Raw genomic sequence first — 47,235 nt, forward strand, 5'->3', positions numbered from 1 at the left:
CCCGGCCGCCGCGGGCACCCCCGGGGCGGCCGGGCTGTGCAGGCACGGTAGGGCGTCGCAGGCGAGGGGGTTGAGCGCGGTGTCGGATCCGGCGGCGTAGAGGGCGCTGGCCAGGGCGCGGTCGACTCCGGGGCCGGCCAGCATCTGGAGGTAGGTGCGCCGGTGCAGGTCGGCGTCGGTGTCGATGTCGGAGGACTCCAGCCGCAGCCGGCCGGGCGCCGCGGCCAGGCGGTCCGCGAGCTCGGCCGCGGCCGCCGGGGGTGTCGGGGCGCCCGGCACGGCGCAGGGTCTCACGCGCCCACTGGCGCCGGCTCAGGGGCAGCGCGCGTGTCCCGCGCCAGTCGAAGACCACCGCCGCGGTGTGCCATGCCGGCCTGCTTCCTGTGTCGCCGGGTGTCGCCGCGGTGCCTGGATCCTGTGCGGGGGCCGGGCGCGGAAGAGAGTCCGGGCGGGGGCGTTTGATGCGGGAGCAAACCGGATGGAGCCGGCGGCCGGGCGGGCGTAGGATCGGCCGGCCGCCTCCGCCCGGTGCCTCGGTGCGGGGCCGGGGTGTGAGAACGGGGGTGCCGATGCTGGTCGATCCGCATGTGGCCGCGGCGTTCTGCCTGGCTGCGCTGTTGATGTCGCTTGCGCCGGGGCCCGACATGGTGTTCATCACCGCCACCGGGCTGTCGTCGGGTCCGCGCGCGGGGCTGCTGGCGGCGGTGGGGGTCTCGGCCGGGCTGGCGGTGCATACCACCGCCGCCGCGCTGGGGCTGGGCGCGGTGTTGGAGGCCTTCCCCGCCGCGTTCACCGCGGTGCGGATCGCGGGCGCCTGCTACCTGGTCGTGCTGGCGGTGCTGGCGTTTCGCGACGCCGCGCGGGCCAGGGCGGCCGAGGCCGCCCCGGCCCGCGCGGCGGTCGGGGCCGGGCAGGTGCGGGTGTTCGTGCGGGCGATGCTGACCAACCTCGCCAACCCCAAGGTGGTCGTGTTCTTTCTGGCGTTCTTCCCGCAGTTCATCGACCCCTCCCGCGGGCACGTGGCCGCCCAGTTCTTCCTTCTGGGAACGCTGTTCATCATGGTGGGACTGTGCGTGGACGCCTCCGCGGGGCTGCTCTCGGGCCGGCTGGGCGACGCGCTGCGCCGCCGTCCCCTCGTCCAGCGGGTGCTGCACGCGTTCTCGGGCACCGTCTTCGCGGGTTTGGCGCTGCGGTTGGCCGCCGATACCCGCTGAGCACGCCCGGCCCCCGGTCCGGCCCGGCGCAGCCTTCTCGGGTTAGCGGGGGAACAGCTCGAAGGACACGGCCGGGCGGCCACCGAAGCGTTCGGCGGTCGCGCCGGTGGCCCACGCCATGAAGTCGCGGACGTAGGTTTCGGGGTCGGCGTCGGTCAGCGCCTCGATGTAGGCGCGGTGTTCCAGCAGCGAGTGCACGGCGCGCTCCATGCCGGGCTCGGCCTCCGCAGCGTGGGTGGGCTGGGGCGAGGCGGCCACCGCGACCCAGCGCACGCCCTCCCACGGTTGCAGGCCCTGTTCGGCCAGGTCGGGGAAGATCCACCGGTTGCCCGCGTCGGCGGCGGCGTCCAGCACGGCCCGGCCCACCGACCGGTGGTCGGGGGTGTTCCAGTAGGTGCCGCCGAAGGTGTCGCGGTGGTTGAGGGTGACGACCAGTTCGGGGCGGTGCCGGCGGATCGCGGCGGCGATGTCGCGGCGCAGCGCGGGGCCGTACTCGACGACGCCGTCGCGGTGGTCGAGGAACTCCACCGTGGACACGCCCACGACGGCGGCGCTGGCCCGCTGCTCGCGCTCGCGCACCTCGGCGGCGCGGGCGGGTTCCATGGTGGCGATGCCGGCTTCGCCGCGGGTGGCCAGCAGGTAGGCGACCTCCCGTCCGCTGTCGACCCAGGAGGCGATGGCCGCGGCCGCACCGTACTCCAGGTCGTCGGGGTGGGCGACGACGGCCAGGGCGCGCCGCCAGTCGGCGGGCATGGGGTGGAGTTGGTCGGTCACTGCGGTTCCTTTCGTTCGCGGGGTCGGGGGCTATGGGCCGCGCTCGGTGGAGGGCCGGCGCCAGCCTATGCCCGCCCCGGCCGCCGCCGATCGCGCTTGCGCGCCGTGTCCTCCACCGGGGCCAGGAGGCGGGGTCGGTGGTCGGCCACCGCGGCGCTACGGCCGTGTGCTCGCGCGTGCGCGAGGCGCGCCGCCGGGGGCGGTCGGCCCTGGTCGGCCCGCGGCGGCGGTCACTCCCCCTCGGGGGCGCGCGGGTCGATGAGGCCGGCGCGGCGCAGGTCGCTCCACAGCGCCTCGGGGACCGGCGCCTCGAAGGCGGCGGTGTCGGCGTGCACCTCCTCGGCCGTGCGCATGCCCACCACCACGGCGGCCACCGCCGGGTGGCGCAGCGGGAAGGCCAGCGCGGCCTGCGGGAGGGTCACGCCGTGGCCGGCGCAGACCTCGGCGAGGGCGCGGGCGCGCTCGCGCACCGCCGCGCCGGCGGGCGCGTAGTCGTAGTAGGCGTCCTCGTCCGGTTCCGCGCGGGCGAGCAGTCCGGAGTTGAACACCGAGGCCGCCAGCACCGAGACGCCGCGCTGGGTGCAGGCGGGCATGAGGTCGTCCAGTGCGCTGTGGTCGAGGAGGGTGAAGCGGCCCGAGACCATGACGACGTCGACGTCGCAGGTGCGCACCAGCCGCGTCAGCAGCGCGCTGTCGTGCATGCCCGCACCGATGGCGCCCACCAGTCCCTGTTCGCGCAGTTCGGCCAGGGCGGGATAGCCCTGGTTGAAGGCGGCCTCGGCGTGGTTCTCGGCGTCGTGCAGGTAGGCGGCGTCGACCCGCTCGACGCCCAGGCGCTCCTGGGAGTCGGCCAGGCTGGTGCGGACGCCGTTGCGGGAGAAGTCCCACACGCGGCGGTGGGTGGCGGGGACGTGGAAGTGGGGGTCGGTGGCGCCGTCGGCCTGCTGGGGCACCAGCAGGCGGCCGACCTTGGTGGAGACGGTGTAGGAGCCGGCGGGGTGGCGGGCGAGCAGGGCGCCGGTGCGGCGCTCGGAGTGGCCGATGCCGTAGTGGGGTGCGGTGTCGAAATAGCGGACGCCCGCCTGCCAGGCGGCCTGCAGCGCGTCGGCGGCGGTGGCGTCGTCCAGCGGGGCGTACAGCCCGCCCAGCGGTCCGCCGCCGAAGCCCAGTTCGGTGACCTCGACGCCGCTGCGGCCGAGCCGGTTGGTGCGCATCGCCTGCTCCCCTTTCGCGCCGCCGGGTGCGGCTTGGCGACCATCTTGGCGCGTCGGGGCGTGCGGAGCCAGCCGAATTACCGTGTCGGCGGGTCCGTGGAGCGGGCTCCGCCGGCGGGGTTCTCCCGTCGCGGAGCCCGCGGTCAGGCGGCGAGAGCCGCTGCTGTGCAGGCCAGTGCTGCGACCGACAGTGCCGCCCGCAGCACGTTCCAGCGCACCCAGGCGGTTTCGAAGGCGCGGCGGGCCCGGGCGGCCTGGTCGGGGCCGCTGGGGTGCCCGGCGCGCTCCAGCGCGTTGTTGAGCGGCACGTTGAGCGCCATCGTCACCGCGATCACCGCAGCCACCAGCGCCAGTGCCGCGCCCAGCCACGCCGCGGCGGAGCCGTCCTCGCCCAGGTGCGCCGCCGCGGCTGCGGCGAGCAGGACCGGGGTGCCCGCGAAGACCGCGGCGAAGACCGGGTTGAGGATGGCGGCGTTGATGGCCTGCATGGCCTCGACGAACGCGGTGTCGCCGGCGCGCGCCAGCCCGGGCATGACCGCGTAGGCGAAGGCGGTGAACAGGCCCGCGAACAGTCCGGTGTCCGCGGCGGCCGCCACCAGCGCCGCCTGCCGCACGATCTCAGGCACCGGTCGCCTCCGCGGGGGCGGTGCGCCAGGCGCCGGCCGCGGCGGCGGCGCGGGCGAAGTCGGCGAAGTCGCAGGGCTCGCGCCCCAGCGCCTGGCGGACGCCGCCGGAGGGGCGGGTGTTGCGCCCGTCGAGCACCTCGCCCAGCAGGGCGGACAGGGAGGCGGCGAAGGCGGGGTCGGCCCCGTCGGCGACCAGGCCGGCGGCGAACTCCCGGGTGGTGAGGGGCCGGTAGGCGGGGGTGAGGCCGGCGGCGGCGCCGATCTCGGCGAGCGCCTGGGCGAAGGTCAGCGGGCGGGGGCCGGTGACCTCGTAGACGCGGCCGCTGTGGCCGGGCTCCAGCAGGGCGGCGGCGGCGACCGCCGCGACGTCCTCGGCGTCGACGAACGGCTCCCCCGTCTGCCCGGCCGGGAAGGCGACCTCGCCGTCGGCGACCCCGGCAGCCAGGAAGTCCTCGGTGAAGTTCTGCATGAAGAAGCTGGAGCGCACGACGGTCCAGTCGGCTCCGGCGGCGCGCAGCGCCTGCTCGCTGCGCAGGGCGCCGGGCTCGCCGCGGCCGCTGAGCAGCACCAGGCGGGTGACGCCGGCCGCCGCGGCGGCCCGGGCGAACCGGCCGACGACCGCGTCGGCGCCGGGCAGGCCCACGTCGGGGGCATAGGCGATGTAGGCGCTGTCGGCCCCGGCCAGGACCGGCTCCCATGTGGCCTCGTCCTGCCAGTCGAAGCGGGGCCGGCCCGACCGCGAGCCGATGCGGACCGCTCGGCCGGATTCGGACAGCCGCCGCGCGACGCGGCGGCCGGTCTTGCCGGTGCCGCCCAGCACCAGCGTGGTGGAGGGGGGCGTGTGCGTGTTGGTCGTCATGGGTCCCAGTCAACGCCGCCGGGCGGGGCAGGGCCATGGCCGACATGCTCGGCGGCATACGTGCGCGTCTCAGCGGGGGGTTGGCGCGGCGGCCGCCGAGTGGGATGCTGCGCGGATGCGGCGCAGCTATGTGGTGACCGGGGCCGGGCGGGGCATCGGGCGCGCCGTCGCCGAGCGCCTGGTGGAGGATGGCGGGGCCGTGGTGGCGGTCGACGCCGATGAGCGGGCGCTGCAGTGGGCGGCGGATCGGCCCCGGTTCCTGGCGGCGGTGTCGGGGGACGCGGCCGAGGAGGCGGTGGCCGAGGCCGCAGCCGACGCCGCCGAGCGGTTCGGCGCCTTGGGCGGCTGGGTCAACAACGCGGCGGTGTTCCGCGACGCCGACCTGCACGCCACGGCGCCGGCGCGGATGACGGAGCTGATCACCGCCAACCTCGCGCCTGTGGTGACCGGGTGCGCGGTGGCGGTGCGGCGGTTCCTGGGGGCCGGTGCCGGCGGCGCGATCGTCAACGTCTCCTCTCACCAGGCCCAGCGCCCCGTGCCCGGCGCTATGGCCTACGCGAGCGCCAAGGCGGCCGTGGAGGGCCTGACACGGGCGGTGGCCGTGGACTACGGGCCGCACGGGGTGCGCGCCAACGCGTTGGCGCTGGGGTCGGTGGCCACGGAGCGCTACGCGTTGCTTCTGGCGGGGCGGGAGCCCGGGGAGGCGCTGGACATCCGGGAGCAGCTGGCGCGGCTGCACCCGCTGGGCCGGGTGGGCGAGCCGGAGGAGGTCGCCGACGCGGTGGCCTACCTGCTCGGCGACGGGGCCCGGTTCCTCACCGGGGCCGTGGTGCCCCTGGACGGCGGCCGCTCGGTGCGCGGCCACGACCCCGAGGAGGCCTGAGCCCGGGCGGGTGCGGGGTATCGCGGACGGGCCCTGTCCGGGTGTGCTCCTAGCATCGCGGCCATGGATACCGACACCGTGTCCGCACCCGTTTTCCGGTATGCGGCCATTACCTTCGACTGCCCGGACCCGGCCGCTTTGGCCCGCTTCTACGGCGACCTCCTCGATCTTCCCGTGGCCTTCTCCAGCGATCACTTCGTGTTCCTCGGGCGCGAGGGCGAGGCGGGGCTGGGGTTCAGCCTTCTTGCCGACTACCGGCCTCCGAGCTGGCCCGATCCCGCCCGGGAGAAGCGGGCGCACATCGAGCTGGGGGTGGACGACCTGGAGGCCGCGCAGGCCCACGTGCTGGACCGGGGCGCGTCCGCGCCCGCGACCCAACCGGATCCCGGCCGCTGGCGGGTGCTGCTGGACCCCGCCGGCCACCCCTTCTGCATCTCGACCCTGGTCTGACCGCGCAGCCGGCGGACGCCGACCGGGCCCGGGGCGGGTCGGGGCGGGTCCGCGGGGCGGCCGTCCTCCCGCGCGCGGCCGGTGCGGGAGGGCGGCGGGCTTTGCACTCCCGCGGCCTGCTGCCCCCGCTGCGGAGGGCCCCTCCGGTCACGCCTCGGAAGAAGCAGGCGGTTCCGGAGGGCTCGCCGACGGGGGCGGGGCGGCTTACAATTGCGGCCATGGCTGACCGTGACCCGCGTGAGGAACTGCGCGAGCGGCTCGACTCCGGCGAGCTGTCGCCGACTGAAGCCGACCGGGCGCTGGCCGCGCTGGACCGCGAAGGCGACCGCGCGGCGCTGCGCGCGGCGGAGCGGCCCGGCACCATGTCGGCCGAGGAATCGGCGCGCGTGGTCGACGCCTGGGGCATCGACGAGGCCATCGACGACATGATGCGGCGCCTGGGCGTGGAATCGGCCTCCCGGTGATCGGCGGACGCGTCCTGGACACCACGGCGCTGACCGACTACGCCACCGGCCGGATCTATGCCCGCGCCCTCGTAGGAGCGGCCCAGCGCTCGGGAGCGCTGGTGCTGGCCGTGCCCGCCGCGGCGCTGCTGGCGGCCCGCGCCCAGTTGTCGGAACCGGCACGCGCCGTGCTGCGCGAGCTGGTCGCGCTGGCGCCCGCGGTGGTCGACGAGCTCACCGCGGAGACGGCGGGGCGCTGCGGAGACCTTTCCGCGCGCGCCCGCGCCCGTCCGCCGGGCGAGACCGTCGACGCCGCGCATGTGGCGTTCTCGGCGCGCACCCGCGGCTGGCCGGTGGTCACCGCCGCCCCCGAGCGGCTGCTGGCCCTGGACGCGGCCCTGCAGATCGAGCGCCTGCCCTGAGACGCGCCGCGCCGCCGAGCGTGCGGCGCGTCCGGCGGAGGCCACCGGGGTCCTTGAGGAGCGGAGCCGGTCCGCGGCGCCGGGCGGTACGGCGGGGCGGTGTCAGCGGCGGCGCAGTCTGACGACGCTGTCGGTGTCGTGGCCGCCGGGGCCGGCATGGGCGCGCTTGCGCTCCTCGGCGACCAGGACCTCCCACTCCGCCTCGGGCAGTTCCAGCGACGTCAGGACCTCGGCGGCGGTGGGCTGCTCGACGTAGGAGCCGACCTCCTCCACCCACATGGGCTCGCCGACGTGGCCGACGATCAGCAGCGTCCCGCCGGAGGCGATGCGCGAGGCGGCGGTGCGCAGCACGGGTTCGCGGGGCAGGTCCTGCCAGGAGTGCAGGAAGCACGCCGAGACCAGGTCGAAGCGCCCCTCGGGGAACGAGGCGCCCAGGTTGTGGCGCTGGAACTCGGTGCGCTCACCCACGCCGGCCTCGTCGGCGTGGGCGCGGGCGCGCTCCAGGGCGACCCCGGAGACGTCGGCGCCGACTACGCGCCACCCGCGCCGTGCCAGCCACACCGCGTCGGCCCCCTCGCCGCAGCCCAAGTCCAGTGCGGTGCCGGGCTCCAGGCCGGCGGTCTCGGCGACGAGGGCGGCGTTGGGCTCACCGCTCCACACGCGCCGGCTCTCGCTGTAGCGGGCGTCCCAGAACCGCTGCCCCGCGGTGGCGGCGTCGTCGTTCATCGGTGGTCTCCCTTGCCCTCGTGTCCTGTGGTCCCGGCGGCCCGGCGGGGGCTCCGGCGCGGGCCGCGCCGGGGCGCCTCTCTGGGGAATCCTGCGGCCACCACCGCGCAGGGAGCAAGCGGTGTTGCGGTTCTGGCAAAGACCGTCGCCGCACTCCCGCTCCGCACAGCACCGCCGATCTTGTAGCTATCGTCACTGGAAACCGTTTTCCTTCACGATGGCTACAAGATCAACGGGGTTGGGCCGCTGTGGGCGAGTCGAGCCCCCCATCGGCGTCAGCGCGCCAGCAGAGCACGCAGCGCCCCGACGACCTCGGCCGGGGCCTCCTCGGCCATGAAGTGGCCGCAGGAGACGGTGGCGTGGTCCAGGTCGGGGGCCCAGGGCCGCCACATCGCCGCGGCGTCGTAGCCCAGCACCGCACCCCAGTCCTGCTGCAGCACCGACACCGGCATCGCCAGCTGCCGGCCGGCCCGCTGGTCGGCCTCGTCGAGGTCGGCGTCGACACCGGCCGAAGCGCGGTAGTCGGCGACGATGGAGTCCACCGCCGCGGCGGACTTGGCCACATAGACCGCGCGCAGCCGCGGGGGGATCGCGCCGGGATCCTGGGACCAGAGGTCCAGGAAGTGGCCGAAGAAGGCCTCGGGCGCACCGGAGATGAGCTTCTCGGGCAGGTCGGCGGGCTGGGCCATCAGGTACAGGTGGAAGCCCACCGCCCCGGCGCGCCCGTGCAGCGCCTCCCACATCTGCGGTACCGGCAGAACATCCAGCGCGGCCACGTGCGTGACGGTGCCGGGGTGGTCCAGCCCGGCGCGCAGCGCCACCAGGGCCCCGCGGTCGTGGCCGGCCACCGCGAACCGGTCGTGGCCCAGCGCCGCGGCCACCGCGACGATGTCGGCGGCCATGGTGCGCTTGGCATAGGCCGCGCCGCCGCCGGGGTCGGCGGGCTTGTCGCTGTCACCGTAGCCGCGCAGGTCGGGGCAGATCACGGTGTGGTCGGCGGCCAGGTCGGCGGCGACGTGGCGCCACATCAGGTGGGTCTGGGGGAAGCCGTGCAGCAGCACGACCGGGCTTCCGGAGCCGCTGACGGCGACGTTGAGTTCCACCCCGTCGGCGCCGGGCAGACGCCGGTAGTCGAATCCTTCGATGGTCGGTTCCGGTTGCACCGCGGACTCCTTCTCCAATGGCTCGTTTCGGTTCCCCCGCAGCCTGCCGGGCGGCGATGAGCAGCCGATGAGCAGCGGCCAAGCGTCGGCGCCCCGGACGCCGCACCGGGTGCGCCCGGCTAGATTCGATGCCATGACCGGCGATACCGACGACGCGGCCGCGGTGCGCTTCGCCGTGCTGGGGCCGCTGGAGGCCGCCGGCCCGAGCGGGGCGGTGGCGCTGAAGGGGCCGCGGCAGCGGGCGCTGCTCGCGCGGCTTCTGGTGGCCGGCGGGCGGGTCGTGCCGGTGCAGCGGCTGGTGGAGGATCTGTGGCCCGCGCAGGCACCGGACGGCGCGGTCGCGGCGATCCGCACGTTCGTGGCCGACCTGCGCCGCGCGCTGGAACCCGGTCGGCCGCCGCGCAGCCCGGCGCGCCTGCTGGCCACCGCCGCCCCCGGCTACGTGCTGCGGGCCGCGCCGGGTGCGGTCGACGCCGGCCGGTTCGAGGCGGGGGTGGCGCGCGGGCGGGCCCTGCTGGTCGACGCGCGGCCGGGCCCGGCCCTGGAGGAGCTGGAGCGGTCCCTGCAGCTGTGGCGCGGTCCCGCCTACGCCGAGTTCGCCGAGCACCCGTGGGCGCGCGGCGCCGCCGAGCGGCTGGAGGAGGTGCGCCTGGCGGCCGCGGAGCACCGCGCCGAGGCGCTGATCGGGTCGGGTCGGGCGGCCGAAGCCGCCGCCGACCTGCGGGCCCACGTCGGCGCCCACCCGCTGCGCGAGGACGCCTGGCACCACCTGGCGCTGGCGCTGTACCGCTCGGGCCGCCAGGGCGACGCGCTGGCGGCGCTGCGGCGGGCCCGCCGCACGCTGGCCGAGGAGCTGGGCGTGGATCCGGGCGAGCGGCTGCGCACGCTGGAGGCCGACATCCTCGCCCAGGCGCCGCGGCTGAGCCCTCGCCCTCGGGAGCAGGCGCCGCCCCCGTCCGCGCTCCCCCCGCCGACGGCCGCGCCGGCGCACCCGCTGCTGGGCCGTGCCGGCGAGACCGGTGAGTTGGAGCGGGCCGCCGATCGCGCCGAGCGGGGCGGCACCGTCGCGGCGCTGGTCGCCGGCGGCGCCGGGGCCGGCAAGACCGCGCTGGCCCGCGACCTGGCGGCACGCCTGTCCGGGCGGGGGTGGATCACCGCGTGGGGCGAGTGCCCGGAGCACGAGGGGGCCCCGCCGGCCTGGACCTGGGAGCGCATCGCCGCGGCGCTGGAGGAGGCCGCCCCCGCCCCCGCGGCCCCGGCCGAGCCCGCGGGCGAGGACACTCCCCGCGACCCGGCCGCGGCCCGCTTCCAGGCGCTGGGCCGCGCCGCCGCGCTGGTGGAGGCCGCCGCCCGCCGCGCCCCGGTCCTGCTGGTCGCCGACGACCTGCACCGCGCCGACGAGGAGACGCTGGAGCTGCTGGCCGGGCTGGCCGCCCATCCGGGAACCCGTCCGGTGCTGGTGGTGGGCACCTACCGCAGCGACGCGATCACCCCGGCGCTGACCCGCGCGCTGGCGCGCCTGGCCCGGCGCGAACCCCTGCGGCTGTACCTGGACGGGCTCTCCCTGCGCGACACCGGCCGGGTCGTGGCCGGAGTCGCCGGCCGCGCCGCCGACGAGGCCACCGCGGCCGCGATCCACCGCCGCAGCGGCGGCAACCCCTTCTACGTGCGCGAGCTCGCCCGCCTCTACGCCGACCAGGGCGCCCGCGCGCTCGACGACATCCCGCCCGGGGTGGGCGACCTGATCCGCCACCGCCTGGCCGGCCTCGACCCGGCCGCGCGGCGGCTCGTGGGCCGGGCCTCGGTGATCGGCCGCGACGTCGATTGCGACGTGCTGGCCGCGGTGGCCGAGGACGGCGCCGACGGCGGTGGCATGCTCGACGCCCTCGACTCCGCGCTCCAGGCCGGATTCCTCACCGAACCCGGGCCGCGCCGGCTGCGCTTCTCCCACGTCCTGGTACGCGACGCCGTCTACACCGGGCTGTCGGGGCCGCGCCGCGCCCGCTGGCACGGTGCCGCCGCTCGCGCCCTGGAGCGGCTGCGCCCGGGCGAGGCCGCCTCGCTGGCCCACCACTTCGCCCGCGCCGACATCCCCGGCGCCGACGAGCGCGCCGCCGCCTATGCGCGCGAGGCCGCCCGCCGGGCCGAGGCCCGCTTCGCCCCGCACGAGTCCGCGCGCCTGTGGCGCGCGGCCGCCGCGGCCTGCGAGCGCAGCGGTGCCCCCGTGCGGACGCGGTTGGAGGCGGTCATGGGCATGGTGCGGGGGCTGGCGGTGACCGGGCGGCTGGAGGAGGCACGCGCCCACCGGGGCCGCGCCGTGGAGGCGGCCGCCGGGCTGGAGGACCCCGAACTGCTGGGGCGGGTGGTCACCGCCTTCGACGTGCCGGCGCTGTGGCCGCGCAACGACGACGAGGACCTCTCCGCCCGCGTCGCCGGCGCCGCCCAGCAGGCGCTGTCGGCGCTGGAGGCGCGCACTCCGGACGGCGGCGAGGAGCTGCGCTGCCGCCTGCTGGTCGCGCTCGCGCTGGAGCTGCGGGGCGACGCGGGCCGGCGCGGTCCCGCCGCCGCGCGCCGGGCCGAGGCCCTTGCGCGCCGCCGCGGCGGCGCCGCGCTGCTGTGCGCGGCCCTCAACGCCCGATTCATGCAGTCCTTCCACACCGCCGGAGGGGCGCGGCTGCGCGCCGGAATCGGCGCCGAGCTGATCGAGGTCGCCTCCGGCGCGGGCCTGGTCGCCTACGAGGTGCTGGGCCGGCTCGTGCAGATGCAGGCGCACGGCGCATGTGCCGACTTCTGCGCCGCCGACGCCCACGCCGCCGCGGTGGGCGAGCTGGGCGACCGCTACGAGATCGGCCATGTGGCCGTGTTCACCGGCTTGTATGCGGCCGTGCGCGCGGCCGCGGCGGGCCGTTTCGCCGATGCCGAGTCGGCCTACCGCGCCGCGGCCGCTCCCCTGGCCGGCTCCGGCATGCCCGGATTGGCGCAGGGCGCCGTGCCGCTGGCGCGGCTGTGCCTGCGCCTGCAGCCGGGCGGGCCGGCCCACGGGCCCGGCGGGCACGCGGACCTGACGGGGTCGGACTGGGGTCCCTACGCCCCGTGGGCTCTGCCGCTGCTCGGCACGGGCGAGGCGGCCTCTGCGGCACCGCCGCCCGCACCGGCGGGGCTACTCAACGAGGCGTTGACCTGCTTGGACGCCCGCTCCGCGCGCGCATGCGGCGATCAGGACCGGATGCGGCGCGCCTACGAGCGGTTGCTGCCGGCCGCCGACGAGCTGGCCGGGGCCGGCAGCGGCCTCGTCGTGCTGGGGCCCGTCGCCCACCACCTGGGCGGGCTGGCCCGCGATCTGGGCCGGGAGTCGGAGGCCGTCGGCCACTACCGCCGGGCCCGCGCCGTCGCCGACCAGGCGGGTGCACCCCACTGGCGCGGCGCAGCCGAGCGGGAGCTGTACGCGCGGGGCTGACGCGGTCGCGGCCGCGTGCGGCCCGCGGTCGATCCGACCGCTCCGCCGACCTGCGCTTGGCCTGCTGCCGAAGCGTTCTTGCGCTGCCGGTGCCGGCGGCCCGCGGCAGGGCCCCGACTCGATCAGGGCTCAGTCGAGGACCGCGGTCGCTTCGACCTCGACCAGGTGCTCGGGCACGTCCAGCGCGGCCACGCCCACCAGCGAGGCGGGCGGGGCGGGGGCGGTGCCCAGCGCCGCCGCCGCCCGGGAGAGGCCGTCCATGAGCTGCGGCATCCGGTCGGGGGTCCAGCCGGCGACGTAGACGGTCAGCTTCGCCACGTCGCCGAAGGTGCCGCCGACCCCGGCCAGAGCGGTGGCGACGTTGAGGTAGCACTGCTCGACCTGCGCGGCGAGGTCGCCCTCGCCGACCGTCGTCCCCTCGGCGTTCCAGGCCACCTGTCCGGCGACGAAGACCAGCTTCGAGCCCGAGGCCACCGACACGTGCCGGTAGGCGCCGATCTCCGGCAGTCCGACGGGGTTGACCAGAGTGATCGCCATCGTGGGCGCCCTTCCCTTCGTGGTGGGAGAGCGGGGCGAGCGCGCGAGGCCGCCGCCACCGTGCTCTCTTGCGGTTACTCGGAAACCATAGGAGAGTGTGCTCTGACATGGAAGAACGCACTTTTCAGTGACAGGGGAACCCTATGGTGACCACGCAGTACACGGGCCCGCCGGAGGACGCGGACCTGGCGCGCGCGGACTCGCTGGCGCGGGAGATCTTCTCCGACGTCGCCAACAAGTGGGCGTTTCTGATCGTCGAGTTCCTCGGCGGCGGCACCCTGCGCTTCCACGAGCTGCGCGACAGGGTCGAGGGGATCAGCCACAAGATGCTCACTCAGAACCTGCGCATGCTGGAGCGCAACGGCCTGGTCGAGCGCACCGTGCACCCGACCGTGCCGCCGCGGGTGGAGTACACCCTCACCGAGGCCGGCCGGGGCCTGCGCGCGACGGTCGAGTCGATGTGTGGCTGGACCCGCCACTACATCGGACACATCGAAGCCTCCCGCCGCCGCTTCGACGCCTGAGCAGGCCGGCCGGCAATCCGCGGAGCAGGCGCTGGGCGGTCGCGGGCGCCGCTCAGCGGCCGCCCCCGCCTCCGGCGATGCGGACGCGGCGGCTCTGGCCCTGCGACAGCAGCGACGCCAGCGCCCGCCCCTGCTCGGCCACGGCCCCGCGCTCGGCGCGGGAGAATCCGCGCAGCGGGCTCACCGCCACCGTGCCCTCCTCGGCGCTCCAGGTCGCAGCGACCCGGCCGTCGACCAGGACGAAGCGCGCGCCCGTCACGGACAGGCCGCGGTGGGTGTCGTCGATGATGCGGGTGCGGTCGCAATAGCCCAGGACCGCGTTGTCGAACGCGGGCAGGAACCGCACCGGAGCGGGGGTGCGGCCGTCGGGGCGCGGCGCGTCGGGCAGGTCCAGCAGCCGCCGGCCGCGCTCGTCGCGGAAGACGGCCAGCTCCTCGCGCATCGCCGAGACCGCGGCGGGGAGTCCGGCCAGGCCGCACCAGGCGCGCAGGTCGGCCGATGCGGCGGGGCCGAACGCCGCCAGGTAGCGCCGCACCAGGGCCCGGCCCGCGGGGTCGCAGCCGTCGGGACCGGGACCGCAGGGGGCGGGCGGGTCGGCCTCGCGCCCCAGCCACGACGCCAGCGGCACGGTGCGCACGCCGCCCTTCGTTCGCCACAGCCCGCGCGGCGGCACCTGCACCATCGGGACCAGGGCGCCGACCATCTCCCCCAGCGCCCGCGGCCCCGGCTCGGGCCGGTACTCGGCGAGTTCGCGCGCGAGCTCGGCCGTGGTCCGGGCTTCGCCGTCGGCCGTCACCTTGCGGGCGGCCGCCGCGAGCGCGTCGAGGTCGACTCCGTCGAACTCGCGGCGGTAGACGCCCAGGACCCGCTGGCGCAGCATGGCCTCGTGGCGCGACCGCCAGGCCAGGACGTCCTCGGCGGCGAGGAGGTGGACGGTGCGGCGCATGAGGTGGGTGCGGACCACGCGCCGCTCGGTGAGCAGGTCCGAGAGCGCCGACGGGTCGAAGGCGCGCAGCCGCGACCAGAGTCCGACGAAGGGTTCCTGCGGCTCCTGCGCCTGCATGCCGCACAGGTGCGCGACGGCGTCGAGCACCGGCATGCCGGAGGGCTCCAGCAGTAGCTGGCGGGCGAGCGTCGCGCGGTTGAGCGCACGGGTGTCGAGTACATCCATCGGGTCGGGTCCTCCGTGCGTTCGCCGGCCGGCGGCGGCAGGCGCGGTCGTGCCCGGCCCGCCGTGTAGCGGGCGGCTCCGGTCAGGTCGACGTCTGGCCGTCGATCGTCTCGCGCAGGATGTCGGCGTGCCCGGCGTGCTGGGCGGTCTCGGCGATGACGTGCATCAGCACCCGGCGCACGCTGTGCGCCGCCCCCGGCTCGCTCCAGGGCGCCTCCGGCAGCGGATGCGTCGCCGAGAGGTCCTCCACGGAGGCGACGACCTCCCGGGTTCGGACGGCGACCCGCTCGTAGCGCTCCAGAATCCCGGCCAGCGTCTCGCCGGGCTGCACCGCGAACTCGTTCTCGCGGTCGATGGCCCACTGCGGCATCTCCCGCGCGGTTCCGGCCATGAGATCGTCCCAGGTGACGCCGTCGGGAAGGGCGAAGCTCATCGCCGAGGCGCCCTCGACCGCGAAGCGCAGCCACGACTCCTCGACGGAGGCGACGTGCTTGACCAGCCCGCCCAGGCACAGCGCGCTGGCCGTGGGGCGCTGTCCGATCTGCTCGTCGCCGAGTCCGCGCACCGTGTTGATCAGGAACGCGCGTGCGTTCGCGAGCTCGGCGAGCAGGTCGGCCCGCTCGCCGTCGAGCGTGGTGGAGGGCGTCGTCGCGACGGTCATGGCGGTGTCCTTCGGGTCGTTGTCGGTCATGGGACCACAGTCGCAGCAGGCGCGGACAGGTTGTGTCCTCTTCTTGCGCGAGGATGGGTTCATGCCGAAAACCTCAGCGCGGTTGCTGTCCCTGCTGTCCCTGCTCCAGGCGCGCCGGTACTGGCCGGGGGCGGTGCTGGCCGAGCGGTTGGCGGTCAGCCCGCGCACCGTGCGCCGCGACGTCGACCGCCTGCGCGAACTGGGCTATCCCATCGCGGCCGACAAGGGACCCGACGGCGGCTACCGGCTCGACGCCGGCGCCGACCTGCCCCCGCTGCAGTTCGACGACGAGCAGGCCGTCGCGCTCGCCGTGGCGCTGCGCATCGCCGCGACCACCGGTGCCGGCATCGAGGAGGGGGCCGAACGCGCGCTGAACACCGTCCGCCAGGTCATGCCCGCGCGGCTGCGCCGCCGCATCGACACCTTCCAGGCCACCGCCGTCGAGCGCTCGGCCGCGGGGCACCGGCCGCGGGTCGACAGCGGGGTGCTCATGGCCCTGGGCGCGGCCGTGCACGCCCGCGAGGTGCTGCGCTTCGACCACTCCCCCGCCTCTGCGCCGGAGCCGGGCCGCGGCGGCCCCGCTGCCCAGTCCCGCCGGGTGCAGCCCCACCACCTGGTCACCTGGGGCGGGCGCTGGTACCTGGTCGCCTGGGACCTCGACCGCGAGGACTGGCGCACCTTCCGCGCCGACCGGATCACCCCGCGCACGCCCACGGGCCCGCGTTTCACCCCGCGCGCGCTTCCCGGGGGCGACGTCGCCGCCTTCGTATCCGCGCGGTTTCAGGGCGGCGCCGGCAACGACCGGTGGCCGTGCCGCGGCGAGGCGGTCCTGGCTCTGCCCGCCGCCGAGGTCGCGCGCTACCTCCGCGACGGCCTCGTCGAGGAGCTCGGGCCGCACCGGTGCCGGGTCGTGCTGGGCTCGTGGTCGTGGCCCGGCCTGGCCGCCACCCTCGGCATGTTCGACGCCGGCATCGAGGTCGTGGGCCCGCGCGAGCTGGCGGAGGCCTTCGCCCACCTGGCCCGCCGCTACGACGCCGCGGCGGCCTCCGCGCCGGCCGAGCGGCCTCCGGCGCAGTGATCCGGGCGCGCAGCCGAAGCCGGACCGACCGCACCGGGCACCGCGCGAAGCTCGTCCTCCGCGGACCGCCGGTCGTCTCAGCGGCGGGGTGCGGCACCCGGTCGGCCGCCGCCGGGGGTGGGCGGCGCTCAGTCCTCCTCGCCGTAGAGGGCGGCAACGTCGTCGGAACCGGGCCAGCCGCTGTAGGCGGGCGAACGCGGCCAGCCTTCGGGTGAGTCCTGCCACTCCTCCCGCCGCCCGTAGGGGAGCACGTCGATCAGCGGGAAAGTGTGGCTGAGCTGCTCGGTTCCGCGGCCGTCGGTATGCCATGTGCGGTAGACGGTCGCGCCGTCGCGCAGGAACACGTTGACGGCGAACCCGCCGCCGGGCGGGGCTCCGACGTCGGCGCCGAACGTGCTGTTGGCCGTGGAGTACCAGGCCATCCGGTTGCCGACACGGCGCTTGTAGGCGAGCGCCTCCTCGATCGGGCCCTGGGTGACGACCACGAACCGGGCGTCGTAGTTGCGGAGGAACTCCAGCCGCGTGTACTGGGAGGTGAGCCAGGTGCAGCCCCCGCACTGCCACCGTTCGCCCGCGAACCACATGTGGTTGTAGACGATCAGCTGCGAGGCGCCGCCGAAGACGTCCGCGAGCCGGACGGGGCCCTGCTCGCCCTCCAGGGTGTAGTCGGGCAGCTCGACCATCGGCATGCGGCGACGCTGGGCGGCGATCGCGTCGAGTTCGCGCGTCGCGGCCTTCTCCCGGGCGCGCAGCTCGTCGAGCCGGCGCTGCCAGGTGTCGGCGTCCACGACGGGCGGCAGGGCATTGGCGGTCATGGGGTCCTCCCGGTTGTGTGTCCGGCCGCATCGCGCGTGCGGTCCACCTCGATGTGGGGACTCGGCCCGTCCCCCGAACTCATCGGCCCCCCGCGCGGCCCGGTACTCGCGGCACCGCCCCACACCGGCGGGCGGTGCCGTGGGGCGGGAGCGGCAACCGAACAGGGTCGTAGGCTGGGCGTTCGTCCTGGTGGAGGGAGCAGGCCGTCCCCGAGGCCCAAGCGCCCGCGGTGCGACCGCCGGCCCGGCCGGTGCGCTGAGATCAACCCGCGACCAGCGGTGGGACGAGGTAGACGAGTTCGACGGCCTCATAGGCGGCGCCGAGGACGAACAGCGCAAGTGCGGGCAGGCCCAACCAGCCGGTCTGCTTCAGGCCGCGGAGGTATCCCTGGCGGCGGTTGTCAGCCCCGACCGTCGCAGGGCGAAGCCACGCCTTCCCGAAGAGGTAGGAGCCGAGCATGACCAGGGCGTAGGCCTGGAACTCGATGACGAGCGTCAGCGAGTGCGGGATCATGAGCTTCGCCGCGGTCGCGTCGACCGGGGCGAGGATCACCCCGGTTTCGTAGGCCTTGTAGGCGAAGGCGGCGATACCGGCGAAGGGCACGACCATCGAGGGCAGCAGGATCCTCAGCGCAGCGACGGTCAGCACGTTGACCGCGAAGATGGTCAGGCCGAACAGCCAGGGGTTCCCGAGCAGCGTCCCCACCAGGTCCGCGGTCCCGTCCTCGCGCTGGGAACCGACCTGTGCCGCGTTCAGTTCGGGAAAGAGCAGCGCCGCCCCCACGCCGATGAGGAACACGCCGTAGGCGATCGCGTTCATCACGAGATAGGCGCGGACGTTCGCGCGGATGATCTGGAAGGGCATTCGAAGGATTCGCACGCGTCGAGCTCCGTGTTCGCGATGGCTGATGAACCGCTCGGGTTCCTGTCCCGGCATTTCGCTGCCGCAATGCGCGCCTCGCCGCGGGCCGGCCGGCGTGCGTGGCGACCACACGATGCGCGGCCGTGCGGTCGGCGGCGAGGGAGTGATCCGCGTGTGCACGCGGAACGCCGCCACTGCAGACCATGGCCTCGGGGCAGAGTCAAGCGCTGCGCACCGGCGAGCGGAGAGGCGCTGTCGGACGCTCAGCCGCCGCGGCCCTCCAAGGCGCTGTGTACCGTTTGACTGTGCCCCCGGGGCAGAGTGTGGGCTGGGTAGGCACAGGGTGGAGTGCGGGGTGGTTCGCTCCGCGCAGTCGCGGCGCAAGGGAGGCATCGCGTGGCCTGGAGTACTCGGCAGATCGCCGATCTCGCCGGCACGACGGTGAAGGCCGTCCGGTACTACCACAGGATCGGCTTGCTGGACGTGCCGGAGCGGACGGCGAACGGATACAAGCAGTACGAGGTCGCGCACCTGGTCCGTCTGTTGAAGATCAAGCGGTTGAGCGATCTGGGGGTGCCGCTGTCGGAGGTGGGGTCGATGGGAGGAGCCGACGAGACCCCGGAGGAGGCGATCCGCGCGCTGGACCAGCAGCTGGAAGCGACCGTCGCCCGGATCAGCCGCGTGCGCGCGGAGCTGGCCGCCGTCCTGCACCACCGCGCACCGGCCTACCTGCCCCCAGCGTTCGTTCCGGTCTCCCGTGAGCTCTCCGATCGGCAGCGGTCGCTGCTGATGGTCTACTCGACCGTTCTCAGCGAGAGGTCCGTCGAGGAGTTCGGCGAACTGATCGGTGAACCCGACGCTTCCGAGGAGGAGTTCGAGGCTCTCCCAGCGGACGCCGACGATGCCGCGATCGACCGTCTCGCCGCGCGCATGGTGCCGGTCGTCCGCAGAGGGCGCGAGGAGAACCCGTGGGCGGTCGACCCCGCGGCCGACGCACCGCGTGGTACGCAGCATGCCGAACAGACGATGGCCGAGGCCGTGGTGCAGTTGTACAACCCCGCACAGCTGTCGGTTCTGAAGCGTTTGCACGCTCTCCTGCAAGCGGAGGCTTCAAGCGCGGGCGACGGCCTACCCTGACGCCCTCGCCCGCCTGCCCGCCGCACCGGAGCGGACCTGAAGAGCCGGTGCCGCCCCGGTGAGCGGGGAAGCGCCCCGCAGGCGCAGGACGGCGGGCCCCGTCCCTTTGGGCCTGCGGAAGTCGTTCAGGGCCTGCGGCCGCGGAAGGTGCGGCGCAGGTCGTCCACCCAGGCGTCGGGGTTCTCCCAGGGGATGAAGTGGCCGCCGTGGTCGTGGGCGTTGACGTTGACGTGGTTGAACCAGGCGGCCTGCGGGCCGGTCCTGAACGCCTGGACGCGCTCGGCGGCGGTGTGGATGCCGGGCGGATTCTCGTATGTGACGAAGGTCAGGCCGACCGGGGCCTGCACCACCGGGGTGCGTTCGTGTGCGGGGGACCAGGGGTAGCGGTTGGCGTTGGCGTAGTAGCGCATCGACGTGGCGATGGAGTTGTTCGCCCAGTAGATCGTGGCATGGGTGAGCAGGTCGTCCTTGGTGAAGACGGATTCGACGTCGCCGCCGTTGTCGCTCCAGGCGTTCCAGCGCTCCAGCAGCCAGGCCAGCAGTCCGGCGGGTGAGTCGCTCAGCCCGTGGGCCAGGGTGGCCCCGTCGAGCATGTGCACGGCGAGGTGGCTCGCCGAGCGGTGGTCCATCTCGATGATCCGGGCGCGGACGTCGGCGGGCAGGTCGTCGCTGAGGGGCCGGTTCCGGGCGAAGTCCCAGGCCCGGGGGCCGGTGAAGAAGTCGAGCGGCAGTCCGGATCCGATGTGGATGCCGTACAGCTCGTCGGCGTACTTGTGGCCGAGCTGGCTGGAGACGATCCCTCCGATGTCGCAGCCTCCTGCGGCGTACTTCTCGTACCCCAGGGTTTCGGTCATCAGGGTGTGCCAGAGGTCGGAGACCTTCCAGAAGTTGACGTCCGGAAAGCCGCTGAGCGGGCCGGGGAAGCCGAAGCCGGGCAGAGACGGCGCGATGACGTCGAAGGCGTCGGCGGGGTCGCCGCCGAACGCGGCCGGGTCGGCGAGCGGGTCGATCACCTTCGACCAGTGCCAGAACGTCCACGGCCAGCCGTGGGTCAGGACCAGCGGGATCGGACGGGGGCCGCGGCCGGGTTTGCGCATGAAGTGCACCGGGACGCCGTCGACGCTCGCCTGGTAGTGCTCGTAGAGGTTGATGGCGGCCTCGGCCCTGCGCCAGTCGTAGCCGTCCCGCCAGTAGGCGACCAGCTCACGGAGATAGCCGTCGGGCACGCCGTAGGACCAGTCCCCGTTCGCCTCGTCCAGCGGCGGGCGGGTCGAGGCGAGGCGGGTGCGCAGGTCGTCGAGGACCTCGTCGGACACGTGGATCGGAACGGGCGTCAGGGGGAAGCCGCGGGTGCTCATCGCAGTGTTCCTTGTCGGCGTCGGGTGCAGGGGTAGGGGGCGGCGAGCTGTGATGGCGTTGCGCCGGGGTTCTCCGGCGCTTGCGAGCCGGTCGGCTAGCTCGGGCCGATCGCGGCCTCGATGTGGGCGAGGTGGGCGGCGAGGATCTCTTCGAACGCGGCGCGGCGGTCTGCCCCCAGGGGGCGGACCTCGCGCGCGAAGTGGGCCAGGGCCGGGAAGTGCTCGGGGTCGGCGCCCAGCACCGCCACCCGGAACAGCTCCATGCCCTGTTCGTGCTCCGCGGGGGTGACGGTGCTGACACCGGCCTCGGAGGCGATCAGCGCGGCGATGAGGACCGCGATCCGGTGGTAGCGCGCCGGGATCTCCTCCTCGGGCAGCCCCGACGCGCGCAGAGCCTGAAGTACCTCTTCCATCACCAGCCGCGAGCCGGTGCCGCTTGACGCATAGCGCCCCCAGACCGCGGCGAGCTGGGGCTGCCGGCCGAAGGCGTCCCTGACATGCAGGGCCAGGGATGTGATGCGCCGCTTCCAGTCGCCTTCGGGGCGGTAGCCCTCCATCGCGGTCAGCAGGATCCGGTCGGCGACCGCGCGCAGCAGTTCGGTCTTGCTGCGGAAGTGCCGGTAGAGGCTGGAGGAGTCGGTCCCGAGTACCCCGGCCAGCTTGCGCACGCTGAACGAGTCCGCGTCGCTCGTGCGCAGCAGCTCCGCCGCCTCATCCAGGATCTCCTCGGTTGACCAGCGCCTTCGGCCTGCCATCGCGCTCCTCTCGTCGACTCTCAGCCTATCCCATGCACTTGGCGTTGCACGCGGTGCGTGCATAATGAGGGCATGCGTGTGGCGGGCGAGCCGGCATGCCGCTCGTGCCCTGCCGCCCGGGGGCCGGCGACCGATCCGCCGCTCACCCCGGCGAACACGAAAGGACGCATGACATGGACACACCACTGGACGCTGCGGCACTGGACGCAGCCCTTGAAGCCGTCCACCGCGCCGGGATGCCGGGGCTCTTCGCCGAGGTGCGCGACAGCGACCAGGTCTGGCGCGGCGCCGCCGGGGTCGCCGACGTCGCCACCGACCGTCCCGTCACCGCCGACATGCGCCACCGTGTCGGCAGCATCACCAAGACCTTCACCGCCGCCGCCGTTCTGCAGGAGGTCGAAAGCGGCCGGATCGGTCTCGACACACCGATCGGCCGGTACCTGCCGGAGCTGCTTGCCGGAGAACGCGGCGAAGCGATCACGGTCCGGATGCTGCTCAACCACACCAGCGGCCTCGCCGAGTACCTCCCCTGCGCCTACCCCTCCCTCAAGGCCTTCCCCGCCCTCGCCGACACCGGCCCCGAGAGCCTGGACGAGCACCGCTTCACGCGGTTCGACCCCGTTGAACTGATCGGGATGGGGGCCGCCGCACCTGCCGTCGGCACACCGGGCGGCACTCCGGGGGTGTACTCCAACACCAACTACCTGCTCCTCGTCCGACTCCTGGAGCGGGTGACCGGCACGGCGGCCGAGCGCTGCATCACCCGCAACGTCATCGAGCGCGCCGGGCTCCGGAACACCGAACTCCCCGCCGGACCCCACGTCGACGGCCCGCACTCGCGCCTCTACGAGGCCTGGTTCGGCATGATCGACCCGCCGCGCGACTACAGCGTCTACGACATGTCGTGGGTGGGGCCGTCGGCCTCGCTGGTCTCGACCGCCGCGGACCTCAACCGCTTCTTCGGCATGCTGCTGGCGGGGGAGATCGTCAGCCCGTCGTCGCTGGCGCAGATGAAACGCACCGTCCCGGTCGTCTCCCAGGAGGGCAGGACCATCGACTACGGCCTGGGCCTGCACCCGATGGAGGGTCCCGGCCAGGGCGCCTTCTGGGGCCATGGCGGCTCGGTCTGGGGCGGTGGAGCGCTCGCCATGACCCGTGCCGACGGCAAGCGGCAGATGTCGGTGGCGGTGAACCTGCAGAGGTGGAACAGGCTCGACTCCTCGGGAAGGCCGCAGCCCCATCCCATCGACGACGCGCTTGCAGCTCTGTACCGCCTGGCGATGCACGGGTGACCGGGCGGGAGCGGCGCTGATCGATTGGGATCCGCTTGTCCACGGTCCACCCCGTGCACCAGGGTTCTGTGACCGGGGGGCCGGTCCGGTCGGGGGCTGCTCCCCTGCCGGACGCGCCGCCTGTTCGTTGTAACTTTTTCTGTTACGATGAAGTCGAGCGGCGAGGGAGGTGGAGGCCGACGTGAGTGCCAACAGCAGGCTGACCGTTGCGGCCCATGCACTGACATGGATCGGGCTGTACCAGCGGCGCGGCCACGAGGTCGCCACCTCCGAGCAGATCGCGGCGAGCGTCAACACCAACCCGGTGGTGATCCGCCGCCTGCTGGCCGAGCTGCGCAAGGCCGGCCTGGCCGAGTCGCAGCGGGGGGCGGGAGCGGGCTGGATGCTCGCGCGGGACCTGGCGGCGATCACCCTGCTCGACGTCTACCGGGCGATCGAGCCGGGACCGGTCTTCGCCCTGCACCGCGCGGCACCGAACCCCGAGTGCGTCGTGGGCCACGGCATCGGGCCGGCGATGACCGCCGTGTACGAGCAGGTGGAGGCCGCCCTGAGCAGGGAGTTGGCCAGGACCACGTTGGAGGACGTGCTACGGGACGTCTTGAAGGCCGCCTGACCCCGCACCGCTGACTTCCCCCGATCGAGGGAGGCCGCGGCCCGCGCCCATCGATGTAACAAGAATAGTTACGATCACGGAATCGGAGAGTCCCATGGGACAGCTGGATAACAGGACCGCCCTCGTCACCGGCGCCAACAGCGGCATCGGCCTGGCGATCGCCCGCCGGTTCGCCGCCGAGGGCGCGACCGTCTACCTGACCGGGCGCCGCAAGGCCGAGCTGGACGCCGCCGCCGCGCAGGTCGGCGCCCGCGGCATCGCCGTCCAGAGCGACGTCTCCGACCTCGGCGACCTCGACCGGCTCTTCGCCGAGATCGCCGACCGCAGCGGCCGCCTGGACATTGTGGTGGCCAACGCCGGAGTGGGGGACTACGGCCCTCTCGGCGCGATCACCGAGCAGGAGTACGATCGCACGACCGCGATCAACCTCAAGGGCACGGTCTTCACGGTCCAGAAGGCGCTGCCGCTGCTGACGGACGGCGCCTCGGTGATGCTCCTGTCCTCCAGCGCGGCCCTGCGGGCCGTTCCTGGCTTGGGTGTCTATTCCGCCACCAAGGCCGCGATCCGCAGCCTCGCCCGCACCTGGGCCGCGGAGCTGGCTGAGCGCGGAATCCGCGTCAACACCCTCACCCCCGGCGATGTTGCGACCCCTGGCGGAGACGAGCTGCGCGCCGCCTTCCCTCAGGGCGACCCTTCGACCGCGGCCGAGCCCGCCCCGCTGACTCCGCTCGGCCGGATCGGCCGTCCGGAGGAGGTCGCCGCCACCGCCCTCCACCTGGCCGGCGACCAGAGCACCTTCACCACCGGCGCGGAACTGGTGGTGGACGGCGGCAGCACACAGCTCTAGGGCCTGATCTCGGGAAGCAGGAGCCAAGCAGGCCCCCTCCCGGCACACCACGGCCGCGCCCGCCCGGAGTTCCGTTGCAGCGCCCGGGTGGCGCGGGCACACCATTGTCCCCCTTCGCTTCCGATAACGCTCACTTATCGGAAGCGAAGGGGGCGAGATGGTTTCGTGTTTCGTTTCGTATTTATGTTTGCCAGATAACGTTATTTACAACGTAATCGAAGAGAGGTTCCCCGCACGCGCGCACCGTGCCCCCGTCAGCCTCGGCAGCACTGCCGGCGAGTATCGTGGGGAGGACACCCGCTTCTCCCAGTACTTCCCTGGCCTCCGGAGTGCTGTGGTCGGCTCATCGCGTGCCGCGCGCTCCGCCGATGACGCTGCCCACTTGGGCTGCCGCCGACCGGCACCTTCGACATAGACCTTCCGGCGGCGCAGCGCGACTACTTGTCCTTCCGCCGGAGCTTCGGGGCCGGGCGCAGGGCCCGGGCCGACAGCAGCGGCACGACCAGGAAACGCCATAATGAGATGGCCGTGGGCGCTCAGCTCGCTGGTCCGGTAGGCCGACAGGCCCCCACACCGCCACCCGCATCGCCACTGCTTCCCCCGCGTTCCGTGTCCTCCCGCGGTTCACGACCGCCACGACCGCAGCAGAGTGCCGTTCCCGCCCACACCGGAGTTGCGAGACCCAGCCGATGGCGTACACGACGACACCCGATGGAACCCGCATCGCCTACCAGTTCCAAGGCAACGGAGCGCCCCTCGTCCTGCTGGCGGGCCAGGCCAGCAACCACCACTGGTGGGACCCGGTCCGCACCGATTTCCACCCCGCCCGCAGCACCCTCACCCTCGACTACCGCGGCACCGGCGACAGCGACAAGCCCGACATGGGCCACAGCACCGAACTGTTCGCCCAGGACGTCATCGCCGTCCTCGACGATCTCGGCATCGACCGGGCCGACGTCTACGGCACGTCTATGGGCGGCCGTGTAGCCCAGCAACTCGCCGCCCGCCACCCGCACCGAGTAAACGCCCTGATCCTCGGCTGCACCTCCCCCGGCGGCCCGCACAGCATCGAACGCGGCAACGACGTCCGCCAGGCTCTGGCCCAGCCTCAGCCCGGAGCCGCGCGCCAAGCCCTGCTGGAGCTCATGTACACGCCCCGCTGGCTCGCCGACCACCCCGGCCCGCACCACACCCTCGGCGACCCCCGCATGCCCGCCCACTCCCGGCGCCACCATCTCGCAGCCAGCAACCGCCACAACGCCTGGGACCTACTGCCCGGCATCAGCGCACCCACCCTGGTCCTCCACGGAGCCGACGACCTGCTCAACCCCACCGCCAATGCTCCACTGCTCGCCGACCGCATCCCCGACGCCCGACTCCACGTTTTCCCCGGCACCCGCCACGCCTACTTCGAGGAGGCCCGCACCCACGCCGGCCCCCTGGTCTTGGACTTCCTCACCGCTACCTCGCACGAGCCATAGGAACGCGGCGGGCCGCCCGCGGCCTGCTCCAGGGCGGTGGTGGCGTGGCCGACGAGGGGCTAGCCGTGACCGAAACAGCTCATCGTCGAAGGTGCCAGCGATGATCGAGGAACTGCTGCGGCACTGCACCAACGCCGAAATCGAGGCGGACTACGTCGACACCCACGGCGCCAGCGTGATCGGGTTCGCCTTCACCGAACTGCTCGGCTTCCGCCTGCTGCCCCGGTTGAAGAACATCGGCCCCATCCGGCTGTACCGACCCGACGACGGCAGCACCTGGGCACATCTTGGATCCGTGGCCCCCCGGCCGATCAAGTGGGACCTCATCGCCCAGCAGTACGACCAGATGGTCAACCACGCCACCGCGCTGCGGCCGGGCACCGCCGAGCCCGAGTCGATCCTGCACCGGTTCAACCCGCGGCCGGGTCCAATATCAACCCCTGCGGACGCTTCCACCTGGATATGAGTACGCGTCTCGACCTACCGATCCCGTCTCGCTGAGGACCGCTCTGTGAATTTGCCGAACGGGGCTGCCGTCGTCCGCGATGAGGAACCGTGACTGGGTTCGCTGAGCCCGTCGTCCAGCACCGCGAGCGTGCGCAGCGTGGCTGCCGTGTCTGTGTTGGTGATTTCTGGGAATCCGGTTCGGAGGCATGGCGGGATCGCTCAAGCTGTGACCGACGGAATCCCGATGGTCTCGTCGAACAGGTCGAACACCGCCCGCCATGCCCGCGCCGCGTGCGCCGGGTGATAACCCACGCCGGGCACGGTGGCATTGACGTGGGTCGTCCCACCGGTGAGAGAGCCGTCCGGATTATTCGGCGCCGCCCAGAAGGCGTGCTCAGCTCCGCCGTAGACGTTCACGCGCCAGTCGACCCCGGCGTCCTGCAACGCACAGGTAAACGCCAGTACCTGGTCAGGGCTGCAGATTGGATCCTCGGACCCTGTACAGAGAAGGAACGGGGCGGTCACGTTAGTCCAATCCTCCGAGCGGGCTTTTGGCAGCCCGGGATGGACTATGGCAACGGCCTGGAACGGCACTCCGGCCCTGGCAAGTTCCAGCACGATGCTGCCACCGGCGCCGTAACCGAGGACGCCGAGTCGATCACGGTCAGCACCGGGCACCGCGAGCAGGACGTCGAGCGCGGCGCGGCCGATGGCCTGCATCCGGTCGGGATCGTCAATCAGCGGCATGACCCGGGCCAGCATTGCTTCCGGGTCTCCGAAAAACGTTCGCCCACCGTGGTAATCCATCGCGAAAGCTAGATAGCCGTGCTCCGCGAGCTGATCGGCGCGGCCGCGTTGGTAACCCTCGAGACCGACCCCGTCGTGCCCGATCAGCACGGCCGGCCAGGGGCCTTCACCGTCCGGACACGCCAGGTGGCCAACCATCGTCAAACCGTCAACGTCGTACCTGACTTCGCGCGTTGTGATCACTTGACCCACACTAGCGAGCACCCGCCGCGCCCGAGTCGGTGTTCACCCTCGGCTGACTTGCCCTGTCTCATCGGAAGCCCGCCACGAGGTTCACCTCGTCGAGATCGGTGCCCGATAGCGGATCCTCGTGCGTACAGGTAGCAATCGGACTCGCGATGGCCTGCGACCGCGACCACGGATGTTCCGGATACCCCGTACGGTGAGAATCCTGATTTTCAGGACAGCTTCAGGAGTACAGGGCCAGGTACGCCTGGCCGGGAGAGCTAATCAGCATTCGGAGGTCGCGGCGAAGCTCGACGATATCCACGCGCGAGAGCATAGCGCCGCTAATCCACAGCAATGGCCTGTTCGCTCCGGCGCAAGCCAACGATTCTTCGGTACGCATGCCGATCCTCAGTGAGACTGCCCGGATCTGCGCCGGTGACACCCGATCGGCCGCGACCGCCACGAGTACGGCTGACCCGCCTCCGCGAGAGCGGTGCCGGCCGCGAGAAGCGCGTCCTCCGCCCCCGGCGTGCGGCGCACCTTCGAAGACATCGGCGGTTTTCCGGCGCGGTCGGGGTTCTGGTCACTGTTGCCCGCACCCGCTTGCGGGCGTAGCGTGCTGCGCGGTGTGCCGGGAAGTCTGGTCGGCGTGTGTATTCGAGTGTCCGCTACGAAAAGGACGTCTTCGTGTCAGTCTCGTCCCCCGGCGCCGTCGCGCGCCTGCGCCGCGCCGTCTTCGCCCGCCACAGCAACCCGTGGAGCGCCTGGTCGCGGTGGGCGACCTCCCCGCTGATCCTGGTACCGGTCTGGACCCGCAGCTGGAAGCCCACCGCGCTGGTGGCCGGGTGGATGGCGCTCAACCCGGTGCTGTTTCCCGAACCGGCCGACGACAGTGCGTGGGCGACACGGGCGATGCTCGGGGAGGAGCGTTGGATCACCGAGCGCCCGCGTGACGCCGCGATGGCGGTGCAGGCCGCGACCTCGGTCGCGAGCATGCTCGCCATCGCCGCCGCCTACCGCCGCCGCCCGGTCGGCGCAGGGGCGGCCACGGCGGCGATGATGGGTCTGACGATGGTCTACTGGGAGCAGATGGCGCGCTACTACGACCGCCACGTCGCCGACGCCCGCGCCGGCGGCGACTGACCGGGGTCGGCGTGGCCAGGCGGGAGGGCCCGCCTGGCCACCCCCTAGCTAGCCCGGGACGGTGCCGGGACTGCGGCGTCCTGCCTGGGAGTGAACCCGCTACCAGGGCACCGGCCCGTCCCCGTTGAAGAACCCGCCGGTCGGTCCGCACCGAGGATGGCCGGGGGCACCACGGCCGCGGCACCCTGGGCGGGGGGCGGTCACTCCGCCCCCCGCCCCCGTCCCGTTGCGGGATCGGCCTCAGCCCAGGCGCGACTCGATGGCCTCGATGATGCGGGGGCGCAGCTCCGCGGCGTCGATGACCGCGTCGACCGAGCCCATCTCGACCGCGCGGCGGATGTTGTGCACGCGGTCGAACTCCGCGGCCACCTCGCCGAGCTTCTCCGCGCGCACCGCCGAGCGCAGCTCGTCCAACTCGGCGGTCAGCGCCGCGCGGTCGGCGCCGGCGGCGGCCGCCGCACGCGCCTCAAGGCCGGTGATCCGCTCGTCGGCCGCGGTGCGGGCGTCGACCTCGCCGGAGAACACCACCGCGGCGGCCGGTGCGCCGCCCAGCACCGAGGCGAAGGAGCCCTCCACCGCGAGCACCGTCATGTCCGGGTTCAGCGCCTTGGAGAACACCACGAACGCGCCGCCGTGGTAGCGCGAGATCACGCAGAACACGATGGGCCCGCGGAAGTTCACGATCGCGCGGCCGATCTCGGCGCCGTACTCCAGCTGCAGCTTGCGCATCGACTCCGGCGAGCCGTCGAAGCCCGACAGGTTGGCCAGCACCACCAGCGGCCGGTTTCCGCTGGCCGCGTTGATCGCCCGCGCCGCCTTCTTCGACGAGCGCGGGAACAGGGTGCCCGCGGTGTAGGTGTCGGGGCCGTCCGTGGGCGGGAACCCGCGCCGCTGCACCGACCGCGACTCGATTCCCAGCAGGCACACCGGCATGCCGCCCAGGTGCGCGTCCTGCACCGCTGCGGTCTCGGCGTCGGCCATGCCCGCCCAGCGCTCCAGCACCGGGTGGTCCTGGTCGGAGACGGCGCGCATCACCGTGCGGATGTCGAAGGGCTTCTTGCGCTCCGGGTTCGCCTCGGCGGAGAAGATCTCGCCGACCGTGGTGAAGTCGCTGCCCTCCATGGCGTGCGGGAAGTCGCAGACGTCGCGGCCGGCGGGGTCGGCGGTGGCGGCGCGCCGCGGCGCCTGCTCGCCGGGGGCGACGTAGGCGTGGTCGTAGTGGCGCATCAGCACGTCGCGCGCGCCGGCGAGGTCCGGCGCCCAGTACTGGGCCTGGCCGTTGGGGCCCATCACCCGGTCGTAGCCGCCGATGCCGAAGTTGTCCTCGGCCGAGACGCCGCCGGAGAAGTCCAGCGACTGCTTGCCGGTCAGCACCATCGCCGAGTCCGGCGTCATGACCAGGATGCCCTTGGTGTGCATGAGCATCGTCGCCTCGGCGTTCCAGTACGGCTGCGCGCCGACGTTGATGCCGGCGACCACGATGTTGATCTCGCCGCCGTCCTGGGTGAACTCCACGATGCGCTTGAGCGCGGCGGCCACCCAGTCCATGTTCTCGGTGCCCGACTCCATGGAGATGCGGGCGCCGGCCGAGAGCGCATACCACTCCAGCGGCACGCCCGTGCGCTCGGCCAGGTCCAGCGCGGCGATCACGCGGCGGCATTCCGGCTCCGACAGCGCGCCCAGCGCCTTGGTCGGGTCGCCCAGCAGCACGACCCGGGTCACGCCGTCGGGGTGGCGGCTGGTGGGTGTGGTGACCACGCCCGCGACGATCGCCGCGGTGTTGCGCCCCTTGGGCCGGTCGACGGGCACCAGCGCGCCGGCGTCGTCGAGGTCGTGCTCGGCGAAGTCGCCGAGCAGGCCGGTCAGCTCGTAGGGGTAGACGGTGTTGCGGCGGCCGGCGCGCAGCACCTTCTGCCGGTAGTCGTCGAGCGGCTCGATCGGCTCGGTCGGCGGCGGCCCCACGGTCAGCTCGGTGCCGCCGGCGGCGTCGAAGGCGATGCGCACGCTGATCTTGGTCGGCTCGCCGGTGTCCTTGTCGCGCTGGCGCGCGATGACCAGGATCTCCTCCAGACCGGCGCCCGCGGTGGTGGGCAGCACGCGGTCGGCCATGGTCTGCAGCTCCGATCGGGTGATCTCGCTGGTCGGCCAGACGTAGATCACGATCCGGTTGGTGCTGAACCGCTTCTTGGCGGGCCGGCGCGACTGGGCGCGGCGGATCGAGTCGAGGCAGGCGGCGACGGCGTCCTCGGCCGTGGGCAGGGAGACCAGGCGCCCGTCCTGCTCGCGCAGCTCGGTCAGGTCGCGGACCTGGGCGAACGCGGCGAGGCGCTCGTCGGAGGGGGTGTCGCGTGCGACGCACTGGAAGAGGTAGACCTCCTCGTCGGAGGAGGGCAGGCGGGTGAGGTCGAAGTTGCTCAGCCGCTCCATCTGCATGCGCTGGGCGATGTAGGGGTGCAGGCCGCGGATGAGCCGGTCCTCGGCCATGCCCTCGTCCGCGGGCCGGAAGGTGAAGTGGTGGTGCATCACCGCGCCGCTGCGCCCGGCGACCGTGGCGGTGAGCCTGCGCACCTGCTCGGGCAGCGGGTGGGCGGCGATGACCTCGGCCAGGGCGGCGGCCATGGCCTCGGAGTCGGCGGGCTGGTTCTCCCAGGCGAGGTAGACGTCGGCGTCGAGGGAGCCGGCGTCCGCGGCCGCCTGCGCGAGCCCGCGCAGCGCGCCGCCCAGCTCCTCGAAGGACACCGCCGCGGAGGCGACGGCGGACTCGGCGCGCTGGGCGACGACGAACGTGCACTCGGCGGTGCGGCTGGTGTGCACCTGCGAGAGGCCCTTGTTGCCGTAGTAGCGGCGGGTCAGCACCTCCAGCATGACCGTGTTGTCCCGGTCGTTGCGCAGCAGCCGCCGGCCGAGCAGCCGCACCAGCGGCTCGGTGCTGCGCACCATCTCGGCGATGCGCTCCTCGCGGTCGGGGGCGTCGGGGTGGGCGTCCAGGTGGCGCAGGTGCTTGCGGACGCCGGCGTAGACGCGGGCGCGGTTGCGGCGCAGCAGCGGCTGGCCGAACCAGGCGAAGACCACGCCCCGCGCGAGGTCGGCGACGGCGGGGAAGCGGACCTGGGTGGCCGCGACCAGCCGCTCCAGCGCCAGCCCGGCGGGCTCGCGCAGCGCCTCGTCGGGCGGGGGCTCCTGCAGCCAGGTGCGCAGCAGCGCCGCGACGGCCGCGGCGTCGGCCGAGGCGCGCTGCTGGGCGAGGAAGATGCGGAACACCGCGGCTTCCAGGCGCGGGGTGCGCTCCAGGTCGGCGACGCCGTAGTGGCTCAGCGCCGTGGCCAGCTTGGCCTGGAACGACTCGGGCAGACCGGCCCGCTCGACGTCGAGGCTCTGCAGGTAGGTGTGGAAGTACTCGCGGGGGCTGTGCACGCGGGTGTCGCCGCCGCCGTCCTCGCCTGCGGTGCGGTTGCGGCTCAGCTCGGCGAGGTCGGCGAAGACCTCGACCAGCCCCAGCTCCCCGCCCAGGACCCGGTGGCCCTCGGCGGCGGCCGCGCGCCGCGCGGCGAGGTAGCCGTCGAGGACCCGCGCCTCGTCGTGCGGGTCGACGTCGAAGCCCAGCAGCAGGCTGCGCAGGTCCTCGCGGCCGCGCTCAAGGCGCTGCGCGGACGGGACGCCTTCGGCGGCCTCGGGCAGGTCCAGCTCGGCCGACGCCACGGCCGCGGTGTCCTCGGTCTCGCCGCCGAGCGGCTCCAGCCGCAGCAGGGCCGCGCCGGTCTCGACCTGGCTGCCGACGGAGACGACGCATTCCTTCAGCCGCGCCTTGAACGGCGCCCGCAGCACCGTCTCCATCTTCATGCTCTCCAGCACGAGCACGGGCGCGCCCGCCTCGACCTCGGCGCCGGCCTCCAGCGGGGTGGCGACCACCAGCGCGGGGGCGGGCGAGCGCACGACACCGCCCTCGTCGCGGCTGACGCGGTGGGTGACGCCGTCGACCTCGACCAGGTGGGTGGGTCCGTGGGTGCCGGTGAGCAGCCGGTAGCGGGCGCCGTTGACGACGATGTGTCCGGTGTGGCTGTCGAAGCGGTCGAGTTCGACGTCGGCGGTGCGCGCCTCGCCGCCGTTCTCGATGCCGACGCGGAACCGGTGGGCGCCCACCCGCGCCACGCGCACGCGGTAGCTTGCGCCGCGCAGTTTGAGATCGAGCGGGCGCCCGCTCTCGTGGCGCACCTGAGGGCGCCCGCCGAAGGCGGTGGAGAGCAGGCGCTGGCGTTCGACGCGCTCCTCCTCCTCGTAGGCCTCGATGGCGGCGGCGGCCAGCGCGACGGCGGAGTGGCGGTGCGAGACGAGCCCGCCCTCGCTGCGGACGCGGTCGATCCAGCCGGTGTCGGCGGTGGCGCCGATCACCTCGGGGCGGTCGAGCAGGTCCAGTACGAAGCTCTTGTTGGTGGCGCCGCCCTCGATGACCACGGTGGTCTCGGCCATGGCGCGGCGCAGCCGGCCCAGCGCCTCGTCGCGGTCGCGGCCGTAGGCGATGACCTTGGCGATCATCGAGTCGAAGTCGGTGGGGATGGTGTCGCCCTCGCTGACTCCGGTGTCCACGCGGATCCCGGGGCCGGCGGGCAGGTCCAGGCGGGCGATGCGGCCCGGGCAGGGCGCGAAGTCGCGGTCGGGGTCCTCGGCGTTGAGCCGGGCCTCGATGGCGTGGCCGCGCTCGGCGGGCGGGTCGCCGTCGAGGCTGCCGCCCGAGGCGACGTGCAGCTGGGCCTTGACCAGGTCGAAGCCGGTGGTGGACTCGGTGATGGGATGCTCGACCTGCAGGCGCGTGTTGACCTCCAGGAACGCGAAGATGCCGTCACCGGGGTGGTAGAGGAACTCGACGGTGGCCGCGCCGCGGTAGCCCACGGCCACGGCGAGGCGCTCGGCCGAGGCCTTGAGTTCGTCGGCCTGGTCGGCGGTGAGCACGGGCGAGGCGGACTCCTCGATGACCTTCTGGTTGCGGCGCTGCACCGAGCAGTCGCGCACGCCCAGGGCCCAGGCGCTTCCCTGGCCGTCGGCGATCACCTGCACCTCGACGTGGCGTGCGCCGGTGACCAGGCGCTCCAGGAACACGACGCCGCTGCCGAAGGCGCGCGCGGCCTCCTGGATGGTGCGCTCGTAGGCGTCGGCGAGCTCGGTCTCCCCGGTGATCACGCGGATGCCGCGCCCGCCGCCGCCGGCGGCCGCCTTGAGCATCAGCGGGTAGCCGATGCGGGCGGCGGCGGCGAGGGCGTCGTCGAGGCTCTCGACCGCGCCGCGGCTCCAGGGGGCGACGGGGACGCCGACCTCTTCGGCGATGAGCTTCGCGCCGATCTTGTCGCCGAGCTTGCGCATCGCCTCGGCGCTGGGCCCGATGAAGGTGACGCCGACCTTCTCGCACAGCTCGGCGAAGGCCGGGTCCTCGGCGACGAAGCCCCAGCCCACCCATGCGGCGTCGGCGCCGGTCTCGACCAGCGCGCGCTCCAGCACGGCCTGGTCGAGGTAGGGGCGTGCCGCGGCGGGGCCGATCTCGTAGGTCAGGTCGGCCTCGCGGACGAAGGCCGCCGTGCGGTCGACGTCGGTGTGCAGCGCCACGGTCTCGATCCGGGCGCCCGTCTCGGCGGCCAGGTCCCGGACGGCGTGGATGAGCCGCATGGCGGCCTCACCGCGGTTGACGATGGCGACACGACTGAACACCGGGAGAGCCCTTCCCTAGAACGACAGATGAGCGAAACGACGACGCGCGAAGCGTGAGGCACGGCGGCCGCAATCCTCAACCCTGCCTTCTACCGGCCGGTAGTGCCATGTCGCAGCCAACGGAGGCGTCCCGCCCGGTGTTGTGGGAATCGTGCAAAAACCGCCGAGCGCAAAGCGGGTAGACGTGGGCGAGTTCACATCCGGGCCCCGGGGCCGCCCGGGGCGCCGCCGGCGGTGTCGGGCCGGGGTGCGGGTGTGCGTGGCGCCCGGGGCGGGTCAGGGGCGCCGGTGGACGCTGACGGCGTAGCCGCCGCCGGTGTAGGCGTCGCCGTCCCAGGTCGAGTGCCGGCTGACCGGTTCAAGGCCGGCGTCGGCGCACCAGGCGTCGTAGCGGGCCGACGTCACCGTGGCCTCGTCCAGGGGCAGGTGGTCGGCGTCGAGGCCGAAGCCGGCCACGAGCAGCCCGCCGGGCCGCAGGAGGGACGCCAGTGCGGACACCACAGCGGGCTCGGTGCCGGGCGCCAGCAGCGGGACGACGTTTCCCGCCGCCAGCGCCATGTCGAACCCGGGCTCCAGTCCCAGCTCGGCGACGTCCACCAGGTCGGCTTCGCGCCAGGTCATCGCCGGCGCGCGGCGGCGCGCTTGGGCCAGCATGGACGCGTCGGCGTCCACGCCCGTGCAGCAGTGGCCCAGCTCGGCCAGCCGGATCGCGACCCGGCCGGTGCCGCAGCCGGCGTCCAGCACGCGAGAGCCCGGCCCCAGCCGTTCGGCGCAGAAGTGCGCCTCGCCGTGCACGTCGGCCCCGGAGTCGGCCAGCGCCGCGAACCGCGCGGCGTAGCGCTCGCCCGCCTCGCCCCCGGTGAGATCACTCCACCGGTTCCCTCCTCCGTCCACCACCGCACCGCCTTCCTGCCGGACCGTCCCGCCCCGACGGTATCGGGCGCCGGTCGGGACACCCTCCGCGCCCGGCGCTAGCGGGTCAGCATCACCAGGTTGCCGTCCGGGTCGCCGATCCAGGCGATGCGCTCGCCCCACGGAGTCTCGGCCGGTTCGGCGACCGCCTCGAACCCGTCGGCGCCGGCACGGGCGAACGCATCGTCGACGTCGTCGACGTAGACGCACAGTTCGATCCGGTGCCCGGTCGCGGGACGCTGCCGACGTCCGTGCCAGGGCTGGGCGGAGACCGGGCCGAGCCCGATCTCGGATCCGCCCACTGCCAGGGCCACGAACTGGGGCGGGCCCTCCTCGGGGAACCGGTAGGTTTCCACGCCGCCGAGCAGGTCGCGGTAGAACGCCAGCGACCGCGCGAGGTCGCCGCAGGACAGCATCGGGAAGAGCTTGGTCGCCACGCCCCTGAGTCTGGCACTCGCCGGGAGGCGGGGGCGAGGCCGCCGCGGCGGTGCGCGGGATCGTGCTCCGCTGCCTGAGGGGGTCCTCTGAGCGTCCGCGCCGACTGACGACTCGACTCGCTACCTGCGCGTCGAGCCGCTTTCCGCGGCTCGATGATCACCCCTTCCTCGCCGGAGGATTCGCTGGTCCCAGAGGCGGCGGAGTCCTGTCCCAGTCCTATCTCCGGGAGTACACCTAGATCCGGGGCGCCCCTTTGATTTCAGTGCGCCGGTGCAGCGCAACGATTCCAGCGGGGCGATGACGCTCGCCGACCCATAAGCGTCGCCGCGCTCCCCCGGATTCGCCATTGCAATCGTGGTCTCCTCCCGAGTCCGGAATAGGCCATCGTCACTAGGAATATTGCCCTGGATGCCAAGCGGGTTGAAGATCGGTGGAAGCGTCTCTTCGACCCGAGGATCCTTGTGCCTGACGATGACAAGTTCACTCGTGACCACGGACCGGGATGGACCGGCGCGACAAGGGCCCTGGTCCGGGACAGACCTCGCAACGAGCTTTCCTTCGGGGACGGCGACTCGGACCCTTCCGGTGGACCTGGAGCGCCCCGGCTCAGCAATCATCCGGATACGGACGCGGCCATCAAGCGTGCACTCGAGGGGACGGTCAAGGGTCTTGGCAGCCCCGACCTGAACGCGGCCGCCGACAATCTCCGCACGATCGCCCAAGGGCTAAGTGCTGGAACTCTCGACCCGGACGAGTTGTGCTCCGGCCCAAGCGCATCCGGAGCTGAGGCGCTGGCGGGTCAGGCCGTCCGGACGTTGGCCGCGACCCGGAATGCGGAGGACCTCATGGCCATGTCCTCCGACGAATTGACGGAGGATCTCGCAATCGAGTTCCTCCGCGGGGTTGGCCGCCGGTACGGGATCGACCGTGTGGCGCCGTTCGACTTATCGGACTCGATACTCGACTCTTTCGACGCTCTAGACCTCTTGAGCGGATTCGACATGTTTCTGCTGGGTCCGCTGGTGCGCGGCCTTGTTGGCGACCTACTCGGCTGACCCATGTTTCCCCTCGCCCGGAGGCCGCGATGGTCCACACTCCCTTCCGTTTCGAGTACTGGCACGGCGATTCCGGCCCTTGGCCCCTGTGCTGGGGGCTGGACGCGCGCAACCGACCGAACAGGGAGGTGCGCGCCCTCCTCGAATCCGAAAGCCCCGCAGCGGACCTGTGGGAGATCGCCGCGTCGTCTTATGCCGTCGACCATGCCGTGCCGCGCCCGCGAGTCGACAAATGGCGCGAGAAGGAACCCGAATGGTGCAGGCGCCTGGCGCTTGACCTGCCTGTACGCCGCCTCGATTTCTGGCGCGAACACGGTTGGCTCATCGAAAGGCTTCTGTCCTGGATGACTGGGGATGAATGGAGCTTCGCGTTCCATGCCGCCGATTGGATACCGACGTACTACCAGCAGCCCCTCATCTCCACTGCGGAGATGGCGACCGTCCTCTTCTCCGGTGGGCTGGACTCGGCAGCGGGATTGGCAGTCGAGCTAGAGCAGCGCTCCCATGCGGCGCTGCGCCTAGTCACCGTCGTCACGAACACGCGGCAGCAGGGGCACTGCAAGGAACTCGCCCGCGAGCTGGCCAAGCATGCCCGGCGAAACGGATGCGATCTCGATACCGCTGCGTTTCACCTGAACATGACGCGGAGGCGTCCCCGTGAGACCTCGGCACGCACCCGCGGCTTTGTGTTCCTGAGTGCTGCTATCGCCACTGCGGTCGCTTACACGAGTCCGCTCATCCGGGTCTATGAGAACGGCACCGGTGCCATGAACCTCGCGTGTTCGTGGGGACAGGTGGGAACGCAGTCGGCGCGCCCTGTGCATCCGAGGACGCTTGATCTGATGGAGCGGATCGCCGGAGCTGTGGCCGACCATCCCGTCCGGATTGAGAATCCCTACTCCCATACCACGAAGGCCGAACTACTGGCGCAGGTGCCCTCCGACTACGACGCCGTCCTCGACGCGACCGTCTCCTGCGACACGGGATTCTCTCGGCGCGCCGCCACGCGCCACTGCGGAGTGTGTACTTCGTGCCTGCTCCGGGTGCAGAGCATCCTCGCCAGCGACAAGGACCTAGGACTCCCCGAACCCGGGAACGGCTCCGCGAGCAAGCGCACCCATCCCCGAGCCATGCTGTGGCAGGTTGACCGGCTCCGGCACGCTTTCCGCGACGGCCCGTCGTGGGCGAACCTGGCCCGGGAGTTCCCCGACATCGTTTGCGTTCCGGGCTCTTTCGATCCGGCGACGCAGCGGAAGCTCCTCGGTCTGTTCTCCCGCTATGCACAGGAGTGGCGAAACGATGAGCTGTCCGCCGCGCTCGGGGGCCTCCTCGACGAAACTTGACACTCGGCCAGGCGCCGCACCGCCGAGGCCATGGCAACAGTGGAGCCGGACGTGATGAGCGCGCGGTCGGAACTCCGGTAAGCGCCTCCTCCGTCCTTGCGATGGACGGCATTGGTAGGCGGCGGGCGGGTCCTGGCCGGTGAGCAGCCGCAGGAGGCGTTCGCGGCAGCCCTGGCCGAGTAGCGCGTGCCGGTGCGGGTGCTCGGCCCGCACCGGCATCCGCCGCAAGCGCCGCGCGCAGGTCGCCCACCACGGCCCTACCGCGCGCCGGTGCCGACCGCGTTGAGCAGGTCGCGGTAGGCGTCGAGCATCATGCCCCGGCCCTTGATGTCGGCGGTTGCGTCGGCGCCGAGGACTCCCAGGTCGGGGCGGTAGGAAGCGCCGGCGTCCGGTCCCAGCGGCAGCGCGATCCCTCCAGGGCGGGGCGTGTGGGCGCTGGGCCGTCCGCCTCCGATCATGGCGCGGATGTTGGCGGCGGTGGTGTCGGCGTGGGCGTGGGCGTTGGCCGCCGTGGGGCTGTCGTCGACGGCTGCGGCGTCGCCGACGGCGAACACGCGCTCCTGGCCGACCAGGCGCAGGTCGGGGGTGACCGCCAGGCGCCCGCCGGGTCCGCGCGCCGCCGCCAGGTCCTCGGCCAGGTAGTCCGTGTTGACGGTCGCGCCGTAGCAGCGGAACCAGATGTCGGCGGAGATCTGGGCGCCGTCGCGGGTGGCGGCGGTGAACGGGGCGCGGGTGCCGGGCTCGGTTGCGGGTTCGGCGGCCAGGGAGCTGTCGAGCAGGAGCTCGATCCCCAGCGCGTCGAGCTGGCGGCGCACCTCCGTGCGGAACTCGGCGGTGAAGGCGCCGGAGAGGATTTCGGGCCCGGGTTCGACGACGATGACGGCGGTCTGCGGCCAGGCGGCCTTGATCTCGCCCGCCAGTTCGAGTCCGACCGCGCCGGCGCCCAGCAGCAGCACGCGGTCGGAGGCCGTCAGCTCCCGGTGGGCGGCGCGCAGGCGGTCCTTGGCGCGGGTGCTCTCGTGCTCGGCGAGCTTGGCGGGGAAGGGGTAGCCCGAGCCCGTCGCCAGCACGGTGTAGTCGGCGGCGATCCGCTCGCCGGAGGCGAGGGTGGTGCCGCGGTGGTCGACGCGCGAGGCGCGGTCGTGCACCACGCGCCCGCGCGGCAGCAGACCTTCGTAGGGCAGGAAGATCCGGTCGATCCAGGCGGGGTCGGCCAGGCTGCGCAGTGAGGCGACGCTGTGCACGAAGGCGTCGCGCGGTTCGACGAGGACCACGTCGGCGACGTCGTCGAGCTGCGCGGCGACGCTGATGCCGGCGTATCCGCCGCCGACGACGGCCACGGTCGGGGACATGGGCTCTCCCGGAGAAGTAGTTGGTGAAGCGAACTGTTCGTACTGCGAATCAAAATAGTTCGCGGAACGAACTTCCGTCAACTAGTCTTGGGGCATGGCAGAGGCCACACGATCCGAACCCGGAGGCGTCGAGGCACTGGTGCGGCTGGCACACGTCGTCGACCGCGTGTTCACCGACGTCGCCCGCCGCCACGAGCTCACGCCCCAGCAGGCCCGCCTGCTGTGCCTGCTGGTCGACGGGCCCGTGGGCATGGGCGACCTCGGCCGGCGGCTGAACCTGGAGAAGTCGAGCCTCACCGGCCTGATCGACCGCGTCGAGCGCCGCGGACTCGCGGCCCGCAACCGCGACGGCCACGACCGCCGCGCCTGCCGGATCGGCCTGACCGAGGAGGGCGTGCGATTGGCGCACGAAACGCACGGCGGTGTGACCGACCGCCTGGAGCACCTCGCCGCCGAGCTCGACCCCGCCCAGCGCGACGGACTGCGATCGGCGGTCGACCGCCTCCTGGCGGAGTCGGAGGCCGCCGAACCGTCCTGAGCGAACCCCCGCCGATCTTGTAGCCATCGCAAACGGAAATCGCTTTCCATCACGATGGCTACAAGATCGGCGGCGACGAACGGGCGGCGGCGCCTATCGCGGCGCCCGGGGCACGGCGCCCCCCTGCACCAAGGACTCGCCCAGGGCGGTCCGCGAGTAGAGGACGGAGCGGCCGGAGCGGCGGCGGGCGACCAGGTTCGCCTCGCGCAGGACCTTGAGGTGCCCCCCGACTGAACCCAGCCCCTGCCCCGTACGCGCGACCAGGTGCGTGGTGCTCGCCGGGGCGTCCAGGCTCCGCAGCACCTCGGCGCGGGCCGGGCCGAGCAGCGCCGCCAGAGCGTCGGGACGCGGCGCGCGGCCGTTCTCTGCGAGCGGGCCCGATGCGGGGTAGACGACGCCGTAGCGGTCGGGGGCCCGCCAGCACACCCAGGTCCGGGAGAAGGTGACGGGGGTGAAGACGAGGGCGCAGGAGCGCAGTTCACGGCGTGCGGGGTCGTCGGTGCGGATACGCAGCCGCCCGCGGCCCATCCAGCTCATCCCCGGGCGCATGCCCTCCAACGCGGCGCGCCATCCGCCGCGCACCATCGCCGAGGTTCGGGCCACGGCGTCGGCCTCGATGAGGTGGCGGCGCCGTTGCCAGTCGGGGCGCAACGCGCCGTGCCAGATGCGTTCCAACAGGTCGGCGGTCCGCCCGGCAAGGTCGTCGCCGTCCAGCAGCGAGGGCAGCGGCCCGCCGTTGGCTTCGCGCAGATCGGCGCGGACCGCCTCGGGCGAGGCCGCGCGCAGGGCCTCCATCTCCTCGCCGAACCGGACGGGCCCGGTAGTCCGGGCCTCGGGGACCGGGGTGAGGAACGTGGCGTTCCAGTCGGGAGCCAGGGCCGCGTCGAGCAGGGCGCGGGTGCGGGCATCATGGGCCAGTTCGCGGGAGAACGGGGGGCGGTGACGGGCCAGCCAGGCGCGCTCTGCCGGGTGGGCGGTGCGCCCCCAGTACAGGGTCTGCAGCGCCGCCACCGTTTCCGCAAGAGGGGAGACCGCGAAGCGCGCTCCGGCGATCGTGTCCGCGTCGAGCCGCCACCACCCCATGTCCTGGTTTCGCCTCCCGGCGAAACTGTAGTCCACGGCCGGGACCGCGCGCAGACTCCCCGGCATGCCCACCTATCGCCGCCTGTTCGCGCTCGCCGAGTTCCGCGCACTGCTGCTGGTGCACGCTCTGCACACCGCCGGCCAGACCGTGAGCGCGCTGGGGTTGGGGGTGCTGGTATTCCAGTCGACCGAGGCCCCGTTGGCCGCCTCGCTCGCCCTGACCGGCCCCTCCCTCGCACAGGCGGCGGGCGCGGTCCTGCTGCTCTCGGCCGCCGACCGGTTGCCCCCGCGCGCCGCGCTGAGCGGGCTGGGGCTGCTCCTGGCCGCGGCCAGCGCCGTGCCGGCGGCCCCCGGCGCTCCGCTCGCGGCAATCCTGCTGCTGCTGGTGGCGGCCGGAATGGCCGGGGCGGTGGGCGGCGGGATCCGCTACGGCCTCCTGACCGAGCTCATACCCGCCGAGGGCTTCGTCCTGGGGAGGTCGGTGCTGGCGATGTCCTCGGGGCTGGTGCAGACGGGCGGGTTCGCCCTGGCAGGCGTCCTCGCAGCGGCCGGAACGGGCCGCATGGCCCTCGGCGCCGGGGCGGCGCTGTATGCGGCGAGCAGTGTGGCGGCGAGGGTAGGGCTGGTGCGGCGCGCACCCCGGAGCACAGGCCGCCCGTCGGCGGCGACGACGTTGCGCCTCAACGCCCGGCTGTGGGCCTCAGCGCCCCGCCGCCGCGTCCTTCTCGCCCTCTGGCTGCCCGGCGGGGCGATCGTCGGCGCCGAGTCCCTGTTCGTGGCCTACGATCCCGGCCATGCCGGTCTGCTGTTCGCCTGCGGGGCGGCGGGCATGCTCGCCGCCGATGCGGCCGCCGGGCGCCTGCTGCCGGCCGACTTGCGGCCGCGGCTGATCGTGCCGCTGCTCCTACTGCTCGCTGGGCCCTACCTGGTCTTCGCCCTCCACCCGCCGGTGGCCGTAGCGGCGGTCGCGGTCTCCGTCGGCGCTTTCGGCTACGCCTCGGGGCTGCTGCTCCAGGAGCGTCTGCTGGCGCTGACCCCGCCGGCGCTGGCCGGGCACGCCCTGGGACTGCACGCGGCGGGGTTGCTCGCCTTCCAGGGAGCCGGCGGGCTGGCGGCCGGTGCGCTGGCACAGGTCTCGGCCCCGGAGACGGGAATCGCCGGAGCGGCCGCGACGGCCCTGGTCGCGGTTCTGCTGCTCGGCAAGGGCCTCTCCGCGGGCCCTGCCAGCGGCGACGGGCGTGGAGGAGAAGCCCCTCAGGGCCTCTGAGCGGGAGGATCGCCGGAGCCCTCTCCGCCGTCGTCGTCCTCTGCGGCGCGGGGGCGGGCGCGCAGGTGGGCGCGCTCGCCCTGGCGGCCGAAGAGGCTGAGGATCTCCGCCGGACCGGTGTCCGCGGCGCCGAACCAGTGCGGCACACGGGTGTCGAACTCGGCGGCCTCGCCGGGCGAGAGCACCAGGTCGTGCTCGCCCAGCACGACCCGCAGCCGCCCGTTGAGCACGTACATCCACTCGTAGCCCTCGTGGGTCTGCGGATCGGGTGTGGAGGGCTTCGCGCCGCCGGGGATGATCAGTTTGTAGGCCTGGATGCCGCCGGAGCGGCGCGTCAGCGGCAGCATCGTCATGCCGGAGCGGGTCACAGGCCGCATGTGGATGCGGGGGTCGCCGGTGGGCGGGGCGTCGACGAGTTCGTCGAGGGTGACCCCGTGCGCCTTGGCCAGCGGCAGCAGCAGCTCCAGGGTGGGCCGCCGGGCCCCCGACTCCAGCCGCGACAGGGTGCTCACCGATATGCCGGTGGCCGCCGCCAGCTCGGCCAGCGTGGTCTCGCGCCGGCGCCGCAGTGCGCGCAGGCGGGGGCCGACCGCCTCCATCGTCTGGTCCACGTCCTCGCTCACACGACCCAGTTTGCCATATCGGCAAACATGTTTGCCGCGCGTGCGGATGCGGGCGCATGCTCGTCGTAGGAGGTGATCCGCATGGGAGACCGACTGGAGGACGGCTACGACGTGGTGGTCGTCGGGGGCGGCGCGGCGGGCCTGAACGGGGCGCTGATGCTGGCGCGGTCGCGCCGGACGGTGGCCGTGATCGACGCCGGCGCACCCCGCAACGCCCCGGCCGAGGGCGTGCACGGGCTGCTTGCCCGCGACGGGATGGCGCCGGGCGAACTGCTGGAGCGCGGGCGCGCCGAGGTGCGCCACTACGGCGGGCACGCGGTCGAGGGCGAGGTCGTCGGCGCCCGGCGTGACGGGGACGGGGACGGCTTCACCGTGGGCCTCGCCGACGGCCGCGCGGTGCGGGCGCGCCGGATCCTGGTGGCCGCAGGGCTCATCGACGAGCTTCCCGACATCCCGGGCCTGGCCGAGCGCTGGGGCCGCGACGTCGTGCACTGCCCCTACTGCCACGGCTGGGAGGTGCGCGACCGCGCCATCGGCGTCCTGGCCACCGGGCCCATGCCCATGGCCGTGCACCAGGCGCACCTGTTCCGCCAACTGAGCGCCAGCGTGGTGCTGCTGACCGACGGACGGCCCGCGCCCTCCGGCGAGCAGGCCGAGGAGCTGGCGGCGCGGGGAATCCGCGTGGTCGAGGGCGAGGTCGCGGCCGTCGAGGCCGCCGACGACCGCATCGCGGGACTGCGGCTGGCCGACGGAACCATGGTGGCCCGCGAGGCGGTCGCGGTGGCACCGCGCATGCGGGCGCGCGCCGGGTTCCTCGCGGGGCTGGGCCTGCACCCGGTCGAGCACCCCATGGGCGTCGGCGAGCACATCCCGGCCGAGCCCGACGGCCGCACCGAGGTGGAGGGCGTCTGGGTGGCGGGCAACACCACCGACCTCTCCGCCCAGGTCGGCGCGGCCGCGGCCGCCGGTGCGGCGGCGGGGGCCCGCATCAACGCCGACCTGATCGCCGAGGACACCCGCGCGGCGCTGGCCGCCTACCGGGCTCCGTTCCCGGCCGGGGGCGAGGCGCCGCCGAGCGGCCGGGCGCCCCTTTGGCCCGCGTGAGGACGACCAGTTCGGGCAAGAGGGTGCTCCGCATGCAACAAACCGAGGTCTCCGCCTCAGAGGAATCCGGTGCCAATCGGAGGGCCGAACCGGGACCTCGGGGGATCCCCAGTGGCCGTTCCCGGCCGTTGTGGCGATTCGACCTTTCCGTTCCGTTCCTTGCTCACGCTGTGCTACCTATGGGGCGCGGGGGCAGCCGGGCTGCCCCCGCCGACGCGAGAACGCGCGGGAACTCCGCACATAGGGCGTGGGTGGCGAATGGACGTCTTCTCTGTTCACAAAGAACTGATCAAGGACTACAGCGAGTACACGAGTTCGCTGGTGAAAGTCCGCGATCAGCGAATCGCCGACTACCTCAAGCAGGAAGAGGACAACAAGGTCCGCTGGCCCGACCCATGGCTCTCCCTCAATCCCGGGTTCGAGTCGGGCGGAACCGTCGGCGAACTCGCCGCCGAAGGCGTGCTGCGCCCCGAGTGCGAGCGCTTCTTCCGCGACAAGAAGCACGCGGAGGACCCCGGCGAGCGGTCGCTGACGCTGCACCGCCACCAGCGCGAGGCGCTGGAGGCCGCCAACACCCGCGACAGCTATGTGCTGACCACCGGCACCGGCTCCGGCAAGAGCCTGGCCTACATCCTGCCGATCGTCGACCGGGTGCTGCGCCACCCCCGCCCGGGACAGATCAAGGCGATCGTCGTCTACCCCATGAACGCCCTGGCCAACAGCCAGCACCACGAGCTGACCAAGTACCTCACCTGGGGCCTGTCCCGCAGCGGGCAGAAGGTGCGCTTCGCGAGCTACACCGGCCAGGAGGACCAGGAGCAGCGCGACCAGGTGTTCAAGCGCCCGCCCGACATCCTGCTGACCAACTACGTGATGCTGGAGTACCTGCTCACCCGCCCCCACGAGCGCGGCCAGCTGCGCGGCGCCGCCCAAGGGCTGAGCTTCCTCGTCCTGGACGAACTGCACACCTACCGCGGCCGCCAGGGCGCCGACGTCGCCCTGCTCGTGCGCCGGCTGCGCGACGCCTGCAACGCACCGGAGCTGCAGTTCATCGGTACCTCGGCCACCATGGCCTCCAGCCGCACCTTCGCCGAGGCCCAACGCAGCGTGGCCGGTGTCGCCTCCCGGCTCTTCGGCACCCACGTCAAGCCCGAACGGGTCATCGGCGAGACCCTGCGCCGCAACACCGACACATCCTTCCCCTCGACCGCCGAGCTGCGCGGGGCGGTGGATGCCGCATTGGCGCCGACCACCACCGCGCACGGCTATTCCGAACTGGCGTCCGACCCGCTGGCCTGCTGGATCGAGTCCACCTTCGGCCTGGCGGAAGAACCCGCCGAGCACCCCGGAGCACCGCCGCGCCTGGTGCGCAGCCCTCCGACCACGCTGCCCGAAGCCTCCCGCGCCCTGGCCGAGGCCACGGGTGCCCAGGGTGAGGAAGGGCGAAAGCGCTGCGAGGCGGCGATCCAGGAGATGCTCCAACAAGGCCCGCCGACCCGATCGAGGCCGGGCGCCTGCCCGACTCCTGGTGGTCGGTCGGCGACGAGGGAAAGCAGGACCGAAAGGGTAATCCTACCTTCTTTTCAGGGGTAACCAATCAGCTCAGCCTTAATGGGTGGGATCGCGAGTGGCTACTCGGATGGCGGGATATCTGCCGCACGACAGACGAGCGAACTATGATATGTGCTGCGTTCCCTCGAACGGCGACGCCTGATGGAACTTTACTCATGCTACCCAACCACGAGGCGCCAGCTGGATTGGATGCAAACCTTTCTAGTTTCGTCTTAGATTATGTGGCGCGTCAGAAGTCGGGAGGCACGCATCTCAAATTTTTCACGGCGTATCAACTTCCCGTAATCCCTCCGGGTGGGTTGGATCAGGAATGCCCGTTCAATAGCAGGATGGTGCTGTCGGATTGGGTGGCGATTCGCGTTATCGAGCTCACCTACAACGCTTGGGACATGAAGCCTTTCGCCGTCGACCTAGGCGACTCAGGTAAACCCTATGTATGGGATGTGGACCGACGCTTCATGATTCGCTGTGAATTGGACGCAGCATTCTTCCACCTTTACGGGACCGAGCGGTGGGAGGTGGCGCACATCATGGATACGTTCCCGGTCGTTAAGGAGAGGGATCTCAAGGCGCACGGCTCCTACCGCACCAAGGAAACGATCCTGGAAATCTACGACGCGATGGCGAAGGCCACCGAGACCGGCGAGCCCTACAAGACCGTCTTGAACCCGCCACCTGGTGAAGGCCCGCGCCACCCCGCGCGCGACTGATCCTGCCCCGGACATGCAACGGCCGCACCGCCGACCGATCGGCGGTGCGGCCGTCGTGCGTCAGCCCTCGAACTCGTCTCGGTCGACGCCGGCGAGGAAGGCCCGCCACTCAGCGACCGGGAACGCGAGGGCTGCGGCGTCGGGCTGCTTGGAGTCGCGCACAGCGGTGGCATCGGGGAGGTCGGCGACTTCAACGCAGTTGTTGTTAACCCCGCTGTAGCTGCTCTTCCGCCACGTTCTCTGCTCAGGCACTGTCTCACTCTTCTAGGGTTTTGATGATGTCGGTTATGAACTCGAGGGACTGCGCTGGACTCAACGACGAGCCCTGCGCCCCACCAAAGATCGAGTTGAGTTCAGCGACTTCGTCCGCTTCCTCTGCGTACACACTAGATGTCGGAGTCTCGACATACCCAATGCTGGTTTCCAGGGGGTTGGGGAAGTCCATGATGACGAAGCTGCCGACCGTCGCGGGGTGAGCCCCCGCTGAGTACGGCAGTACGTAGATGTTGACGTTGTGCCGCGCCGCCATGTGGGTGAGATGACGCAGCTGCACTCTCATCACATCGCGCGAGCCGATAGTTCGCCGTAGTGCAGCCTCATCGAGGATCACCCAGCAGGTCGGGGGATCGACACGGTTCAGGATCTCCTGGCGTTTGAGGCGAGCGGCCACCCTCTCTTGGATCTCCTCGTCGCTGCGCACCAGGTTGGCGCGGAAGATCGCCTCAGCGTACTCGGCGGTCTGGAGAAGTCCGGGGACTACCTGGCACTCGTAGGCCCTGATTACCGATGCTTCGGTCTCGAAGTCCGGCAGGGCCTCGACGAGCACGTTCCTGTACCGCGACCACCAGCCGCGCTGCTTGGCCATTCGAGCACATTCATGGAGCTCGGCACGGACGTCGGGACTCTTCTCGTCGTAGAAGTCCAGCAGGGCGTCCAACTCGTCGGGCTGGACCGTCTTCTTCATCCCCGTCTCGATCCGGGAGACCTTCGTCTGCTGCCAGCCGAGGTCGCTTGCCACCTGCCCAGTCGTCTTGCCGGTCGCTTCCCGGTAGCTACGCAACCTGGCGCTGAGGCGCCGGCGCCTGATGCTCGGGCTGTGGGGCTGCTGCATGCCTGGCATCCTAGCGATCCTCCGTCGAGTTTTGCATTATCTAAATATATCCTTGACGTTCTTAGGTTACCTAGATCACCATGGACGCCAAGCAGTCAAGTCCAAGGTTGGCAGCTTAGGGATAGCTATGTCGGAGGTTCCCCCATGCCCACAACGATCACCCACAGACACCAACCACCCACCCAAAGCAACACTTCCCGCCCCCACCACCTCAGCCGCCTCGCCACCGCCATCCGCGCCTACGGCGGCACCGCCGTCGTCGCCCTCTCCCACACCGCCCACCCGGTCCTCTACGTCCGCCACCAGGACCGCACCATCCCCGTCGTCCTGGTCCAGGACATCCGCGGCGGCTGGTCCTTCGTGTGGGGCCGCACCGGCTGGGCCGACTCGTCGCAGACCGAAGCGCTCGCCGCCTACCTCGCCGGCGCAGGCGCCCCGGCCCCCCGCCCCCCCCCCCCCCCCCCCCCCCCCCC

At 73.0% G+C, this 47,235-nt stretch carries 46 protein-coding genes; 23 read left to right on the forward strand and 23 right to left on the reverse strand.

Features of this window, described 5'->3' with window-relative positions; all coding sequences use genetic code 11:
- The coding region (locus RM446_RS22785; RefSeq protein ID WP_311547469.1) for a hypothetical protein at window positions 1-294 on the reverse strand (294 nt) is incomplete at its 3' end.
- A gap of 275 nt (window positions 295-569) precedes the next feature.
- Here RM446_RS22785 and RM446_RS22790 point away from each other — a divergent pair.
- Window positions 570-1,214, forward strand: a complete 645-nt coding sequence (locus RM446_RS22790; RefSeq protein WP_311547470.1) for a LysE family translocator — start codon at window positions 570-572, stop codon at window positions 1,212-1,214.
- A gap of 42 nt (window positions 1,215-1,256) precedes the next feature.
- On the opposite strand, the gene RM446_RS22795 is transcribed toward RM446_RS22790, so the two are convergent.
- The 4 genes from RM446_RS22795 to RM446_RS22810 form a co-directional block, all read right to left on the reverse strand.
- Window positions 1,257-1,988: a PIG-L deacetylase family protein gene (locus RM446_RS22795; RefSeq protein ID WP_311547471.1), complete on the reverse strand. Its 732-nt coding sequence runs from the start codon at window positions 1,986-1,988 to the stop codon at window positions 1,257-1,259.
- Between the two features lie 230 nt (window positions 1,989-2,218).
- Window positions 2,219-3,202, reverse strand: a complete 984-nt coding sequence (locus tag RM446_RS22800; protein WP_311547472.1) for an aldo/keto reductase — start codon at window positions 3,200-3,202, stop codon at window positions 2,219-2,221.
- Between the two features lie 143 nt (window positions 3,203-3,345).
- Window positions 3,346-3,828, reverse strand: coding sequence for an anthrone oxygenase family protein (locus tag RM446_RS22805; RefSeq protein WP_311547473.1), 483 nt, complete (start codon window positions 3,826-3,828; stop codon window positions 3,346-3,348).
- Entirely contained in the window at window positions 3,821-4,687 is an 867-nt protein-coding gene (locus RM446_RS22810; protein ID WP_311547474.1) for a Rossmann-fold NAD(P)-binding domain-containing protein, read from the reverse strand. The genes RM446_RS22805 and RM446_RS22810 overlap by 8 nt, the downstream gene beginning before the upstream one ends.
- A 115-nt stretch (window positions 4,688-4,802) precedes the next feature.
- On the opposite strand from RM446_RS22810, the gene RM446_RS22815 reads away from it, so the two are divergent.
- The 4 genes from RM446_RS22815 (at window position 4,803) to RM446_RS22830 (ending at window position 6,885) form a co-directional block, all read left to right on the forward strand.
- Window positions 4,803-5,570, forward strand: coding sequence for an SDR family NAD(P)-dependent oxidoreductase (locus RM446_RS22815; protein WP_311547475.1), 768 nt, complete (start codon window positions 4,803-4,805; stop codon window positions 5,568-5,570).
- Window positions 5,571-5,633: 63 nt separating this feature from the next.
- The gene (locus RM446_RS22820) at window positions 5,634-6,020 is read left to right on the forward strand and encodes a VOC family protein (RefSeq protein ID WP_311547476.1); all 387 of its coding nucleotides are present in this window, start codon (window positions 5,634-5,636) and stop codon (window positions 6,018-6,020) included.
- Between the two features lie 218 nt (window positions 6,021-6,238).
- The gene (locus RM446_RS22825; protein ID WP_311547477.1) at window positions 6,239-6,484 is read left to right on the forward strand and encodes a hypothetical protein; all 246 of its coding nucleotides are present in this window, start codon (window positions 6,239-6,241) and stop codon (window positions 6,482-6,484) included.
- Window positions 6,481-6,885 carry a hypothetical protein gene (locus RM446_RS22830; protein WP_311547478.1) on the forward strand — a complete coding sequence of 135 codons (405 nt, stop codon included), beginning with the start codon at window positions 6,481-6,483 and terminating at the stop codon, window positions 6,883-6,885. The genes RM446_RS22825 and RM446_RS22830 overlap by 4 nt, the downstream gene beginning before the upstream one ends.
- A 102-nt stretch (window positions 6,886-6,987) precedes the next feature.
- On the opposite strand, the gene RM446_RS22835 is transcribed toward RM446_RS22830, so the two are convergent.
- Both RM446_RS22835 and RM446_RS22840 read right to left on the reverse strand, forming a co-directional pair.
- Complete coding sequence (locus tag RM446_RS22835) at window positions 6,988-7,611, reverse strand: class I SAM-dependent methyltransferase (protein ID WP_311547479.1); 624 nt, start codon at window positions 7,609-7,611, stop codon at window positions 6,988-6,990.
- 275 nt (window positions 7,612-7,886) lie between these two features.
- Window positions 7,887-8,774 carry an alpha/beta fold hydrolase gene (locus tag RM446_RS22840; protein ID WP_311547480.1) on the reverse strand — a complete coding sequence of 296 codons (888 nt, stop codon included), beginning with the start codon at window positions 8,772-8,774 and terminating at the stop codon, window positions 7,887-7,889.
- Window positions 8,775-8,907: 133 nt separating this feature from the next.
- Here RM446_RS22840 and RM446_RS22845 point away from each other — a divergent pair, with 133 nt between their 5' ends.
- A complete protein-coding gene (locus RM446_RS22845; RefSeq protein WP_311547481.1) occupies window positions 8,908-12,231 on the forward strand; it encodes a BTAD domain-containing putative transcriptional regulator in 3,324 nt (1,107 codons plus the stop codon).
- A gap of 129 nt (window positions 12,232-12,360) precedes the next feature.
- Here the strand turns inward: RM446_RS22845 and RM446_RS22850 are convergent, their stop codons facing one another.
- On the reverse strand, window positions 12,361-12,768 hold the full coding sequence (locus RM446_RS22850) for a RidA family protein (RefSeq protein WP_311547482.1): 408 nt from the start codon (window positions 12,766-12,768) through the stop codon (window positions 12,361-12,363).
- A 143-nt stretch (window positions 12,769-12,911) separates the two neighbouring features.
- Here RM446_RS22850 and RM446_RS22855 point away from each other — a divergent pair, with 143 nt between their 5' ends.
- Window positions 12,912-13,292, forward strand: coding sequence for a winged helix-turn-helix transcriptional regulator (locus RM446_RS22855; RefSeq protein ID WP_311547483.1), 381 nt, complete (start codon window positions 12,912-12,914; stop codon window positions 13,290-13,292).
- A gap of 52 nt (window positions 13,293-13,344) precedes the next feature.
- Here the strand turns inward: RM446_RS22855 and RM446_RS22860 are convergent, their stop codons facing one another.
- Window positions 13,345-14,463, reverse strand: coding sequence for a winged helix DNA-binding domain-containing protein (locus tag RM446_RS22860; RefSeq protein WP_311547484.1), 1,119 nt, complete (start codon window positions 14,461-14,463; stop codon window positions 13,345-13,347).
- Window positions 14,464-14,545: 82 nt separating this feature from the next.
- A complete protein-coding gene (locus RM446_RS22865) occupies window positions 14,546-15,154 on the reverse strand; it encodes a DinB family protein (RefSeq protein WP_311547485.1) in 609 nt (202 codons plus the stop codon).
- 61 nt (window positions 15,155-15,215) lie between these two features.
- Here RM446_RS22865 and RM446_RS22870 point away from each other — a divergent pair, with 61 nt between their 5' ends.
- A complete protein-coding gene (locus tag RM446_RS22870; protein ID WP_311547486.1) occupies window positions 15,216-16,232 on the forward strand; it encodes a helix-turn-helix transcriptional regulator in 1,017 nt (338 codons plus the stop codon).
- Window positions 16,233-16,360: 128 nt separating this feature from the next.
- On the opposite strand, the gene RM446_RS22875 is transcribed toward RM446_RS22870, so the two are convergent.
- Window positions 16,361-17,047: a DUF899 domain-containing protein gene (locus RM446_RS22875; protein ID WP_311547487.1), complete on the reverse strand. Its 687-nt coding sequence runs from the start codon at window positions 17,045-17,047 to the stop codon at window positions 16,361-16,363.
- Between the two features lie 262 nt (window positions 17,048-17,309).
- Window positions 17,310-17,927 (reverse strand): stage II sporulation protein M, encoded by a 618-nt coding sequence (locus tag RM446_RS22880; protein ID WP_311547489.1) that lies wholly within the window; start codon window positions 17,925-17,927, stop codon window positions 17,310-17,312.
- Between the two features lie 378 nt (window positions 17,928-18,305).
- Between RM446_RS22880 and RM446_RS22885 the strand changes: the two genes are divergently transcribed.
- A complete protein-coding gene (locus RM446_RS22885) occupies window positions 18,306-19,046 on the forward strand; it encodes a MerR family transcriptional regulator (RefSeq protein WP_311547490.1) in 741 nt (246 codons plus the stop codon).
- A 125-nt stretch (window positions 19,047-19,171) separates the two neighbouring features.
- On the opposite strand, the gene RM446_RS22890 is transcribed toward RM446_RS22885, so the two are convergent.
- Both RM446_RS22890 and RM446_RS22895 read right to left on the reverse strand, forming a co-directional pair.
- Window positions 19,172-20,404, reverse strand: coding sequence for an epoxide hydrolase family protein (locus RM446_RS22890; RefSeq protein WP_311547491.1), 1,233 nt, complete (start codon window positions 20,402-20,404; stop codon window positions 19,172-19,174).
- 95 nt (window positions 20,405-20,499) lie between these two features.
- Complete coding sequence (locus tag RM446_RS22895) at window positions 20,500-21,159, reverse strand: TetR/AcrR family transcriptional regulator (RefSeq protein WP_311547492.1); 660 nt, start codon at window positions 21,157-21,159, stop codon at window positions 20,500-20,502.
- Window positions 21,160-21,332: 173 nt separating this feature from the next.
- On the opposite strand from RM446_RS22895, the gene RM446_RS22900 reads away from it, so the two are divergent.
- The 5 genes from RM446_RS22900 (at window position 21,333) to RM446_RS22920 (ending at window position 25,858) form a co-directional block, all read left to right on the forward strand.
- Window positions 21,333-22,451, forward strand: coding sequence for a serine hydrolase domain-containing protein (locus RM446_RS22900; RefSeq protein WP_311547493.1), 1,119 nt, complete (start codon window positions 21,333-21,335; stop codon window positions 22,449-22,451).
- 181 nt (window positions 22,452-22,632) lie between these two features.
- On the forward strand, window positions 22,633-23,064 hold the full coding sequence (locus tag RM446_RS22905) for an Rrf2 family transcriptional regulator (protein ID WP_311547494.1): 432 nt from the start codon (window positions 22,633-22,635) through the stop codon (window positions 23,062-23,064).
- Window positions 23,065-23,158: 94 nt separating this feature from the next.
- A complete protein-coding gene (locus RM446_RS22910) occupies window positions 23,159-23,911 on the forward strand; it encodes an SDR family NAD(P)-dependent oxidoreductase (RefSeq protein WP_311547495.1) in 753 nt (250 codons plus the stop codon).
- A gap of 689 nt (window positions 23,912-24,600) precedes the next feature.
- The gene (locus tag RM446_RS22915; protein ID WP_311547496.1) at window positions 24,601-25,392 is read left to right on the forward strand and encodes an alpha/beta fold hydrolase; all 792 of its coding nucleotides are present in this window, start codon (window positions 24,601-24,603) and stop codon (window positions 25,390-25,392) included.
- A 91-nt stretch (window positions 25,393-25,483) separates the two neighbouring features.
- Window positions 25,484-25,858, forward strand: coding sequence for a Tn3 family transposase (locus tag RM446_RS22920; protein WP_311547497.1), 375 nt, complete (start codon window positions 25,484-25,486; stop codon window positions 25,856-25,858).
- Between the two features lie 200 nt (window positions 25,859-26,058).
- Here RM446_RS22920 and RM446_RS22925 read toward each other — a convergent pair whose 3' ends face one another.
- Window positions 26,059-26,829 (reverse strand): dienelactone hydrolase family protein, encoded by a 771-nt coding sequence (locus tag RM446_RS22925; protein ID WP_311547498.1) that lies wholly within the window; start codon window positions 26,827-26,829, stop codon window positions 26,059-26,061.
- Window positions 26,830-27,501: 672 nt separating this feature from the next.
- Here RM446_RS22925 and RM446_RS22930 point away from each other — a divergent pair.
- On the forward strand, window positions 27,502-27,957 hold the full coding sequence (locus tag RM446_RS22930; protein WP_311547499.1) for a DUF6653 family protein: 456 nt from the start codon (window positions 27,502-27,504) through the stop codon (window positions 27,955-27,957).
- 240 nt (window positions 27,958-28,197) lie between these two features.
- On the opposite strand, the gene RM446_RS22935 is transcribed toward RM446_RS22930, so the two are convergent.
- From RM446_RS22935 to RM446_RS22945, 3 genes are all read right to left on the reverse strand, one after another.
- Entirely contained in the window at window positions 28,198-33,654 is a 5,457-nt protein-coding gene (locus RM446_RS22935; protein ID WP_311547500.1) for an ATP-binding protein, read from the reverse strand.
- A gap of 276 nt (window positions 33,655-33,930) precedes the next feature.
- Window positions 33,931-34,551: a class I SAM-dependent methyltransferase gene (locus RM446_RS22940; RefSeq protein ID WP_311547501.1), complete on the reverse strand. Its 621-nt coding sequence runs from the start codon at window positions 34,549-34,551 to the stop codon at window positions 33,931-33,933.
- Window positions 34,552-34,625: 74 nt separating this feature from the next.
- Window positions 34,626-35,003 (reverse strand): VOC family protein, encoded by a 378-nt coding sequence (locus RM446_RS22945; protein ID WP_311547502.1) that lies wholly within the window; start codon window positions 35,001-35,003, stop codon window positions 34,626-34,628.
- A 462-nt stretch (window positions 35,004-35,465) separates the two neighbouring features.
- On the opposite strand from RM446_RS22945, the gene RM446_RS22950 reads away from it, so the two are divergent.
- Complete coding sequence (locus tag RM446_RS22950) at window positions 35,466-36,059, forward strand: hypothetical protein (RefSeq protein WP_311547503.1); 594 nt, start codon at window positions 35,466-35,468, stop codon at window positions 36,057-36,059.
- 29 nt (window positions 36,060-36,088) lie between these two features.
- On the forward strand, window positions 36,089-37,402 hold the full coding sequence (locus RM446_RS22955; RefSeq protein ID WP_311547504.1) for a 7-cyano-7-deazaguanine synthase: 1,314 nt from the start codon (window positions 36,089-36,091) through the stop codon (window positions 37,400-37,402).
- A gap of 257 nt (window positions 37,403-37,659) precedes the next feature.
- Here the strand turns inward: RM446_RS22955 and RM446_RS22960 are convergent, their stop codons facing one another.
- Window positions 37,660-38,754: an NAD(P)/FAD-dependent oxidoreductase gene (locus tag RM446_RS22960; protein ID WP_311547506.1), complete on the reverse strand. Its 1,095-nt coding sequence runs from the start codon at window positions 38,752-38,754 to the stop codon at window positions 37,660-37,662.
- Window positions 38,755-38,848: 94 nt separating this feature from the next.
- Between RM446_RS22960 and RM446_RS22965 the strand changes: the two genes are divergently transcribed.
- Window positions 38,849-39,292 carry a MarR family winged helix-turn-helix transcriptional regulator gene (locus RM446_RS22965; RefSeq protein WP_311547507.1) on the forward strand — a complete coding sequence of 148 codons (444 nt, stop codon included), beginning with the start codon at window positions 38,849-38,851 and terminating at the stop codon, window positions 39,290-39,292.
- A 93-nt stretch (window positions 39,293-39,385) separates the two neighbouring features.
- Here the strand turns inward: RM446_RS22965 and RM446_RS22970 are convergent, their stop codons facing one another.
- Window positions 39,386-40,441, reverse strand: a complete 1,056-nt coding sequence (locus RM446_RS22970) for an ArsR/SmtB family transcription factor (protein WP_311547508.1) — start codon at window positions 40,439-40,441, stop codon at window positions 39,386-39,388.
- On the opposite strand from RM446_RS22970, the gene RM446_RS22975 reads away from it, so the two are divergent.
- A complete protein-coding gene (locus tag RM446_RS22975; protein WP_311547509.1) occupies window positions 40,440-41,642 on the forward strand; it encodes an MFS transporter in 1,203 nt (400 codons plus the stop codon). The two genes, RM446_RS22970 and RM446_RS22975, sit on opposite strands and share 2 nt — an antisense overlap.
- Here RM446_RS22975 and RM446_RS22980 read toward each other — a convergent pair.
- Window positions 41,630-42,265: a helix-turn-helix domain-containing protein gene (locus RM446_RS22980; protein ID WP_311547510.1), complete on the reverse strand. Its 636-nt coding sequence runs from the start codon at window positions 42,263-42,265 to the stop codon at window positions 41,630-41,632. The two genes, RM446_RS22975 and RM446_RS22980, sit on opposite strands and share 13 nt — an antisense overlap.
- Before the next feature lie 81 nt (window positions 42,266-42,346).
- Between RM446_RS22980 and RM446_RS22985 the strand changes: the two genes are divergently transcribed.
- The 3 genes from RM446_RS22985 (at window position 42,347) to RM446_RS22995 (ending at window position 45,651) form a co-directional block, all read left to right on the forward strand.
- Window positions 42,347-43,369: an NAD(P)/FAD-dependent oxidoreductase gene (locus RM446_RS22985; RefSeq protein WP_311547511.1), complete on the forward strand. Its 1,023-nt coding sequence runs from the start codon at window positions 42,347-42,349 to the stop codon at window positions 43,367-43,369.
- Window positions 43,370-43,627: 258 nt separating this feature from the next.
- A complete protein-coding gene (locus tag RM446_RS22990; RefSeq protein ID WP_311547512.1) occupies window positions 43,628-44,962 on the forward strand; it encodes a DEAD/DEAH box helicase in 1,335 nt (444 codons plus the stop codon).
- A 308-nt stretch (window positions 44,963-45,270) separates the two neighbouring features.
- The gene (locus RM446_RS22995; protein ID WP_311547513.1) at window positions 45,271-45,651 is read left to right on the forward strand and encodes a hypothetical protein; all 381 of its coding nucleotides are present in this window, start codon (window positions 45,271-45,273) and stop codon (window positions 45,649-45,651) included.
- A 60-nt stretch (window positions 45,652-45,711) separates the two neighbouring features.
- Here the strand turns inward: RM446_RS22995 and RM446_RS23000 are convergent, their stop codons facing one another.
- Together RM446_RS23000 and RM446_RS23005 are read right to left on the reverse strand one after the other, a co-directional pair.
- Window positions 45,712-45,903, reverse strand: coding sequence for a DUF397 domain-containing protein (locus RM446_RS23000; RefSeq protein ID WP_311547515.1), 192 nt, complete (start codon window positions 45,901-45,903; stop codon window positions 45,712-45,714).
- 4 nt (window positions 45,904-45,907) lie between these two features.
- A complete protein-coding gene (locus RM446_RS23005) occupies window positions 45,908-46,762 on the reverse strand; it encodes a helix-turn-helix domain-containing protein (RefSeq protein WP_311547516.1) in 855 nt (284 codons plus the stop codon).
- 144 nt (window positions 46,763-46,906) lie between these two features.
- On the opposite strand from RM446_RS23005, the gene RM446_RS23010 reads away from it, so the two are divergent.
- On the forward strand, window positions 46,907-47,235 hold a 329-nt coding region (locus tag RM446_RS23010), incomplete at its 3' end, for a hypothetical protein (protein WP_311547517.1).

The sequence above is a fragment of the Streptomonospora wellingtoniae genome (assembly GCF_031845375.1).
Taxonomy (GTDB): Bacteria; Actinomycetota; Actinomycetes; order Streptosporangiales; family Streptosporangiaceae; genus Streptomonospora; species Streptomonospora wellingtoniae.

What these genes read in the sequence shown, in the direction of transcription:
- RM446_RS22895 (WP_311547492.1), bottom strand. Translation starts at nt 21,159, where the DNA reads ATGGCAGGCCGAAGGCGCTGGTCAACCGAGGAGATCCTGGATGAGGCG.
- RM446_RS22870 (WP_311547486.1), top strand. Translation starts at nt 15,216, where the DNA reads ATGCCGAAAACCTCAGCGCGGTTGCTGTCCCTGCTGTCCCTGCTCCAG.
- RM446_RS22810 (WP_311547474.1), bottom strand. Translation starts at nt 4,687, where the DNA reads ATGACGACCAACACGCACACGCCCCCCTCCACCACGCTGGTGCTGGGC.
- RM446_RS22910 (WP_311547495.1), top strand. Translation starts at nt 23,159, where the DNA reads ATGGGACAGCTGGATAACAGGACCGCCCTCGTCACCGGCGCCAACAGC.
- RM446_RS22965 (WP_311547507.1), top strand. Translation starts at nt 38,849, where the DNA reads ATGGCAGAGGCCACACGATCCGAACCCGGAGGCGTCGAGGCACTGGTG.
- RM446_RS22900 (WP_311547493.1), top strand. Translation starts at nt 21,333, where the DNA reads ATGGACACACCACTGGACGCTGCGGCACTGGACGCAGCCCTTGAAGCC.
- RM446_RS22975 (WP_311547509.1), top strand. Translation starts at nt 40,440, where the DNA reads ATGCCCACCTATCGCCGCCTGTTCGCGCTCGCCGAGTTCCGCGCACTG.
- RM446_RS22960 (WP_311547506.1), bottom strand. Translation starts at nt 38,754, where the DNA reads ATGTCCCCGACCGTGGCCGTCGTCGGCGGCGGATACGCCGGCATCAGC.
- RM446_RS22790 (WP_311547470.1), top strand. Translation starts at nt 570, where the DNA reads ATGCTGGTCGATCCGCATGTGGCCGCGGCGTTCTGCCTGGCTGCGCTG.
- RM446_RS22990 (WP_311547512.1), top strand. Translation starts at nt 43,628, where the DNA reads ATGGACGTCTTCTCTGTTCACAAAGAACTGATCAAGGACTACAGCGAG.
- RM446_RS22820 (WP_311547476.1), top strand. Translation starts at nt 5,634, where the DNA reads ATGGATACCGACACCGTGTCCGCACCCGTTTTCCGGTATGCGGCCATT.
- RM446_RS22825 (WP_311547477.1), top strand. Translation starts at nt 6,239, where the DNA reads ATGGCTGACCGTGACCCGCGTGAGGAACTGCGCGAGCGGCTCGACTCC.
- RM446_RS22815 (WP_311547475.1), top strand. Translation starts at nt 4,803, where the DNA reads ATGCGGCGCAGCTATGTGGTGACCGGGGCCGGGCGGGGCATCGGGCGC.
- RM446_RS22970 (WP_311547508.1), bottom strand. Translation starts at nt 40,441, where the DNA reads ATGCCGGGGAGTCTGCGCGCGGTCCCGGCCGTGGACTACAGTTTCGCC.
- RM446_RS22835 (WP_311547479.1), bottom strand. Translation starts at nt 7,611, where the DNA reads ATGAACGACGACGCCGCCACCGCGGGGCAGCGGTTCTGGGACGCCCGC.
- RM446_RS22800 (WP_311547472.1), bottom strand. Translation starts at nt 3,202, where the DNA reads ATGCGCACCAACCGGCTCGGCCGCAGCGGCGTCGAGGTCACCGAACTG.
- RM446_RS22955 (WP_311547504.1), top strand. Translation starts at nt 36,089, where the DNA reads ATGGTCCACACTCCCTTCCGTTTCGAGTACTGGCACGGCGATTCCGGC.
- RM446_RS22875 (WP_311547487.1), bottom strand. Translation starts at nt 17,047, where the DNA reads ATGACCGCCAATGCCCTGCCGCCCGTCGTGGACGCCGACACCTGGCAG.
- RM446_RS22845 (WP_311547481.1), top strand. Translation starts at nt 8,908, where the DNA reads ATGACCGGCGATACCGACGACGCGGCCGCGGTGCGCTTCGCCGTGCTG.
- RM446_RS22855 (WP_311547483.1), top strand. Translation starts at nt 12,912, where the DNA reads ATGGTGACCACGCAGTACACGGGCCCGCCGGAGGACGCGGACCTGGCG.
- RM446_RS22850 (WP_311547482.1), bottom strand. Translation starts at nt 12,768, where the DNA reads ATGGCGATCACTCTGGTCAACCCCGTCGGACTGCCGGAGATCGGCGCC.
- RM446_RS22995 (WP_311547513.1), top strand. Translation starts at nt 45,271, where the DNA reads ATGGTGCTGTCGGATTGGGTGGCGATTCGCGTTATCGAGCTCACCTAC.
- RM446_RS22865 (WP_311547485.1), bottom strand. Translation starts at nt 15,154, where the DNA reads ATGACCGACAACGACCCGAAGGACACCGCCATGACCGTCGCGACGACG.
- RM446_RS23005 (WP_311547516.1), bottom strand. Translation starts at nt 46,762, where the DNA reads ATGCAGCAGCCCCACAGCCCGAGCATCAGGCGCCGGCGCCTCAGCGCC.
- RM446_RS22890 (WP_311547491.1), bottom strand. Translation starts at nt 20,404, where the DNA reads ATGAGCACCCGCGGCTTCCCCCTGACGCCCGTTCCGATCCACGTGTCC.
- RM446_RS22860 (WP_311547484.1), bottom strand. Translation starts at nt 14,463, where the DNA reads ATGGATGTACTCGACACCCGTGCGCTCAACCGCGCGACGCTCGCCCGC.
- RM446_RS22985 (WP_311547511.1), top strand. Translation starts at nt 42,347, where the DNA reads ATGGGAGACCGACTGGAGGACGGCTACGACGTGGTGGTCGTCGGGGGC.
- RM446_RS22915 (WP_311547496.1), top strand. Translation starts at nt 24,601, where the DNA reads ATGGCGTACACGACGACACCCGATGGAACCCGCATCGCCTACCAGTTC.